A 57,268-nucleotide genomic window follows, 5' to 3' on the forward strand; every position below is an offset into this window, starting at 1 on the left:
CCGGGAACCGATCGCCACACCCTTGAGGCGGTTCGCATCGGCGGGCGCGAAGCCTGCGTTTCGGCGGCCCGGGAGATCGGTTTCTTTGCCTTCGACTCGCAATTCACCCATGTGCATATCCCGCGGGAGGGCTCCCGTCTGCGCAGTCCCCAAAGTCGTCACGTTCCGCTGGCGGCCGCCCCGCGGGACGGCGTCGAGCTGCACTGGTGGCCGCTCATCGACAAAACTGATGGCACCGAGTACTGCGTCGGGCCCCGCGACGCCCTCGCCCAGATTATCCAGTGTCAGGAACCTCGCTTCGCTCTCGCCGCGCTCGACACCGCCCTGCACGAGCATAAGATTCGGGCAGCTGATCTCGATGAGATCTTCGCCCATGTCCCTGATAAGCATGGCGGGCTGCGGTCCCGCATCGATGCGCGAGTGGATGCCGGCCAGGAGTCTGTCGTGCGGGACCTGTTTCGGTCCGCCGGGTACCGCTGTGACATTCAGGTGTACATCGACCGGGTCGGCCGCGTCGATGTCCTGGTCGAGGGCTGTGTAGTCGTTGAGGCGGACAGCCAGAGTCATCACAAAGCCTGGGAGGAGCACATTCGCGACCGCACCCGAGATCGTTTACTGGCAACCCTCGGTTATGTGACGCTCCGCGTGCTGTATCAGGACATCATGTTCGATCCGGAGGGGGTGCTTCGGGCAATTCAGAAGCTCGTAGACATTTGCCGGTATGGAAGCCCCCGAGTCTTCACTGCCGCCCAGACAAGTGGCATCCGCGGCGCATAACTCCTGCAAATTTCGAATGACCCAAAGTAGAAGGCCCGCAATTTGGGGCCTTATCTTGCACAGGCTGCAATTTGCAGGAGTTATGCCCCAGGGAGGGCGGCAAACAGTCCCGGCAGGCTGGCCAGAGTGTCGATGCGGAGAACTCCGAGGCGTGCGGCAGCGTCTGCGTCGCCAACGCCAACGCCAACGCCACCGCCAACGCCAGCGCCAACGCCAACGCCGACGGCGGATGCGCCGGCGCGGTCGAGCCAGACCCCCGTCAGCCCCGCAGCGGCCGCGCCCAGGGCATCCGTGCGCAGCCGATCTCCCACGTAAACCGCCTCCTCGACGGGCACGCCAAACAGCGCGCAGGCGTGCTCGAAGATGCGAATGTCGGGCTTGGCAAAGCCGAGCGCGCCCGAGGCGATGACATGCTCGAAGTGGTCAGCCAGGCCGACGCGACGAATCTTCTCGCCCTGAAAAACCGGGTCACCATTCGTGATGAGGCCAAAGCGTACCGCGGGAATCACCTCGGCCAGCTCATCGAAGCAGGGGAGCGCGTCGTCGTGCAGCCGCCACCGGGACCGGTAGCTGTCGAAATATTCGTCAAACCACGCATCTGCTTCGGCGTCGGACAGCGCTATGTGGAACGACGCCGCGAAATCCTGGGCCCGGGCACGACGCTGACCGGCAAAGTCCAGATCGCCGGCGAGGTAGGAGTGATAGTGCTCCTCTTCGAGCGCGTCCCAGAGCACGGTCGCCGCTTTCCGGTCGGCGGTTGCGAAGGCACCTCCGACCCGGTCGAGGTGCAGCAGAATACCGGCAGCGACCGCGGCCCGGTGAGCGAACAGGGTGTCGTCGAGGTCGAATAAGACGACGCGCGGCACGGTCATCGAGCGAGGGCCGCTGCTGGCCAGCCGGGCTGCTGGCTCCGGTCATCGCCGGCTGTGAGGTGGCCGTGCCAGGAGTCGGGGAAGGCTCCGTCCCGGTAGGCGGTGACGGATGGCCCCGTGCCGGAATATCGAAATCCCGACTTCCATGCCGCGCGGGCCGACGCGACGTTTCCGACCAAGCATTCCCAGTGCAGCACGTCGATGATTCCTGCCGCGAACGCCCAATCGGCGACGAGCCGCTGCGCTTCGAGTATGAGGCCGCGGCCCCGGTACGGGGCGCCCAGCCAGAAGCCGATGGAGCCCACCCGGTGAACGGATGCGTCCGCCGCGACGGATTCGCCCGTCAAGCGCAGACAGATCACGCCCAGCAAGTCCGGCCCGGCAGGGTCCCGCAATGCCCAGGTATATTCCCGATCGGACATCCATCCGGACGGGACATACTCAGCGAGGAATCCTTCGGCGTGCTCCAGGCGGTAAGGCCACGGAACGGTCAGGTAACGCTCAAAAAGCGGGTCCTGGCAGTATTCGAAGACCCTGTCGGTGTCTCCGACGACAGGCGCATCAAGCAGTACCAGCGGTGAGGAGAGCGAGAACGGCTGCATCAGCGAGGGGGCAGAAAGCCGACGCGGTCGTAGACGGTGGCCAGGGTTTCATTTGCGACATCCGAGGCCCGGGCCGCGTTGGATGCGAGAACCCGGTCGAGCTCGGCCGGGTCATCCAGCAGCTCGGCCACGCGCTGGCGGATGGGATCGAACGTGCCTAGAACCACCTCGACCAGACCCTTTTTCAGGTCGCCATACCCGCGGCCAGCGTATTCGTTCTCGAGCGATTCGATCGACTCGTCGGCCAGTACGGAGTAGATCGTGAGCAGGTTGGCCACACCCGGCTTGTTCTCGCGGTCGAAGACCACGCCGCCGTCGGCATCCGTCACGGCCCGCATGATCTTCTTCTTGGTGATGCCGGGCTCATCGAGCAGCCAGATGATGCCGGCATGCGACTCGGCCGACTTGCTCATCTTCGACGTGGGATTCTGCAGGTCGTAGATCTTCGCGGTCTCCTTCACGATCGCCACTTCGGGAATCGTGAAGGTGTCGCCGAAGCGTGAGTTGAAGCGCAGGGCGAGGTCGCGGGTGAGTTCCACGTGCTGGCGCTGGTCTTCCCCGACCGGCACCATCTCGGTTTGGTACAGCAGAATATCCGCCGCCATCAGTGTCGGGTAGGCGAACAGGCCAACGGATGTCGCGTCGGCGCCGTGCCGCACGGACTTGTCCTTGAACTGCGTCATGCGACTCGCCTCACCGAACCCGGTGATGGTGTTGAGCACCCAGGCCAGCTGGGCGTGCGCGGCGACGTGCGACTGCACGTACAGCGTTGACGCCGACGGGTCGATCCCGGCCGCAATATACTGCGCCGCCGTGCCACGCGTGTTCTCGCGGAGCTTGGCGGGCTCCTGGGCGACGGTGATGGCGTGCAGGTCGACGATGGAGAAGAACGCGTCGTGCGTCTGCTGCAGCGACTTCCAGTTCAAAAGCGCGCCGATGTAGTTGCCGATCTGCAGGGACTCGGCGGAGGGCTGCATACCCGAATACAGGCGGGGTTTGGTCATGAGTGTGCTTCTTTCGCGAGGTCATAGTCGACCACGACGGGGGAGTGGTCGCTCCAGCGCTGGTCGTACGCAGCGGCCCGGTCGACCGCATAGTTCAGAACGGATGCCGCCAGCTTGGGGCTGGCCAGATGGTAATCCAGGCGCCACCCAGTATCGGTGTCGAAGGCCTTGCCGCGCTGCGACCACCAGGTGTACGGTCCTTCGACCTCGCCGGCCCACTTACGGCCGACGTCCACCCAGCCGAGTCCCGCCCCCGCGTTGTACTCCGGCTCGCCTTCGCCGCCGAGGATACGGTCGAAGTACTCCCGTTCCTCCGGCAGAAAACCCGCGTGCTTCTTGTTGCCGCGCCAGTTCTTGATGTCGAGCGTGCGATGGCCCACGTTGAGATCGCCGAGCACGAGCGCGAGCGGGCTGTGCTCGGTCAGCTCAGGCAACCGGGCAATCATGGCATCGAGAAATTTGTACTTCTCGATCTGCTTCGGGGTGTCGGTCTCGCCGGAGTGCACGTAGGTGCTCACGACAGTGACGATCTGGCCGTTGACCTCGTAGTCCGCTTCGAGCCAGCGGCCGGCGCTGTCGAATTCTTCAGCGCCGAGGGCAACCCGGTGAATGGATGCCGTGGCCCGGCTCGCCAGGGCAACGCCGGCCCGGCCCTTGGCGGTGGCCGCGTCGTGCAGAATATTCCAGTCCGGCCCCAGCAGACCCTCGAGGTCTTCGGTCGAGGCGCGCACCTCTTGGATGGCCAGAATGTCCACGTCGCGCTGGTTCAGCCAGTCGCCCATTCCCTTGCGGTACGCGGCTCGTACCCCGTTCGTGTTGATGCTGGCGATACGGAGCGGTTTGGCAGAAGACATGAGTCAAGTCTAGTTAGCGCGCGTCTGCCGCATCGGCCAGGGCGTACTCGGCCACCCGTGCTTCCGCCGCCTTCAGCCGGCGGCTGGCGGCCCATCGGGCATACCACGGCGACGCATCGAGGTCGGTCCTGGCCGCCGTGAGCTCGGCCTGCGCGGTCAGCCGAAGGGCGTCGTTCATCCGTTTCTCCTGCCGGTCGGCGGCCTCATCGGCGCTGAGCATGTGCGGCGGAATGCCCGCGTCGGCCATGCCGACTGCGATCCACGAGGCGGCGATGAGTGTCACGGAACTCACGAGGTTGAACCAGACCAGCAGACCGATGATCACGGCGAAGGTCGCCAGCAGCGGGTTGCGGCTGGCGCCACCGAGGAGCACTCCACCGAGAATTTTCAGCACTCCGAGGGCGACACCGCCGAGCAGTGCCCCGGCGAACAGACGGCGCACCGGAATACGCACCCGCGACAGCACCCGGAACAGGCCGGCGAGGGTGAGCGTGTCGATGACGAGCACGACGGCCAGGCCGATGCCGCGAGCAGACGCCTCGTAGAAGAACGAGTCCTGGGCAATCTGAAAGAGGCGAAACAGAGCGCCGAGCAGCGCGGTGCTCGCGAGGGAGACGAGGGCCGACACGACCAGGGCGAGCCCGAAGATTAACCCGAGACCGAGCTCGCGCAGCTTGACCCAGATAAAGAATCTGGTCTGTGGTGGCATGCCGAAGACGGTCCGCACGGCCTGCGCGGTGGTCGACAGCCAGCCCAGAACGGTCAGGAGAAGTCCGGCCAGGGCGATGGCGCCGGTCCAGGTGAGTATGCCGGCGGTGGCAAGTACCTCCGGATCGATGATGGCGTCGGTGCCGATCAGGCCCGGAACCGACTGGTTGATGATGGCGTAGAGGGCGTTGAGCAGCCCCTGGTTCGCGGTCAGAACAAGCCCAGCGATGGAGAAAGCCACCCAGACGGCGGCGAAAATGGCGAAGATGGCTTGAAAGGACATTCCGGCGGCCAGGATGCCACCACCGGCGGTGTTGAAATGGGTCAGCACCCGCACGGGACGCCAGGCCAGAACGCGCTCTACCAGCTCTTTCACGGTGTCAGCTTAACCGCAGTACCGGGTGTACCGGTGAGGCCAACCGCACGCGGCATCCGCTGCCCACGCAATGACAGATACCCCCGTCGAATCGACGGGGGTATCTGTCACAAAATCAATCAGCTACGCCTTGCCGCGCATAATGGCCTGCTTGACCTCGGAGATGGCCTGGGTCACTTGGATGCCGCGGGGGCAGGCTTCCGTGCAGTTGAAGGTCGTGCGGCAACGCCACACGCCCTCCTTGTCGTTGAGAATGTCGAGGCGCACGGCTGCATTCTCATCGCGGGAGTCGAAGATGAACCGGTGCGCGTTGACGATCGCGGCCGGGCCGAAGTACTGGCCGTCGGTCCAAAAGACCGGGCAGCTCGACGTGCACGCTGCGCACAGAATGCACTTCGTGGTGTCGTCGAAGCGAGCGCGCTGGGCGACCGTCTGAATGCGCTCCTTGCCCTTGGCCGGCGTGACGCTGTTCATGAGGAACGGCTGCACCGCCTTGAACGAGTCGAAGAACGGCTCCATGTCAACGATGAGGTCCTTCTCCAACGGCAGGCCTTTGATGGCCTCCACGTAGATGGGCTTCGTGATATCGAGGTCCTTCATGAGCGTCTTGCAGGCCAGACGGTTGCGGCCGTTGATGCGCATGGCATCCGAGCCGCAGACGCCGTGCGCGCACGAGCGGCGGAAGGTCAACGAGCCGTCCTGCTCCCATTTGATCTTATGCAGGGCATCGAGCACGCGGTCGGTCGGGTACATCTGCACGTCGAAGTCCTGCCAGTGCGGCTCGTCGTCGACCTCCGGGTTGAACCGACGAATAATGAGCGTCACCGTGAAGGACTTGATCTCCTCGGGAACGACGGGCTTCTGATCAATCGTGGCGGAACTCACTAGTACTTCCTCTCCATCGGCTGGTAACGGGTGATGACAACCGGTTTCCAGTCGAGTTTGATGTGGTCGGCGGCATCCGCGCTCATGGCGTCACCTTTGAGGTAGGCCATGGTGTGCTTGAGGTAGTTCTCGTCGTCGCGCACGAGGTAATCCTCACGCTGGTGTCCGCCCCGGCTTTCCTTGCGGTTGCGGGCGGAGTAGACGACAACCTCAGCGAGGTCGAGCAAGAAACCCAGTTCGACCGCCTCGAGCAGGTCGGTATTGAACCGACGGCCCTTGTCTTGCACACCGATGTTCTTGTAACGCTGGCGCAGCAGGTGGATGGTCTCGGTGACTTCGGCGAGGGACTCGTCGGTGCGGAACACCTGAGCCTTCTTATCCATTTCTTCCTGCAGAATCTTGCGGAGCACGGCGATGCGTTCGGTTCCCGTCGATGAGCGGATACCTTCCAGCAGTTCGCGCACCTCCTTGGCCGGGTCTTCCGGCAGCGGAACGAACTCGGCCGTCTTGACGTACTCGACCGCGTTGATGCCGGCGCGCTTGCCGAACACGTTGATGTCCAGCAGCGAGTTGGTGCCGAGACGGTTGGAGCCGTGCACCGAGACGCAGGCACATTCACCGGCGGCGTACAGGCCGGGAACGACCTGCTCGTTGTTGCGCCAGACTTCGGCCTTCACGTTGGTGGGGATGCCGCCCATCGCGTAGTGCGCGGTCGGCATGACCGGTACCGGCTCGGTGACCGGGTCGACGCCGAGATAGGTGCGGGCGAACTCGGTGATGTCGGGCAGCTTCGTCTCGAGCAGTTCCTTGCCAAGGTGCGTGCAGTCGAGGTACAGGTAGTCCTTCTCCGGCCCGGCGCCGCGACCCTCCGCGACCTCCTTGAGCATGCAGCGCGAGACGATGTCGCGCGGGGCGAGGTCCTTGATGGTCGGCGCATAGCGTTCCATGAAGCGCTCACCGGAGGCGTTCCGCAAAATGGCGCCCTCACCGCGGGCGCCCTCGGTCAAGAGGATGCCCAGCCCGGCCAGGCCGGTCGGGTGAAACTGGAAGAACTCCATGTCCTCGAGTGGAAGCCCCTTGCGCCAGACGATACCGACACCGTCACCGGTGAGGGTGTGCGCGTTCGACGTGGTCTTGTAGATCTTGCCGAAACCGCCGGTGGCGAAAATGAACGCCTTGCCCTGGAAGACGTGCAACTCGCCGGTCGACAGGTCGAGGGCAACCACGGCCGACGGCTGGTCGACACCATCGACGTTGGTCATGACGAGGTCGAGCACGTAGTACTCGTTGAAGAAGTTGATGCCGCGCTTGACGCAGTTCTGGTAAAGCGTCTGCAAAATCATGTGGCCGGTGCGGTCAGCGGCGTAGCAGGAGCGGCGAACCGGGCTCTTGCCGTGGTCGCGGGTGTGGCCGCCGAAACGACGCTGGTCGATCTTGCCCTCCGGGGTGCGGTTGAACGGCAAGCCCATGTTCTCGAGGTCGATGACGGCGTCGATGGCTTCCTTGGCCAGGATCTCGGCGGCGTCCTGGTCGACCAGGTAGTCGCCGCCCTTGATCGTGTCGAAGGTGTGCCATTCCCAGTTGTCTTCCTCGACGTTGGCCAGGGCCGCAGCCATGCCGCCCTGTGCCGCACCGGTGTGCGAGCGCGTTGGGTAGAGCTTGGAGATGACCGCTGTGCTGGCGTTGGGGCCGGCTTCGATGGCGGCGCGCATGCCAGCTCCCCCCGCTCCCACAATGACGATGTCGTGCTGGTGGTAGTGCACGCCGTCTACGACGGTGGACTCCGGAGCCGGATTGGGAACGGCGGGTGAAGTGGAAGAAGTCATATGTGTGTGTGCAGCTCCTAGAGGGACGTACAGAACGAGGCCACGAGGTCGGCGGGCGCACCGGCGGGGCAGGGATCGAAGGTGAACACCACGAGGGTGCCCAAGACGATCAGCGAGACAACACTGACCAGAATCGCAACCTTGAGGATGCCGCGGCTGGTTCGCGTGGTCGCGTAGTCATTGACGAGGGTGCGCATGCCGTTGCCGCCGTGAATCAGGGCGAGCCAGAGCATGATGACGTCCCAGACCATCCAGAACGGATTGGTCAGCTTGCCGGCGACGAACGCGAAGTTCAGGGCACTGACGCCCTCGCCGATCATGAGGTTGACGAACAGGTGGCCGAAAATGAGTACGACCAGCACGACGCCGGAGACACGCATGTAGATCCAGCCCCACTTTTCCCAGTTGACACCGCTCTTCTTTGTGGAGCGGCTGTATGGGCTGCGGGGAGCTTCGATTGTTGTAGTCATATGATCGCCCCCTAGTGGCTGAACACGTTGATGAGGTGGCGCGGCACGAAGCCCAGCATGGTGACGACCCACAGGCCGATGACGACGTAGAACAGCACCCGCTGGTACTTGGCGTTCCAGAAGTCGATCAGAATGATCCGCAGCCCGTTGAACGCGTGGAACACGATGGCTCCGACGAGTGCGACCTCACCGAGACCCATGATCGGCGTCTGGTACTGCGCGATAACCGCGTTGTACGCCTCGGGACTGACCCGCACGAGCGCCGTGTCGAGAATATGAACAAGCAGAAAGAAGAAAATCGCGACGCCCGTGATGCGGTGCAATACCCACGACCACATCCCCGTGTTACCCCGATACAGGGTGCCGGCGGGGCGACGTGACGTCGTCTTCTGCTGAGAATCTAGGGTTCCTGCCGTCTGTGGCATGAACAACCCTCCCTGGCTGAATAATGGCTCTCAAATGAGACCGAGAATGCGCTATAAGCACATGACATTATTCTACAAGCGCACCGCCCGCTCGTGTCAGTTAGGTTGCCCTAACGTTGCATCGAAGGTGGTATGTGCGTGCCGGCGCGCACGGCCAGACGTTCGTCGACGGCTTGCTCGTAGTACTCGACCAGTTCGGCGCAGACCGTCGGCCAGGAGCGCCCCAGCACTGCGCGACGCCCGGCTTCGCCCATGCGTGCCCGCAACATCGGATCACGTGCGAGCTGGTGCACCCAGTGCCGCAGGTCGTGATCGTCGTCCGGTCGAAACAGATAGCCGTTCACGCCGTGCGTCACGAGGTCGATCGGTCCGCCAGCGTGCGGGGCCACCACGGGCAGGCCGGCGGCGTGCGCCTCCTGCAGCGTCTGTCCAAAGGTTTCCTCGGTGCCCGCGTGCACGAACACGTCAAAGCTCGCGTAGGCAATGGCAAGTTCGCGGCCCGACAGGCGTCCCAGCCAGGTGACGGGCATACCCGAGAGAGCGCGCCGAATGGACGGGACGCTCGGCCCGTCCCCGACGAGTGCTAAACGGATGCCCGGCACCCCGCGCAGAGCACGCAGTCGCTCCACCTGCTTCTCCGGGGCCATGCGGCCGACATACCCGACAATCACGTCAGGCTCAGAGCCGTAGCCCGTGGGTGCGACGTGCTGCGGCGCAATTCGTTCCCGCAGGGCGGCGACCGCTGGGTCATTCTTCAGATTCGGGTGGAACCCGGCGAGATCGACTCCGCGAGTCCACATCGCCAGGCCGGGAACGCCGAGGCGCAGCAGGGCAGCCATCGACGAAGATGACGGAACGAGAGTGCGGGTGGCGCCCTCGTGCACCCACTTCACAAACCGCCAGGCCAGGGCCGTGGCGGGACCGAGGTGGTTTCGGTGCGCGTAGCCGGCGACATCCGTCTGAAAGATCGCGACCGAGGGAATGTCGAGACGGTTGGCGGCGCTGATGCCCTGGGCGCCGAGCAGAAACGGCGAGGCTGCGTGCAGTACATCGGGGCGAAAGTCAGCGAGTAACTTCTGCACCTGCGGGCTCGGCATGCCGACCGGAAACTCACGGTAGTTGACCGCCGAGACGGTATGCACCGGAAAACCGGCGTACTCGACGGGGGCGCCGTGGGGGGCGATGACCATGGCCTCGTGACCGGCGGCGGCCAGGTGCTCGAGTACCCGGCAGACGCTCGTGGTCACACCGCTCACGGTGGGGAGAAAACTTTCGCTGATTACTGCGATCCGCATGGTTTGAGAGTAAACAACAAGCATTGCCGCCGAGTAACGGGCGCATGAACAGCGCTCTCGCGCCGTCGTAGTGCGGGCGCCGGATAGTCTGGGCGCATGATTACGTCCACTGAGCCCATCGACCGCCTGTACAGCGTGATTCCCGCCGGCGGCATCGGTTCCAGGCTGTGGCCGCTATCGCGAGCGGATGCCCCCAAATTTCTGCACGACCTCACCGGGTCTGGACACACCCTGCTGCGCGACACCTGGGATCGCCTCGTTCCGCTTTCGAGCGAGCAGCGCATCATGGTGGTCACCGGTCGGGCGCACCGTGCTGCCGTTGAACAGCAGTTGCCCGAACTGACCGACCCGAACGTCGTTCTCGAGAGCGAACCGCGCGACTCGACCGCCGCGATCGGCCTCGCTGCAGCCATTTTGGAGCTGCGTGAACCCGGCGTGATCATCGGGTCGTTCCCCGCCGACCATGTCATCAAGGGCGACGCGCTGTTTCGTTCGGCGGTGCTGGAGGCGGTTGTCGCAGCGGACGCCGGTTACATCGTCACGATCGGCATTCAGCCGACCGAGCCCGCGATCGGCTTCGGTTACATCAAAAGCGCCGCTTCTCTGGCAATCGATGGGGCACCGAGCGCCCTGGCCGTTGACTCCTTCGTCGAAAAGCCCAGCCCCGATGTTGCGGAGCGCTACCTCGCCGACGGCCATCACTTGTGGAACGCTGGCATTTTCATTGCCCGTGCCGACCGCCTGCTGGCCGAGATTGAGGCGGCCGAGCCCGAGCTGCACGCCGGGCTTCTCGAACTGGCCGCCGCCTGGGATACCCCGGCCCGCGGCGCCGTCGTCGACCAAGTCTGGCCGCGCCTGAAGAAGATCGCCATCGACTACTCGGTCGCTGAACCGGCTGCCGCCGCCGGCAAGCTCGTGGTGATCCCCGGCCAATTCGACTGGGACGACGTGGGCGATTTCGCGTCGATCGCCAAGCTGCACTCGGGCGGACGCAAGGCCAACCTGGCCATCCTCGGCGAGGGAGCACGCGTGCTCGCCGACTCGTCGAGCGGCATCGTGGTCAGCCACACCGGTCGTATGATCGCGCTCATCGGTGTCGAAGATATCGTCGTGATCGACACGCCTGACGCGTTGCTGGTCACGACGAGCGCGAACGCGCAGAAGGTCAAGGCGGTCGTCGACGCGCTGAAGCTCTCGGGTTCGAGCGACGTGCTCTAAACCGGTATCGGTGTTCGGCTCGCACTGACTAGAATTCCAGATCATGCTTAAGGGAGTCTTTATGCGTCACTTGATTGCTGTTTCTGCCCTCGCGGCATCCGCTCTGCTGTTGGCCGGGTGCGCGCAGGCGCCGACACCGACCGCGACAACGGATGCAACAGCGCCCGACTACTGCGCCCGCATGGTCACGAACTCGGGCGGTCTCGACGACCGGTCCTTCAACCAGTCCAGCTGGGAAGGGCTGCAGGAGGCGGCGACGAAGTACAGCATCGACACCGAGGCGATCGTGTCGACGTCGGAGACCGATCTGGCACCCAACGTGAGTCAAGCCGTCGCGACCGGATGCCAGTTCGTCCTCACCGTCGGCTTTGAACTCGCCGATGCCACGCTCGCCGAGGCAACGGCCAACCCCGACGTGCACTTCGCGATCGTCGACGAGGTCGTCGATGCGCCCAACGTGAAACCGATCGTCTTCGACACCGCGCAGGCGTCCTTTCTGGCCGGCTACCTAGCGGCCGGCGTGAGCAAGACCGGGATTGTAGCCACCTTCGGCGGCGGCAACCAGCCGCCCGTCACCCTGTTCATGGACGGTTTCGTCGACGGCGTCGCCATGTACAACGACAAGCACACAGCTGCCGTGCAGGTGCTCGGCTGGAACAAGGACACCCAGGACGGCAGCTTCACCGGCGATTTCGAAGACGTCAACAAGGGCAAGGCATTCGCCCAGGCGTTCATCGACCAGGGTGCTGACGTCATTTTGCCGGTGGCCGGCCAGGTCGGGCAGGGCGCCGCCGCCGCCGCCGTCGAGACACCGGGAATTTCTATTATTTGGGTCGATAACGATGGCTATGTCACCCTGCCTGCACAATTCCAGTCTGTCGTTCTCACGAGTGTGCTGAAGAACACCTCGGCCGCTGTTGTGGAAACCATCGGATCCGACCTGGACGGCACCTTCGACAACACGGCTTTCGTGGGCACGTTGAAGAACGGCGGCGTCGAGATCGCCGACTTCCACGACCTGGCTTCGCTGGTCACGCCTGAACTGAGTGCCGAGCTCGACCAGATCAGAGCCGCGATTGTAGCCGGGATCATCGCCGTAGAGGGCCCCAGTACACCCCAATAGGGAAAGAATCGTCTCGGCAATGTCGCGGCTTGGTAACGACTCGCGCGCGCACCCATAATGCTCATCCGCGCACCAAGACATTGGGTAACGTGGATCGCACCACGCCCGTGCGATCTCGCTGGGCAGCACCCAGGAGGTCCTCTTGACAATTTCGACCCGTAAGACCGCACTTGCCGGTCTTGCAATGTTCGGTACCGTGGCGATGCTGGCCGCCTGTGCTCAGGCGCCCGCTACGACCGACAACAATTCCGCTGCGGCCAGCGACTTTCTGCCCTGCATCGTGTCCGACTTCGGCGGCTTCGACGACAAGTCGTTCAACCAGTCGAGCTTCGAGGGCATAAGCCAGGCCGCCGACGAAATCAGCGGGGAGTTCAAGCAGGCGGAGTCCAAGTCGGCCGACCAGTACGTGAGCAACGTGAGCAGCATGGTCGATCAGGGCTGCAACTTCATTCTTAACGTGGGGTTTGCGCTCGCCAACGCCACCCGCGATGCGGCCAAAGCCAACCCCGACGTGCAGTTTGCCCTGATCGACTCGGCGATCTCCAACGATGACTTCAGTCCGCTCGTGCTCGACAACGTGAAGCCGGTGCTCTATGACACCGCCCAGGCTGCCTACCTCGCGGGCTACCTCGCCGCCGGCACCACCACGACCGGGACCGTCGGTACCTATGGCGGACAGCAGTTCCCCTCCGTCACCATCTTCATGGACGGCTTCGTCGACGGCGTCGCGCACTACAACGAGGTCAAGGGCGCAGACGTCAAGGTTCTCGGCTGGGACAAGGCCGCACAAGCAGGCTTGTTTGCGGGCAGCTTCGACGACATCGCCAAGGGCAAGACCATCAGCCAGGGCCTCATCGACGCGGGCGCCGACATCATCCTGCCCGTCGCCGGACCGCTCTTCCAGGGCACCGCGCAGGCCATCCAAGACTCCGGCAAGGACGTCGCCATCATCGGCGTCGACTCCGACCTCTTCGAGACCTCGCCCGAGTTCGCCTCCATGTATCTCACCTCGGTCATGAAGCAGATGACGGATGCCACCAAGAAGATCACCGTGGACGCCTCCAAGGGTGACTACACCTCGGAGGCCTACGTCGGCACCCTGGAGAACAAGGGAGTGCTCCTCGCGCCCCTTCATGAGTGGGAGTCCAAGGTCGACCCGGCAATCATGACCGAGATCGACGCCATTACCGCCGACATCATCAGCGGCACGATCGTCATCGAGTCACCCGCCACACCGAAGTAAAACACCGACGACGCCGGGGAGGACAGCTCACGCTGGCCTCCCCGGCGTCGTTCCGCGTTCCCGACAGCGGGCGCCGGTGCGACAGAGCCTCCTCGTCACCCGGCCCCCGCTGAACTGAGTCGCCGCGTCGCTGGCGGCGTCCGCTCAATAGAATTGGACTCATGAAGCTCGAACTCCGCGGCATCACCAAGAGGTTCGGCGCCCTGGTTGCCAATGACCGAATCAGCCTTACCGTCGAGGCTGGTGAAATTCACGCGCTGCTCGGCGAGAACGGCGCCGGCAAATCCACCCTGATGAACGTGCTCTACGGCCTGTATCGGGCCGAAGAGGGCGAGATTCTGCTCGACGGCATAGCCCAGCATTTCAGTGGGCCCGGCGACGCCATGAACGCGGGCATCGGGATGGTGCACCAGCATTTCATGCTCATCCCCGTGTTTACCGTCGCCGAGAACGTGATGCTCGGACACGAGGAAACGCGCTCCGGCGGCCGCCTCGATCTTCCCGCCGCCCGAAAGCGCGTGCGTGAGATCTCGGACCGGTTCGGATTCGACGTCGATCCCGACGCGCTCGTGGAAGACCTGCCCGTTGGCGTGCAGCAGCGGGTAGAGATCATCAAGGCGCTCTCCCGGGACGCGAAGGTGCTCGTTTTCGACGAGCCCACTGCCGTGCTCACCCCGCAGGAGACCGACGAGCTCATGGCCATCATGCGCCAGCTGAAGAGCACGGGCACCTCCATCGTCTTTATCACGCACAAACTGCGGGAAGTGCGCGAAGTCGCCGACCGTATCACGGTCATCCGCCTCGGCGCGGTCGTGGGCGAAGCCAGCCCTACCGCGACCAACGAAGAACTGGCCACGCTGATGGTGGGCCGCGCGGTCGATCTCACCGTGGAGAAGACCGAGGCCGCGCCCGGTGAGGCGGCCTTGGTCGTGACCAACCTCACGGTGCACGATGCGTCGGGCCACGTCGTCGTCGACGATGTGAGTTTCACGGTCGCCGTCGGCGAGATCCTCGCCATTGCCGGGGTGCAGGGAAACGGTCAGACTGAACTGACCGAGGCCCTGATGGGGCTCCAGCCGCGGGTCACCGGCGGGGTCACCCTCGACGGCGTGAGCCTGCGCGGCCGCACGGTACGCCAAGTGCTCGATGCCGGCGTCGGCTTCGTGCCGGAGGACCGGACCGAAGATGGCCTGGTCGGCCAGTTCACCATCGCCGAGAACCTCATGCTCGACCGTTCGTACACCGAGCCGTTCGTCAAACGTTTCAACGTGCAGCTCGAGTACCTCTCCCGCTTCGCCACCGAGAAAGTCGCCGAGTTCGACGTGCGGTCGCAGGGAATCGACACCCCCGTCGCTCGACTCTCTGGCGGCAACCAGCAGAAGGTCGTACTCGCCCGCGAGCTCAGCCGCTCCCTGCGCCTGTTCATCGCCGCCCAGCCCACCCGGGGGCTTGACGTGGGTTCCATCGAGTTCGTGCACGATCGCATCGTTGCCACCCGGGATGCGGGCACGCCGGTCATCGTGATCTCTACCGAGCTCGACGAGGTGGCGGCACTCGCCGACCGCATCATGGTCATGTACCGCGGCCGCATCGTCGGTATCGTGCCCGGCCTGACCCCTCGCTCCGTGCTGGGGCTCATGATGGCCGGCGAAGTGCCCGACCCGGCCGGTCCCACGAATACGCCCGACACCGATACGCCACGTACAGAAGGAGCTGCCGCATGAGCGACAGTCAGACTCCCGCCCCGAGCACCCCAGCAGCAGGCACTCCCGACTCCGCGACGCGCGGCTCGGCTCCCCACACGCCGGAACAGTCGCGCTGGCACAGCGTATTCCGGGAAATCACGACGGGGAGCGCTCTCATCTCGGTGCTCGCCGTCCTGCTTGCACTCGTGGTGGGCGCGGTGATGATCGCGTTCACCAATAAAGACGTGCAGGCCGCGTCCGGCTACTTTTTCTCGCGCCCCGCCGATACCGTCTCCGCCATTTGGCAGGCCGTGAGCGGTGCGTACTCTGCCCTGTTCCAAGGGTCGATTTACAACTTCCGCCGCCCCGATTTCGCCGACGGCATCAAGCCCCTCACGGAGACGCTCACCTTCGCCACGCCGCTGATCGCGGCGGGGCTCGGTGTGGCCCTCGGCTTCCGGGTGGGCTTGTTCAACATTGGGGGGCGTGGGCAGATGCTCATCGCTGCGGCCATTGGCGGCTGGGTAGCCTTCGCCGTCGACCTGCCCTATGGCATCCACCTCGTTGCCGCGCTTGTGGCTGGCATCCTCGGCGGCGCGCTCTGGGGCGGTCTGGTGGGCCTCTTGAAGGCCCGTACCGGCGCCCACGAAGTGATCACGACCATCATGCTCAACTACGTTGCTTTCTACCTCGTCAGCTACCTCCTGCGCGACGGGTTTCTCAAGACACCCGGCTCGAACAACCCGCAGAGCCCCGCCACTCAGCCGACCGCTATCTTTCCCGACCTGCTCGGACCAAACTACAATCTGCACTTCGGCTTCGTGCTGGTGATCGGTGCGACGGTGTTCACCTGGTGGCTGCTCAGCCGCTCCAACATTGGCTTCCAGTTTCGCGCCGTGGGTGAGAACCCCAACGCCGCGCGGGTCGCGGGCATCAGCGTGCAGCGCATGTACGTCTACGCCATGTTGTTCTCCGGTGGCCTCGTGGGGCTGGCCGGAATCAACCAGGTGCTCGGTACCACGACGAGCGGTTTCGGCGCCGGAATCGACTCCGGAATCGGCTTCGACGCGATCACGGTCGCCCTGCTTGGTCGTTCCAAACCGTGGGGTGTCTTCGCCGCCGGCATCCTCTTCGGTGCCTTCAAGGCCGGTGGATTCTCGATGCAGGCCGCCGAGGGCGTGCCGATTGACATTGTGCTCGTGGTGCAGTCCCTCATCGTGCTCTTCATCGCCGCGCCGCCGCTCGTGCGCACTATCTTCCGTCTGCCCACACCCGGCGCTCTTCCCCGCCGCCAACGGCCCATCATCACCAAAGAGGCGGCAGCTAAATGAGCGTCATTGCCCCCAGCGTTCCACGCACCCCGTCAGCCCTGAGCGGTAACACGGCGCTGGTGAGCTGGAAAGCACCGATCGCCCTCGCGATCTTCACGGCCCTCGGCATCCTGCTGCTCGTCGTTTTCGCGAGGGACGGGATAAGCACCATGCGTCTGTCGACCTCGACCGACCTCCTCCAGCTGCCCGAGGTCGAGCTGCCGACCCGGGCCACCGGCATCGTCGTCACCCTCATCCTCGCCCTGATCACCGGCTGGAGCTCGTGGCTCGTGCGCTCGTCGAAGAAGACGCCGATCTGGTTGATCAGTGTGTTCGCGTTCCTCTTCCTGGTCGGCTTTTTGGCCTGGGCATCAGCGGGAAACACCATCCCGGTTCCCGGCCTCTTGTTCGGCTCGCTCAGCCTCGCCGTTCCGCTGATCTTCGGCGCCCTCGGTGGAGTTATTTCTGAGCGCGTCGGCGTGGTCAATGTCGCTATCGAGGGCCAGCTGCTCGCCGGTGCTTTCACGTCAGCACTCGTGGCCTCGCTCACCGGTTCGGCCATCGCCGGCCTGTTCGCCGCCATGGCCGCCGGTGTGCTCGTTTCATTCGTGCTCGCTGCGTTCTCCATCAAGTATTTCGTCGATCAGGTTATCGTCGGTGTCGTGCTCAATGTGCTCGTCACGGGCTTCACCGGGTTTCTGTTCTCGCAGCTTCTGGCCCCGAACGCGGACCGGCTCAACCAGCCTCCGCGCTTCGACCGCATCGACATCCCGCTGCTGAGTGAAATCCCTGTTATCGGACCGGTGTTCTTTCGCCAGACGCTCATCGTGTACATCATGTACGTGGCCGTTGCGGCGGTGTATTACGGCATTTTCCACACCAAGTGGGGCCTGCGCCTTCGCGCCGTGGGGGAGCATCCGCAGGCCGCCGATACCGTCGGCATCAACGTGGCGGCCACCCGCTTCTGGAACGTGTCGCTGGCCGGCGCCATCGCGGGTCTCGGTGGCGCCTACTTCACCCTGGGCTCGGTGGGAGCGTTTGGCAAGGAGATGACGGCCGGAGCCGGGTTCATCGCCCTCGCCGCGGTGATCTTCGGCCGCTGGGATCCCATTCGCGCCACCCTCGCCGCTTTGTTGTTCGGCTTCGCGAGCAATCTGCAGAACGTGCTCAGTATTATCGGCTCGCCCGTGCCGAGCGAGTTCATGCTCATGCTGCCCTACCTCGTGACGATATTTGCCGTGGCTGGCCTCGTAGGCAAATCGCGGGGCCCGGCAGCATCCGGCAAACCGTATATAAAATCATGACCCGGGCCGACGTGGTCAACTGGGCCGCCCTGCGTGAGGTCGCCCTCGCCGCCATGAAGACGGCCTACGTGCCGTACTCGAAGTTTCCGGTCGGTGTTGCCGCGCTCGTCACAGACGGGCGAGTCATCAGCGGATGCAACGTGGAGAATGCCTCCTACGGCCTCACCCTCTGCGCCGAGTGCGGTCTGGTGTCGGCGCTGCATCGCAGCGGCGGTGGCCAGCTCGTCGCGTTCACCTGCGTCGACGGCAACGGCAACATTCTCATGCCGTGCGGTCGCTGCCGGCAGCTGCTCTACGAACACTCCGCGCCGGGCATGCTGCTCGAAACGGTGTCGGGGGTCAAAACCATCGACGAGGTGCTCCCCGACGCCTTCGGACCTCGCCAACTCGCCGACTACCGCGCTGCCAAGGATTTTACGCCATGACCACCATCGAAGCGTTTGACGCCGTCGACCTCATTCACACCAAGCGCGATCGCGGCGAGCTCAGTGAGCCGCAGATCAACTGGCTGATCGACGCCTACACGCGTGGTTTTGTCGGTGATGAGCAGATGGCCGCCATGACCATGGCCATCTTTCTGAACGGCATGAGCCGTCACGAGATTCGCGCCCTCACCATGGCCATGCTCGCGAGCGGTGAACGCATGAGCTTCGATGGCCTCGGCAAGCCGACCACCGACAAGCACTCCACCGGCGGTGTCGGCGACAAGATCACCCTGCCACTGATGCCGCTCGTCGCGGTGTTCGGCGCGGCCGTTCCGCAACTCTCCGGCCGTGGCCTCGGCCACACCGGCGGCACCCTCGACAAGCTCGAGTCCATTCCGGGCTGGCGTGCCAACCTCACCAACACCGAGATGCTCACGCAGTTGCAGGAGATCGGCGGTGTGGTGTGCGCGGCCGGCAGCGGATTGGCCCCGGCCGACGGCAAGCTCTACGCCCTGCGCGACATCACCGGCACGGTCGAGTCGATTCCGCTGATCGCATCGTCGATCATGTCGAAGAAGATCGCCGAGGGCACCCGTGCACTCGTGCTCGACGTGAAGTTCGGCTCCGGCGCCTTTCTCAAAGACATCGAGCGGTCGCGGGAACTGGCCCGCACGATGGTCGAGCTCGGCGAAGATGCCGGGGTGGCGACATCCGCTTTGCTGACCAACATGAACGTGCCGCTGGGACGTGCGATCGGTAACGCCAACGAGGTGCGCGAGTCGGTCGAGGTGCTCGCCGGCGGCGGACCTTCCGACGTGGTCGAGCTCACGGTGGCTCTCGCCGAGGAGATGCTGTCCCTGGCCGGAATCACCGACGTCGACGTGGGCGCGGCCCTCACGGATGGCCGGGCCATGGATAAGTGGCGCGCGGTGATTCGGGCGCAGGGCGGCGACCCGGATGCCGCGTTGCCGGTCGCCCGCGAAACCCACGTCGTGCTCGCCGAGAGGAGCGGCGTGCTGGTCGAACAGCAGGCACTGCCCTTCGGCATCGGCGCCTGGCGGCTCGGGGCTGGCCGGGCCCGCAAGCAGGATCCCGTGCAGCATGCCGCCGGAATCGACCTGCACGCCAAGCCCGGTGATACCGTCGTCGAAGGCCAGCCGCTCTTCACGCTCAGTGCCGACGAGCCGGCGCGGTTCGCCCGGGCGCTCGAGGCCGTTGCTGGTGCCTGGCGCATCGATGATCCGGGGGAGCCCGTGCACACCGGCGGTCCGCTGATCGCGGAGCGCATCGGGAGTCGCTAGCGACGTCACCCGCGTGCCCAGCGCCCTGTCGTGCACCAGTGGTAGCGCAAGGTGCCATCTCTGGCCCCTTGATCTTGGTGAGGTGCCACTTTCGACCCCTTGGTGAGCTTTCATGGGGCTAAAGGTGGTATCTCGGTCGGGTCGGGCAGAGCTCTTCGGGCTAAAGGTGGCATCTCGCTCGGGTCGGGCAGTGCTCTTCGGGATAAAGGTGGCATCTCGCCTGGGTCACGCGAGGTTGCTGGGCGAGATCGCATACGACTGCCTGCAACCCTGTGGATAACTGCCGGGCCGATCGCCGACCGTGGCACTCTCAGGCCATGCATATCCAAACTTCCCTCCCTCCCGGCTTCGAGTCGGGAGCGTTCACCTGTGCCGAGGCGCTGGCAGCGGGTATCTCGGCCAAGCGCCTGCGCTCGCGCGATGTTGATCATCCGTTCTGGGGGATCTGCGTTGCGGCTGGCAGCGTTCAGAACCTGCAAGACCGTTGCCGGGCATTTCAACAACGGATGCCTGCAGGCGCCTTTTCAGCCATGCCACTGCTGCCCGCCTGTACGGGGTACCTCTGCCAGCAGGACTCGAAGCTGACCTGCGTATCCACGTGACAGTGGTGGACCCGGATCGGGCTCCGCGAGCAGCGGGGGTCATCGGACATCATGTGGCGAATCTTCCTGGAGTGGGCACCGTCGCCGGGATTCCGGTGCTCGCGCCGATTTCGGCGTGGTGCCAGTTGGCATCCGTTCTGGAATTGAACGATCTGGTGGCCGCTGGAGATCATCTACTGCGCGCCGAGCTTGGACTTGCGACGGCCGTGGAGATTGCCGCGCGGGTTGTCCAGTACGCAGGGCATCGGGGCGCCCTGCGATTGTGCGCGGCTGAGGCACTGATTCGGCCTCGCGTTGAATCCAGGCGGGAAACTTTCCTGCGCCTGTTTCTTCTGATGTGTGAGTTTCCTGAACCGGAAACAAACATGGATGTTCCATTGCCGCTCGGTAAGCGACGCGTGCGTGGCGATCTCGTCTACTTTCGCTATAAGGTCTTGGTGGAATACGACGGGGAGCAGCACCGCACCGACGACGTGCAGTACAACCGCGATGCCGAACGCCTGCACGATCTGCGTGTGGCGGGCTGGCTGGTGATCACGGTGCGGAAGGGGTCGTCGAAGGAATGGGTGCGTGATGCCGTTGATGCGGCGCTGCGGTCGCGAGGGTGGCGCCCGTAGCTTCGCCGCCATCACAAAACGGGGCGCCTGTGCCTAAGCTCGGGGTATGCAAAAACGAATCCTCGGAAGAACCGGCCGCACTGTTTCCGTGATCGGTCTCGGAACCTGGCAGCTCGGGGGCGATTGGGGCGCCGTGACTGATGCCGATGGAGCTGCTGTGCTGGCGGCATCCGCTGATGCCGGCGTCACGTTCTTCGACACAGCGGACGTCTATGGTGACGGCCGCAGCGAGCGTTTGATCGGGCAGTTTCTTGCGAACGACGCTTCAGGTGCTGAAATCACCGTCGCCACCAAAATGGGCCGCCGGGCCGAACAGCTGCCGGAGAATTTCGTGCTGGCCAATTTTCGCGAGTGGACCGACCGGTCGCGGACCAACCTCGGCATGGACACCCTCGACCTCGTGCAACTGCACTGCCCGCCAGGCGCGGTCTTTGAATCCGGCGAGGTGTACGACGCGCTCGACACCCTCGTCAGCGAGGGCGTCATCAAAAATTATGGTGTGAGCGTGGAGACCTGCGACCAGGCGCTCGCCGCGATCAGCCGCCCGGGCGTCGCCACGGTGCAGATCATCCTGAACGCTTTTCGGCTCAAGCCGCTCGACGAGGTGCTGCCGACTGCGCGCGCCGCCGGAGTTGGTATCATCGCCCGGGTTCCGCTGGCCAGCGGGCTGCTGACCGGCAAATATTCCCACGAGACCGTATTCGCCGAAAGTGACCACCGCAACTTCAACCGCGACGGCAGCCACTTCGACGTCGGTGAGACCTTCTCCGGCGTCGACTTCGAGGTCGGCCTGCAGGCCGCCACCGAATTCGCTGCCCTGGCTCCGGCCGGCCTCACCCCGACCCAGGCCGCACTGGCCTGGGTCGCCCAGATCGATGGTGTGAGCGCCGTCATTCCGGGAGCCCGCTCGGTCGCGCAAGCGCAGGCCAATGCCGCGGCCGGCCTGGCCGAGCCGCTCGGCGTCGCCTTCAACGAGGGCGTTCAGGACATCTACGACCGGCTCCTGCGGGAGCAGATCCACCCGCGCTGGTGAATGCGACCGGCCCCGGTTGAGCCCGGGATCAGCCGGTCACTCCAATGCGTCAGAGTCGCGGCGGCTGTCAACAGACCGGCTTCGGATCGATCGCGCCTGCAGGCACGCAGCTCGCAGCTCGCAGTCCGCGGAGTCAGCTGGTGGGCCACCGGCAGGATCATGGCTGCAGTCGCCGCGCATGACGTGATTCGGCAGAGCGGCGGGAGAACCACTGGCCGTGATGACCAAACCTTGCAATTCACTATGAACGGAGTACGGTTCGTCTACGGGTTTTGGTCCATTGAGTATCTCGTGTGGCTGGGGTCCGTTGTGCAGACTGGGAACCCTGTCACTGGTTCGATGCCGGTTGCAACATGGATTGATGAGCGTTCGGGCCTGCGACCAGCTTCCGCGGTTCCGGGCTCGGCCCGCGGCCGCTCAGTCGAGGTCGTCGGGGTCCTTTCCGGTGCGCTCGCCGCTGTCGAGTGCCGCAATCGCCGCAAGATCCTGCGGGTCGAGCACAATGTCGAACACGTCGATGTTGGCGCGAATGCGCGCCGGTGTGACCGACTTGGGAATGACAATGTTGCCGAGCGACAGGTGCCAGGCGATCACGATCTGCGCCGCCGACTTGCCGTGCCTGGCGCCGATCGCGTCGAGGATCGGGTTGCCGATCGCGCGCCCTCGGGCCAGGGGTGACCACGCTTCGGTACGGATGCCGTGGGCCGCGTCATACACGCGCACCTTGGTTTGCGGCAACCACGGGTGCAACTCCACTTGGTTGAGCACGGGCACGACCTCGGTCTCGGCCAGGAGCCGGTCGAGGTGGTGCGGGTGAAAATTGGAAACGCCGATCGAGCGGGCCCGGCCCGTGGCGCGGATCGCTTCGAGGGCGCGATAGGTGTCGACATAGCGGTTCTGCTTCGGGGCCGGCCAGTGGATCAGGTACAGGTCGACGTAGTCCAGGCCCAGCTTGGCGAGGCTCTCGTCGAAGGCTTTTACAGTTTCGGCGTAGCCGTGGCGGTCATTCCAGACCTTGGTCGTCACGAACACGTCTTCCCGAGGCACGCCGGAACGCGTGAGTCCCTGCCCGACGCCGACCTCGTTCTCGTAGAGCGCGGCGGTGTCGACGTGACGGTACCCGGCGTCGAGCGCGACCTGCACGGTCTCGGCGGCGAGGTCATCCGCTACCTTGTACACCCCGAGACCGAGCTGGGGAATCAGGTGGCCGTCGTTGAGGGTGAGTGAGTTCATCCCCTCATGCTAGGAGAACTGAGCTAGGAAACCTGCACCTGAATGGGCTCGGTATCGGGGATGGGGCTGATGTCCCGGCCACGCAGGTCGGGGTGCCAGCGACGACCGAGTGCGGGAATGATGCAGCCGAGGGCGGCAAAGGCCGCCGCGACATAGATCGCGGAGACCGGCCCGGAGTGGTCGATGGAAAAGCCCGCGATGGCGGATCCCATGGCGGCGCCGATCAACTGGCCGGTACCGACCCAGCCGTAGGCCTCGGCGGTGTCGCTGAACTTCACGCTCGCCGAGACGATGCCGAACAAGACGGCGAAGGCGGGAGCGATGCCGACCCCGGCCACGAGCAAGGCCAGGGACAGCCACCAGAAGGTGAGCCAGAGGCTCGCCAGGGCAAGTCCGATCGTGACGATCAGCATGCGGGCGGCTAGTGCCCACGGTCCGATCGGGGCGTGGCCGAGCGCGAGGCCACCGATGAGGGAGCCGATCGCGAAGATGCCCAGCACCCAGCCAGCGTCGGCGCTGCCGTGCCCGAACACCGCGACCACTCCGGCTTCGACGGCGGCGCAGGCGGCTACGAGGGTGAACCCGACGATGGTGCTGAGCAGCACTGCGGGTTTTTTCAGCACCACACCGAGCTTGCGGCGGCTGCGCGGAATGCGCACCCGTCCCACCTCCGGCAGGGAGACGAACCAGATTCCGCCGGCGACCAGAAAGAATGCGGCGAGCAGGATGCCCGCGGTCGTCGAAACCTGCAGCGCCACGAAGGTCGCGATGACGGGGCCGAGTACCCAGATGATCTCCTGCGCCGAGGCGTCGAGTGAGAACAGCGGGGTGAGCTGGCGAGAGTTGACGATTTTGGGATAAATGGTGCGCACGGCCGGCTGAATCGGCGGCGTTGACAGGCCGGCCACGAATCCGATGAGCATGAGGCTCAGCACCGACAGCGGAACCAGCGCCATAACGACGATCGACACCGCGCAGATGAACATGGTCGCGATGATTACCGGGCGCATGCCGAGCTGTCCCATCAGACGGCTGGTGAGGGGCCCCGCGATGGCCTGGCCGATGCTCATTGCGCCGAGAACCAGCCCGGCAGCGCCATAGGAATCAAAGATCTGCTCAATGTGAATGAGAAAGGCGAGTGAGAGCATGCCGAACGGAAAACGGGCCGTCAGCTGCGCGCCAATCAGGCGGGACACGCCGGGTGTGCGCAGGAGCGTCCAGTAACTTTTCACAATGATTTCAGTCTACGGTCGTGCGCTTCGAAAACCGGGGCGTCGCAACTGGGACGCTAAGACTGGAGCAAACCGGGGGAGACGGGTGGCCATGCTGGGGTCCTATGCGAGAGAGCCGCCCACTGTGAGGCAAGGCATGCCATACTTAGGTAATGCTTACCTTACCGATTCGGACCGGCTTGGGGGCAGCGGCGGTCACTGACCGCCCGGCTTACCGGCCCTACCGGGTCACCGTGGCCGGCATCCGCTCGCTGAGTGAGCATTTCACCCGGGTGACGTTTTTCGGTGCGCAGTTCGATACCTTCGGCACTGCGGGGCTCGATCAGCGCGTCAAAATAGTGTTGCCGCTGCCCGGCCGCGGCCTCTGTGATTTCGGCGAAGATGATGATCGCGCCGGCGCCGACGGCACCTGGTACGACCGCTGGCGTGCGTTGCCCGACGCCGACCGTAACCCCCTTCGCACCTACACGATTCGAGCAGTGCGCCCCGAACAGCGCGAGATCGATGTGGATTTCGTGACCCACTCCGGCCACGGCGCCCTCGGGCCGGCCGCGCGCTGGCTGCAGGCTGCGTCCATCGGGAGTGACGTTGTCATCGTCGGCCCCGACGAACGCAGCCCGGATCGTGCGATCGGCCTCGACTGGCACCCGGCCCACGCGACCGACCTGCTGCTGGCCGGTGATGAAACCGCAGCCCCCGCTATCTGTAGCATCCTCGAGAGCCTGCCCGCTGGCCGCCGTGCCCGCGCCTTCATCGAAGTGCCTGTCGAAGCGGATGCTCTGCCCCTCGTGTTACCGACCGGTTGCGAGATCACGTGGCTGGGTCGCAACACAGCGCCGCACGGAGAACGCCTGGATGAAGCCGTGCGCGACTGGGTCGCCGACAACGGCGCGCTCATCAATCTGGCGGTCGCCGCACACGCGCAGCCGCTCGTCGAGGTCGACGTGGACTGCGACCGGCTCTGGGAATCACCGGACGACGAAAGCGGCACCGGTTTCTACGCCTGGCTTGCAGGCGAATCCGGCATGATCAAACTGCTGCGACGTTTTCTGGTGAGCGAGACCGGCATCGACCGTTCACGGGTGGCTTTCATGGGCTACTGGCGGCGGGGCCGGTCCGAAGCTCAATGACCCGGGCTCTCGAACGACCTGCACCCGCTGCGCCGGCGCCGGCCAGCGTTCACCCGCGCCGCGTCGTCATCGGCTTCATCATGGCCCTCGTGCTGCTGGGGCTCAGCATCGCCGCGTCGCTCCTTGTCGGCACCCGCGAGATCTCCCCGGTCACCCTGTGGAGCGCGCTGGTCAACCCGCACCGCGCCCTGACCGACCACACCGTCATTCTCGACCTGCGCGTGCCGCGCACGGTCGTGGGTCTACTGGCCGGCCTCGCCCTCGGCCTGGCCGGCGCCCTCATGCAGGGCGTCACCCGCAACCCGCTCGCCGACCCCGGCCTACTCGGCGTCAATGCCGGAGCCTCCCTGTTCGTCGTTGCCGGCATCGCCTGGTTCGGCGTGACTTCCTCGCTCGGCTACGTCTGGTTCGCCTTCGCCGGCGCCGCCGTTGCGGCAACGATCGTCTACCTGATCGGATCGCTCGGCCATGAAGGCGCAACGCCGGTGAAGCTCGCCCTCGCCGGAACCGCGCTGACGGCAGCGTTCACCTCGCTCATCACGATCGTGCTGCTGGCCGACTCCGAAGCTTTCGACCGCTACCGATTCTGGGCGGCCGGCTCTCTCGTCGCCCGCGGCCTCGACGCCGCACTGCCGCTGGCCCCGTTCATCCTGGTCGGGACGGTTCTCGCCATCGTGGCGGCCCGCATGCTCAATGCCCTCGCCCTCGGCGACGATCTCGCCCGTGGTCTCGGCCAGAATCTGGTCACCGCTCGCATCGTCTGCGCCGTCGCGATCGTGCTGCTGTGTGGCTCGGCGACCGCGATGGCCGGTCCGATCGTGTTCGTCGGCCTCGCCGTGCCGCACGTGGCCCGCTGGATCACCGGCCCCGACTACCGGCTCATCATCGTGTTCTCCGCTTTCTTCGGGCCCACCCTGCTCGTCACGGCGGACGTACTCGGCCGCATCGTCGCCCAGCCGGGGGAGATCGAGGCCGGCCTCGTCGTCGCGTTCCTCGGGGCACCGGTACTCATTGCCCTTGTGCGCCGTGTGAAGCTGGCCGGTCTGTGATGACCACCCGCAGCGAGATGAAAACGGATGTCGCGTCCCTCAGCCACGCGCGCGCCCGGCAGAGCAGGCGCGAGGGGCGGCTCGTGCTCGCGCTGCTCGGTGCCCTCGTTCTCGTGGCCGCCCTCAGCCTGGCGGTCGGCGCGTACTCGCTGAGCGTGCCCGACCTGCTGCGCACCCTCACCGGTCAGGGCACCCAGAGCGAGAACTTCATCGTGCTCTCGCTGCGCCTACCCCGGCTGACCCTCGCCGTGCTGGTCGGGGTAGCGTTCGCGATCTCCGGCGCGCTGTTCCAGACCGTACTGCGCAATCCGCTCGCGAGCCCCGACATCATCGGGGTCACCGGGGGAGCGAGCGCCGCCGCGGTGTTCGGCATGCTCATCCTCGGTTTCGGAAGCGTCGCCACCTCCCTCGCTGCGTGTGCCGGCGCCAGCATCGTTGCCTGCGCCATCTACCTGCTGGCTTGGCGCGGCGGCGTGGTCGGCTACCGCTTCGTGCTCATCGGCGTTGGCGTCGCGTTCATGGTTCAAGGACTGCTCGGCTATTTATTGTCCCGCGCCGATCTCAACGACGCCCAGGGCGCCCTGCTCTGGCTGGTCGGCAGCGTCAGCGGCGCCGGATGGCGAGACATCGCCCTCGTGGCCGTCGTGCTGCTCGCGCTGCTGCCCGTCATTCGTGTGCTGAGCGGGCGCCTACGCGTACTGCAACTCGGCGATGACCTCGCCACGAGCCTCGGCGTCGGTGCCGAACGCACCAGGCTCGCGCTGCTCGTGGTCGCTGTCGCGCTCGCCGCGTCGGCGACCGCCGCCGTCGGCCCGCTTGCCTTCGTGGCGTTCGTGGCGGCACCGATCGCCCGGCGCCTGCTCGGCACCGGCGGTCTGGCCCTGATTCCCGCGGCGCTTATCGGAGCGCTTATCACGACCGTCGCCGACTTCACCGCCCAGCACCTGCTGCCCGGGCAGCTCGAGCTGCCCGCCGGAATCATCACGGGAGCCATCGGCGCCCCCTACCTGCTCTGGCTGCTCGCCACCAGCAACACAACCGGAAAGGGCGCCTGATGACTCACCTACTGCGTGCCGAGAATGTCAGTCTCGGCTATGACCACACTCCCATCATTGAAAACCTCGACCTTGAGATCGTTCCCGGTAAAGTCACGGTCATCGTCGGAGCCAACGCCTCGGGCAAGTCCACCCTGCTCAAAGGCCTCGCGCGCCTGCTGAAACCGGATACCGGCCAGGTCACCCTGGACGGGCGCAACATCGCCGCGCTCCCCGCAAAAAAGGTCGCGACCATCGTGGGCCTGCTGCCGCAACAGCCCATCGCACCCGACGGCATCACCGTGGCAGACCTCATCAGCCGCGGTCGCTACCCGCACCACGGGTGGTTTCGGCAGTGGTCGAGCACCGACGACGCGATCGTCGCCGCAGCAATGGCCGCCACCAACACCCACGAACTCGCCGCGCGCCGCCTCGAAGACCTCTCCGGCGGACAGCGCCAGCGCGTCTGGATCGCCATGGCGCTCGCGCAGGACCCCGAGATTCTGCTGCTCGACGAACCGACCACGTTTCTCGACGTGACCCACCAGATCGAGGTGCTCGACCTTCTGCTCGAGCGCAATCGCGAGCGCGGCACGACCGTCGTGATGGTGCTGCACGACCTCAACCTGGCCGCCCGCTACGCCGACCACCTCGTCGTCATGTGCGCCGGACGGATCGTGGCCAACGGAACGCCCGCCGAGACGCTCAACGCTGACACCGTGCGCACCGCCTTCGACCTCGACGCCACGATTGTGTCCGACCCGGTCTGCGGCGCGCCCATGGTCGTGCCGATCGGCCGGTTCCACGGACGTGTTCCGCCGGTGCTCACCGAGGCTGAACCGCCGCTGCTCTTCAGCGTCAGCACGTCATAAATTAGGGTAGGCTAACCTTATATTTGCGGGCTGCCTCGTCGCCCGCGCCCGACGACTGGAGAAATTCGTGTCCCGACGCCTGATCCTCACGCGTGTTGCCGCAGCGAGCATCCTCGCCCTGGGCCTGAGTGGTTGCACGGCCGCCAACGATGCGGCTGACCCTGCCGCCGACGCCGCGGCATCCGGCAGCTTTCCCGTCACCATCGAGCATGCCTTCGGTGAAACCACGATCGACTCGCAGCCCGCCCGCGTGGTGGCCTGGGGGTGGGGCAGCGCCGACGACGCGATCGCGCTCGGCGTGATCCCGGTGGCTATCCCGTTCCAGAGCTACGGTGGCGACGAGAACGGCGTGCTGCCGTGGATCGCCGAGGCCCTCACGGGTGAAAAGATGCCCGTCGTGCTGCCCGATACCCAGGAGCCGCCCTACGAAGACATCGCAGCAGCAGCCCCCGACGTGATTCTCGCCGCCTACTCCGGCATCACCGAGCAGGAATACGACCTGCTCAGCAAGATCGCCCCCGTTGTCGCCTACCCGGGCGAAGCCTGGGCCACTCCGTGGCGCGATCTGATCGAGATCACCGGAACTGCGCTCGGCAAGACCGACGAAGCGAGTGCCCTGCTCACGTCGATCGACACCGAAATCGCTGACCAGGCCGCCGCGCATCCCGAATTCGCCGGCAAGACCATCGCCCTCACGAGTGATAGCGCCGGCAGCTTCTACGTCTACAAGAAGCACGACCCGCGCGTCGATTTCACCCTCGACCTCGGCTTCGTCAGCGCGCCCGCCGTCGATGAGCTCGCAACCGACGAGGCGAGCTTCTACTACACGCTCAGCTACGAACAGCTCGACCAGCTCGGCAGCGACCTGCTGGTGAACTTCGGTTCCACCCAGGAGGAGTCTGACGCGTTCCTTGCCGCGAGCTACGCGCAGGCCATGCCGCAGGTGCAGGCCGGAACGGTCGCATCCCCGGTCGGCGCGGCCTTCATCACCTCGGTCTCCCCGCCCACGGGACTGTCGTTGTCCTGGGGCCTGGAAGACTACGTCGCCCTGCTCGCTGCCGCGGTCAAGTAAGGCTGTTTGTGAAACGGATGCCGCAGCGCCGGCTCGCTGCGGCATCCGTTGGCGTCTGCACCGAACGGCGACTCGGCGGCGTGTACAAAATGTTCGGTCTGAGGTCGGGGCCGTTTCGACGATAGATCCGGCGCAATCCGCTCGTCAAAATTTACGCCCTGGGGTAAACGCTCGAATTTGCCGCGCCGCGCTTGCACTAGGCTCGATAGGTCTTACCCGCGTGTAGGTTCATCGGCGAACCTGCGCATTTTCGACCATCCAGAGAAGGAAGTGCCATGCGCGCACGTTACATTGTTCCAGCATTCGCTGCCGTCGGCGTATTGCTGCTGACCGGCTGTGTCGACAACTCCACTCCGACCGCAACGACGCCGGCCGATGCTGCGAGCACCATCGAAGCGGATGCCGCCGCGGTCGCACTGCTGCCCGAGGACATCAAAAGCGCAGGGGTGCTCATCGTTGGAACGGACGCGGCCTACCCGCCGAACGAGTTCAAGGACCAGTCCGGTGCACCGATCGGCTGGGGCATCGAACTCGCTGACGGCATCGCCGCCAAGCTCGGCCTCACCACCGAGTACCAAATCGCGTCCTTCGACAACATCATTCCGAGCATCACCGGCGGCACCGTCGACATCGGTGAGTCCTCATTCACCGACAATCTGGAGCGCGAGAAGCAGGTTGACTTCGTCAACTACTACAACGCAGGAATTCTCTGGGCCGCGCCGACCGGATCAACCGTTGACCCCGACAATGCCTGCGGCATGACCGTAGCCGTGCAGGACAACACTGTGCAAGACACCGACGAGCTTCCCGCCAAGAGCGCGGCCTGCGTCGCGGCCGGTTTGGAGAAGATCGAGGTTCTGCCCTACGGTTCACAGGACGAGGCGACCAACGCGGTCATTCTCGGCAAGGCCGACGCGCTCAGTGCCGACTCCCCGGTCACCCTGTACGCCATCTCCAAGACTGACGGCAAGCTAGCGCCCGCCGGCGAAAGCTTCGACACGGCGCCATACGGCATCACGGTCGACAAGGGTTCCGAACTAACCAAGGCCGTGCAGGCTGCCCTTCAGTCGATGGTTGACGACGGCTCCTACGGCAAGATCCTCGATGCCTGGGGCGTCACCGACGGTGGCATCGACACCATCACCATCAACGCCGCGTCCAACGGCTAGAGCGTAAGCGACTCAGATTATGACTGACACGACCGCGACGGGCGTCAAGACGGAGCCCGGAATCAAGGCGATTCGCCTGCGCCACCCGTGGCGCAACACCTTCGCGGTCGTGTTGTTGCTTATCGTTGCGCTGTTCGTCGCGGATGCGGCGATGCGCCCGGCCTACGACTGGCCGGCGGTCGGAAAATACCTGTTCGATCAGCGCATCTCTCAGGCGGCGTTCGTCACCCTGCAACTCACGGTGTACTCGATGGTCATCGCGATCATTCTCGGGGTGACCCTGGCGATTATGCGGCTCTCGCCGAATCCGGTGGTCAACAGCATCGCCTGGGTCTACCTGTGGGTGTTCCGTGGCACGCCGGTCTACGTTCAGCTGGTGTTCTGGGGCCTGATCGGCACGATCTACCAGTCCGTCGACATTGGGCTGCCGTTCACCGAGCCCTGGGTGTCCTTCCCCACCCGGGTGGCGCTGAGCGCGTTCGTTCTGGCGATCGTCGGGCTGGCACTCAACGAGGCCGCCTACATGGCCGAAATCGTGCGTGCCGGGCTGCTCTCGGTGGACAGCGGGCAGGAAGAGGCAGCGACCGCGCTCGGCATGAGCTGGTTCCAGACGATGGTGCGCGTCGTCGTTCCCCAGTCGATGCGAGTGATCATTCCGCCGGCCGGCAACGAGGTCATCTCGATGCTCAAGACCACCTCGCTGGTGACGGCCATTCCGTTTACCCTCGAGCTGTACACGCGCTCCCGCGACATCGCTGCCGTGACCTTTGACACGGTGCCGATGCTCATCGTCGCGTCGATCTGGTACCTGTTCTTCACCTCCATTCTGATGGTCGGCCAGTACTTTCTCGAGAAACGGTTTGCCCGCGGCATCGGTGACCGTCGCCCGGACAAGAAAGCGGATGACGCGAGCGCGTCGCTCACGGGGGTCACCCCGGTCGTCAGCAGCGGCCAACCCACCGTTGTCTCGCCCGCCACCGACCCGCCGAAGGATGGCCGCTGATGGTTGCTGTAATCGACACCCCCATGGTGGTCGCCGACCGCGTCTCCAAGAGTTTCGGCTCCAACGAGGTGCTCAAGAGCATCTCGCTCGAGGTCAAGCGGGGCGAGGTCATGTGCCTCGTCGGGCCCAGCGGATCCGGTAAGTCCACATTTCTGCGCTGCATAAACCACCTTGAGGTCGTCTCGGCGGGCCGCCTCAGCGTTGACGGTGAGCTCATCGGCTACCGCGAAGTCAACGACAAGCTCTACGAGATGCGCCCGAAGGAAGCCGCCCGGCAACGCCGGGACATCGGCATGGTGTTCCAGCGGTTCAACCTGTTTCCACACATGACCGCGATGCAGAATGTGATGGAAGCGCCCATCCGGGTCAAGGGCTTGTCTAAGGCGGGCGTCGAGGCCAATGCTCGCGCCCTGCTGGCCCGGGTCGGTCTGGCCGAACGCGCCGATTACTACCCGGCGCACCTCTCCGGCGGCCAGCAGCAGCGGGTCGCGATTGCGCGCGCCCTGGCGATGGAGCCCAAGCTCATGCTGTTCGACGAGCCCACCAGCGCGCTCGACCCCGAGCTCGTCGGCGAGGTGCTCGACGTCATGCAGGGCCTGGCCCGCGACGGCATGACCATGATCGTGGTCACCCACGAGATGGGTTTCGCGCGCGAGGTCGCCGATTCCCTGGTCTTCATGGACGGCGGAGTGGTCGTCGAGAGCGGCGTGCCCACCGAGGTGCTCGCCAACCCGCAGCACCACCGCACCCAGGCCTTCCTCTCCAAGGTGCTCTAGCCTCGCACCCGCACCCGCACCAACGGACGGGGCCCGGGCCCCGTCCCCGGGCCCAGTTTATAGACTGGGCCCGGGGTCATAAGGTGGGCCTGGAGCGCGCACTATCCGGCGAGCGCCTTCTGAATGCGTTGCAGCGAGACGGGCTCCGCCGCCCTGAGCTCCTGCGCGAACAGGCTGATGCGCAGCTCTTCGATCATCCAGCGGGCGCGCAGAACGGATGCCGCGGCATCCGCTTGGAGCGGCATGGTACCGCCAGCGTTCTCGAACCGGGCGGTGGCCGCCTGGGTTTCGTTCATCCAGACCCGGTCGCGGCTCGGATTGTCGACGAGTTTGGGTACCCGGGCGCTGATGCCACCGAGGTAGCGCGGCAGGTGGCGCAGCTGGGCGAGACCGGTTGCGCTGACGAAGCCGGGGTAGACCAGGGCGGTGAGCTGCTGGCGGGCATCGCTGATTCCCGGCAGCAGCGCCATGCTGGTTGCGGCCTTGAGCGCCTTATCAGCCAGGCGCTGAGCGGTGAGGATGCGGGCGACCAATCCGACCGTTTCGAACATGGAATCCATCACCACCCCGGACACCCGATCACGGATGGTGTCGAACTCCGCCTTCATGAACACCTGGCCGCCCGGGCGCACCCGAAACAATACGTCGTCGACCGCGGCGGCAAGGCAATCCGCAAACAGGGCCTGCGTGGTTGTGTATGGGCTGGTCGCGAGGCTGAGCTTTTCGGCGGCGGTGAGGTGCTGCTGTACGTACGCGGCGGGTGACGGCGTCGCGAGCAGCAGCAGCCGGCGCACGCCACGGGGCAGAGCGCGGGCCTGCTCCAGCTCGGTGCTCATCATGCGAATAGAAACGGATGCCCCATCATCGACGAGGGTCGGATACCCGCGAATCGTGTTGTCACCCTGCTTGGTGTCCAGGAAGCGGGGGAGTTCACCGAGGTCCCAGGTCGTGAGGCCGCCGCGCTCGATCGCGTTGATCGGTGCAGCGGCGCTCGTCGCCTTCGCGACACTGTCGCGCACCCGGGTGCCGAGCCGGCGTTGCAGGTCGGCGAGGTCCTTGTCGGCGGCGACCGTGCGACCGCGCTCGTCGGTGACGACGAAGGTCATGCGCAGGTGCGCGGGAATTCGGTCGAGCTCGAAATCGCGCATGCTGACCGGCACGTAGGTGAGCTTCTGAATCAGTGCCGCGAGCGTCTCGGCGAACGATGCTTCGGGCACCGCTGTCGGCAAGGCCTCGACGATGCCGGGCTCGCCGGGCAGTTCGCCCAGCAAGCGAGCGGCCCAGTCGGCAGCGGGGACGACATTACGCCGGATACTTTTCGGCAGCGACTTGATCATGGCAGTGACGAGTTCGGCGCGAAGGCCGGGCACCTGCCAGTCGAAACCGTTCGGTGACAGGCGGGCCAGTAACGCGAGCGGAATACGCACGGTCACTCCGTCATCCTCTTCGCCGGGCTCGAAGCGGTAACCCAGGTTCAGGCGCTGGTCACCCTGCTGCCAGCTCGGCGGAAAGAGTCCCTCGTCGATCTCGGGGGAGTCCTCGGCCACGAGGGCCTCGGCGGTCATCGTGAGCAGGTCGGGGGTGTCGAACCTGGCCGTACGCCACCAGCCCTCGAAGCTCTTGGTCGACGACACCTCGGCTGGAATACGACGCTGGTAGAAGTCGAAGACGGCTTCGTCATCAAAGAGGATGTCCCGGCGCCGGGTGCGTTCCTCCAGCTCGGCCAGTTCCTCCCGCAGCCGTGCATTGGCGCGTTCAAACGCCCACATGCCGGGGTCTCCCGTTTGGCCGGGCCGTCCGCCACGGCTCGCGCTCGAGCCGATGGCGGGCGCGCCATCGGATCGGCCGGAACCGCGCCCACTCGACGCTGTGCCGCCATCGACCGCGATGCCGACGCGTTCGTTGCGCGACGGCCCGCGACCGCCGCGATCCGCTTCCTTCTCCGCCGCAGGCGATTGCGGCCCCGAGGCCCGGTCCCACTCCCCGGCGACCAGCGCGTGCCGAATGAACAGCTCGCGGGCGTAGGCCGCGTCGATCCGCGAGAACTGCACCCGACGGCGCGCCACGATCGGCACGCCGTACAGCGTCACTCGTTCGTAGACCACGGCGGCGCCCTGCTTCATCTCCCAGTGCGGTTCGGAGTAGCTGCGCTTGCACAGGTTGCCGGCAAGCGGTTCCGCCCAGGCTGGATCGACGACCGCGTTCATGCGGGCGAACAGCCGGCTGGTCTCGACCAGTTCGGCGCTCATGACCGCGTTCGGCTGTTTCTTGGCCAGGGTCGATCCGGGAAAGAGCACAAAGCGCTGCGCTCGAGCGCCGACGTAGTCCTTCTTCGCGACGTCTTTCAGGCCGATGTGCGAGAGCAGCCCAGCGAGCAGCGAACGGTGGACGCCGTCGGGGTTCGCGCTCGGCTCACCGAGGTGCAGGCCGAGCGGCTTGGCCAGCTGGCGCAACTGCCGCAGCACGTCCTGCCACTCGCGCACCCGCAGGTAGTTGAGGTATTCGTTCTTGCACAGGCGTCGAAAGGCACTCGAACCGAGTTCGGACTGCTGCTTCTCGAGGTAGTTCCAGAGGTTGAGCAGGCTGAGAAAGTCGCTCGTGGGGTCGGCGAACCGGGCATGGAACTGGTCGGCCTGGGCGCGACGCTCGAGCGGGCGCTCCCGCGGGTCCTGGATGGTGAGTCCGGCCACGATCGCCATGACCTCCCGGCTGGTGCCCTGCGTCTTCGATTCGATCACCATGCGGCCAAAGCGCGGGTCGATCGGCAGTTGCGCGAGTTGCTGGCCGATACGGGTGAGGCGCGGGGTGGCCGGGCCGGTGGTGACGGCCGGCGCCGCGGCATCCGTTTCACCGCGGGCAGCGCCGCGACCGCTCTTGGTACGCCCGGCGCCCCCGGCCTCGATGGCGCCGAGTTCAGCGAGCAGGTCAAGGCCGTCCTTGATGTTGCGGCTGTCCGGCGGGGTCAGAAAGGGGAACGAGGCGATGTCGCCGAGGCCGAGCGAGATCATCTGCAAAATGACGGCGGCGAGGTTCGTGCGCAAAATCTCGGGCTCGGTATATTCCGGGCGGCGCATATAGTCTTCTTCGGAGTACAGCCGAATCGCGATACCGTCGCTGGTGCGCCCGCTACGGCCGCTGCGTTGGTTGCCGGAGGCTTGTGAGATCGCCTCGATCGGCAGTCGTTGCACCTTGGAGCGCACGCTGTAGCGGCTGATGCGCGCGGTTCCCGCGTCGATGACATAGCGGATGCCCGGCACGGTCAGGCTGGTTTCGGCCACGTTGGTCGCGAGCACGATGCGTCGTTTCACCCCCGCCACGGTCGACGGCTGGAACACCCGGTGCTGGTCGGCCGACGACAGTCGGCCGTAGAGCGGCAACACCTCGGTCGGGTTACGGCTGGCTGAGGAGGCGTACTTGCCCTGCAGCGCGTCGGCGGCGTCGCGAATCTCGGTCTCGCCGGAGAGAAAGACGAGTACGTCGCCGTTGGACTCCCGTTCGAGCTCGTCAAGAGCCGCGGTGATGCCCTCGATGTAGTCACGGTCAACCGGGGGAGCGGAGTCGGTCGTGTCGTCATCGTCGTCGAGTCCCGGCTCGGCGACGAGTGGTCGGTAACGAATCTCGACCGGAAAGGTGCGGCCAGACACTTCAACGACCGGCGCCGGGGTGCCGTCGGCGGCGGCGAAGTGTTTCGCGAAACTGGCCGGGTCGATGGTGGCCGAGGTGATGATGAGCTTGAGATCGGGGCGTTTGGGCAGCAGCTGCCGCAGGTAGCCGAGTAGAAAGTCGATGTTGAGGCTGCGTTCGTGCGCCTCGTCAATGATGATCGTGTCGTACTTGCGTAACATGCGGTCGCGGTGAATCTCATTCAAGAGGATGCCGTCGGTCATCAACTTGATGCGGGTGTCGGCGCCGACCTTGTCGGTGAACCGCACCTGGTAGCCGACCAGTTGCCCGACTTCCTGCCCGAGCTCCTCGGCGATCCGTTCGGCGATGGTGCGCGCGGCGAGCCGGCGCGGCTGGGTGTGGCCGATGTTCTTGCGGCCGAGCTCCAGACAGATCTTGGGCAACTGGGTGGTCTTGCCCGACCCGGTCGACCCGGCGACGATCACGACCTGGTTATCGCGAATCGCGCGGGCGATGTCGTCCCGACGCTGGCTGACCGGCAGTTCGGGTGGGAAGGTGATATTCAGCGTTTCCATGAAGACTTAATATTACGTCGACTGCATCGCTGCTTTCGCGGCGAGTGAACATTAGGTGTTCACGGGGGTTGATGCAGAACACAAGCCAATAGGCTGACGGGATGACGAAATCTGTTCCCACCATCACCCTCAACGACGGCCACACGATTCCGCAGCTCGGTTTCGGCGTGTTCAAGGTCGAACCCGACGAAACCACCCGCATTGTGGCCGACGCGCTCTCGGTCGGCTACCGCCACATCGACACCGCCGCCATCTACGGCAACGAAGAGGGCGTGGGCAAGGCCCTTGCTTCCTCCGGCATCGACCGCTCCGAACTGTTCATCACCACCAAACTCTGGAACGACCGGCAGGGCACCCAGTCGGCCTTCGATGCGTTCGAGGAGAGTCTCGAGAAGCTTGGCCTCGATTACGTCGACCTCTACCTGATCCACTGGCCGGCCCCGGCCAACGACAAATTCGTCGAGAGCTGGAGAGCTCTCGAGAAGATTCAGGAGTCCGGCCGGGCCCGCTCCATCGGCGTCTCGAACTTTCTGGTGCCCCACCTTGACCGCCTGCTGCATGAGACGAGCATCGTGCCGGCCATCAACCAGATCGAGCTGCACCCGGCGCACCAGCAGCCAGAAGTCACTGCTTTCGCCCGCGAGAATGGCATCAAAATCGAAGCCTGGGGCCCGCTCGGCCAGGGCAAGTACCCTCTGTTCGAGGAGCAAGTGATAGCGGATGCTGCCGATGCGCACGGCAAGTCGCCCGCACAGGTCGTCATTCGTTGGCACCTGCAGGTCGGCAACATCCTGTTCCCCAAGTCGAACCGGGTGGAGCGCATGACCGAGAACTTCAACGTCTTCGACTTCGAACTCACCCACACCGAGGTCGCCATGATCTCCGCCCTGGAGCGCGCCGGCCGCGTCTCGGCGCACCCCAACGAGGTGAACTAGCCCGCAGCATGCATGTGAGGCCGTGGCCCCGCCGACTCATGGTCGGTGGGGCCACGGGCGTGTGCCCGGCCGGATTCGACCCGCCAGCGGCGTACATTGGGATGCGTTGCGTTTTTTGAGGCGCGGGCGCGCTCGTCTGCGCCGATAGGCAGAAAGATCCCATGAATCCGATTGAATGGCTGTTCGACGCCCAGTTGCAGATCGGTACCCAGACCATTCTCTGGCGCGAGGTCGTCGGCAATGCGTTCGGAATCGCGAGCGCGGTCGGCGGCATGCGTCGCAAGATCTGGGCCTGGCCGGTGGGCATTATCGGCAATGCGCTGCTGTTCACCGTGTTCCTCGGCGCCGTTTTCGGTACACCCAACCCGGTGAACCTGCTCGGGCAGGCTGGCCGCCAGATCATGTTCATCGTTGTGTCGATCTTTGGTTGGGTGCAGTGGCGCCGCAGCCGCGACTCCGCGGTTCAAGTGGCCGTCGTGCCGCACTGGGCCAGCAATCGCACGCGTGTTCTGCTGGGTCTCGGCCTCGTCGCTGGCACGCTGGTGCTCACCCCGATCTTTCGCGCGCTCGGCTCCTTCGAGCCGGTCTGGGCGGATGCCTGGATCTTCACCGGCTCCCTGCTTGCGACCTACGGCATGGCCAAGGGCTGGACCGAATTCTGGCTCATCTGGGTGGCCGTCGACATCGTCGGGGTGCCGCTATTGATCAGCGCCGGCTACTACGCCTCCGCCGTGCTGTACCTGTTCTACGGGGCCTTCACCGTCATCGGGTTCATCGTCTGGGTGCGGGTGCATCGCCGCGCCCAAGCGCTTACGCTACGTCGTTGAGCGTCTTCTCCATCGCCGTGAGCCGGCTCTCAATCAGTCGCAACTGTTCTGTAACGTCGCGTTGGGCGGTAATACCCTCCCGCATCAATTGCAGGGTCTCCTGGGTCCTTGCCACGCTCGCGCCATTTCGTCCCTCTGTCTCCAATCCACACGAGAACCACGAAGCATCCGGGGATAGCCCGCCCGAACAAAGTTTTGATTGTCAAACAAACATTTGATGTCGACTTTTTCTAGATGAAATCGTCCGACGGTTTATTTTGCGAGCACATGAGTGGATTTCTGATTCATCACCAGAACATTTTTCGCTACAGTGTGCCAATTTATTATCACGTTTGCTGAGGTAGCGACCGAGCGCGGGTACCCTAATGTGCGCGGTCGGAGCACAATGGAAGAATGCCCAACCATCTCGTTGATGCCATCAGTCCGTACCTGCGTTCCCACGCAGAAAACCCGGTGCACTGGCACAGCTGGGGCATCGAAGCCTTTGTCGAGGCAAAAAAACGTGATCTGCCCGTTCTCGTATCGATTGGATACTCGACCTGCCACTGGTGCCACGTGATGGCCAGGGAAAGCTTCAGCGATCCAGACATCGCCGACTATCTCAACGAGCACTTCGTGAGCATCAAGGTGGACCGCGAGGAACACCCCGATGTCGACGCGAGCTACCTCGCGGCCGCGAGCGCCTTCGTGCAGGGCCTCGGCTGGCCACTCAACGTGTTCGTCACGCCCGACGGGCAGGCCTTCCATGCCGGAACGTATTTTCCCCCGGTCGGTCAGCCGGGACATCCATCATTTCGCGACGTACTGTCCGCGGTGACGGATGCCTGGCTCACCCGCCGTGAGGAGGTGACGGCGGGCGCAGCTCGCGTAGCGGAAGTGCTCGCCGAGTCTGCTCGGCAGCTTGCCGCGGGGTCGGAGTCGGTTGGAGGGGACGGTTCCGCGGATGACGCCCGGCCCAGCGCGGAAGAACTCGACCACGCCGTTGCGGAGCTCGTCGGCTTCGAAGACACCCTTTTCGGCGGCTTCGGCGGCGCGCCGAAGTTTCCGGCGTCGCCGACGCTCTCCTTTCTGCTCGGACACGGCAGGGTGTCGAGGCGCGATACCGAGGACGCCCCCGAGCCCGACACCGCGCCGAGTAGTGCGGCCCCAAGCGACGGCACCGACCTTGCGCTGCGCACGCTCAAGATCATGGGTGCATCCCCGCTGCGGGACCCGATCGAGGGTGGCTTCTTTCGCTACGCGGTCAACCGGGATTGGAGCGATCCGCACTACGAACGTATGCTCTACGACAACGCTCAACTGCTTGGCCTCTATACGCGCGCCTGGATGCTCACCGGCGGGACGTGGGCGCGCCACGTAGCCGAGGGCGTCGCGGGTTTTCTCACTGATGTGATGCAGCTCCCGAGCGGCGGGTTCGCCAGCGCGCAAGACTCTGAAAGTACGGTTGATGGCGTGCGGGTCGAGGGTGGCTACTACGCGCTCGAGGCGAGTGAGCGCCAGAAGCAAATTCCTCCCGCACTAGACGAAAAGGTGCTGACCGGCTGGAACGGCCTCGCCATCCAGGCCCTGGCCCGGGCCGGTTTCGTCTTCGACCGCCCCGACCTCATCAGCGCCGCCCGTCGTGCCGCTGAGTACCTGCACGAGCAACACGAGCGCGCCGACGGTACCCTCGTGCGCGCCTCTGTTGCCGGTGTAGACGCAGCCCGGGTCCAAGCGCACCGCACCGCCCGCGACGGTGCTGCTGCCGATGATATCGCTGCCGACGCCACTGCTGCCGGTCGGGCCACCTTCGGCCGCACGTCAGCGGCCAAAGCCACGCTGGAGGACTACGGCATGTACTCACGGGGGCTCCTCGAACTCGCACTCGTCACCGGTGACGTGACCTACGCCAGCCGGGCTCGCCGCCTGCTCGACAGCACGATATCAAACGCCCCTTCCGCCGCCGAGTCGTCGCAATCAGCGACTCGGGCCGGAGCCAGTGGCACACACCAATCTGTCATTTTCCGCCCGCCGCACGGCGCGGATCCGGTGCTCAGGGCGCAAGGGCTGGTCAGCGCCGTCGATCCCTCCGAAGGCGCCTACCCGTCGGGACTGTCCTCGAGCGCCGACGCCGCCGTGTTGCTGTACCGCCTCACCGGCGACGATCGCTATCGCCGGGCCGCGCAGGCTGGCCTCAGTCTGGTGGCCTCACTCGCACCAAAGCAACCGCTCGCCTTCGGCGCCGCACTGCACCTGTTCGACGAACTGAGCACCGCGATCGAGCAACTCGTTATCGTCTCGCCCGACCGAAGTGACGAAAACCAGCAGACCGTCACATTGCAGACCGTCACACCGCACCCCGTCACACTCTCCGATCTTGCGCGGCGGCATCCCGCGCATGTCGTCGCATCCGTTTCAGAGACCCAGGCCCGGGCCTTCGCCGCCGCCGGCTTCGCCCTGTTCGACCACCGCGCCGCGCCGAGCGGCCTGCCCACCGCGTATCTCTGCCGCGATTTCGTCTGCCAGCTGCCGGTGACCGGCCCGGGCGAGCTGCCGTTGCCGGCTGCGATGACCGACCTGATCGCTCGCATTGTGGCCGAACGGCAACACCCCGATTCGGCGCCCACGCACTGACGGCGGGCAACCCGTCCCATATCCGGAAAGCCCGCCGAAAGAACCGTCATGGTTTTTGAAATCAACATCTGGGCCGGATTCACCGCAGCCCGCGCGGTCACGCACGACGCGTTCGACCGCCGCCCGGCCGGCCTCACCGGCTCCCCCTCGCCCCAGAACGGGTGGCGAGTTTGTTGATGGCACTGATCATGGGCCTCGTCGGTATCGCCGCGCGCTGACCCCGCTCAACCGGCTGAACGGGTGCCACAGCATCCGTCCATGCGCGGTCGGTCGCGGCAACGAATTGCCGACGTCAAGACGTACACTAAGTACACAAACCACCGCGTTTCACAAAACGCCAGTCGCTCATCGAGAACCTCGTCGCTTCTCGAGAAGATCGTCGCTGCGAAACACCCTGATTCATTCACGCCGGCAATTTCGATGCATTCTTCGGTGTTAGCCCTGGCTGGCCCACGATCGAGTGCACCACTTTCTCAAGGAGGACCATGGCGACACGCGATATCCCCGAGGCACAACCCGAGACTTCCAACCAGGGCTATGCCGATACTTTCGACGGTGACATTTTTGACACCGACGCCTTTCGCCCCGACTCCGTCGGATTCGACTCGAGCGACCCTGAACCCCCCACCAATACCGGGCTGATTCCGACCCTGTCCCTCAGCAGTGAACCCGAGTTGGTGTTGATAACACCGGATGCCCGCACCCGTCGCTTCGACCGTGACGATCTCGTCGTGCGCAAGGGCGAGATAGCCCTCATCAACGGCCACTACACGCCGCACGAGTCCATGGTGAAGGACCTCGTGGCCGTGTACGACGCCCTCACCGCTGCTGGCATCGACTTTCTGCTCGTGCGCGGCGACCACAACCGGCCGGTCATCGCCGTCGACCGCAAACGACGCAAGGAAATCACCAAGGTATTGAGCCGGGCGTTCGCCAACGAGCCCTTTTATGCCAAGCCGCTCGACGGCAACGTCAGCCAGCAATTTCTGCTCGCCGACGGCGCTCTCATTACGCTGCGCAAATCCTCCGTGTTTCGCGTCTACCGGCCGCGCATCGAACCGATCGGCCGCCTGCGCTACGGCGCCCAGACCGCGTTCCAGCTGGAACTGTGGCGCTTCGGCGAAGACGAAATAATCGCCCCCGTGGAAAACGCCCTCATGCGCACCCGGTTGCCGCGCTCTGAAGCCCGTGAAACGACGATCGACCTGTACGGGCGCTCCTGGCTGACCCTGCAGAACATGTTCGACGACCTGGCAAGCGACGTTTCTTTCGACATCGACCTTGTGTTCAGCTGGGTCGACGGGTCGAGCGACGAATTTCAGCGGGAACGTGCCAAGCGTATGAAGGCCTACGTCATCGGCGAGGGTGACGATTCCGACGCCCGTTTTCGCCAGATCGACGAGCTCAAGTACGCGCTGCGAAGCGTGTATATGTTCGCCCCGTGGATTCGACGTATCTTCATCGCGACCGATTCGCCCGCGCCGGAGTGGCTAGCCGAGCATCCGCGGGTCACGATCATGCGCAGTGAAGACTTCTTCGTTGACACGAGCGTGCTGCCCATTCATAATTCGCACGCCGTGGAAAGCCAACTGCACCACATTCCGGGCCTGGCCGAGCACTTTCTATACTCGAACGACGACATGTTCTTCGGTCGCCCGGTCGGTCCAGAGCTGTTCTTCTCGCCGGGCGGGGTAACCAAGTTCGTCGAGGCAGCCACTCGTATCGGTCTGGGCGAGAACGACCCGACCCGCAGTGGATTCGAGAACGCCGCTCGGGTGAATCGGGCGCTGTTGCACGGGCGCTTTGGCAAGGTCACCACTCGGCACCTCGAACACACGCCGGCGCCCATGCGCAAGAGCGTGCTGCTTGAGCTGGAACAGGAGTTTCCCGAGGACTTCAGCCGCACTGCCGCCAGCCGGTTCCGCTCGGCGACCGACATCTCGGTGACTAACTCGCTCTATCACTACTACGCCTTGATGACTGGTCGCGCGGTCGCCCAGACGCAGGTGCGCTCGCTGTATATCGAGACCACGCTGCGCATCGCCCTGCGACAGATGAATCATTTGCGCAAGCATCGCGATCAGGACATGTTCTGCCTGAACGACGGCAGTCGCCCGGAAATCTCCACCGAGGTGCGCCGCGCCGCGGTGACGGAATTTCTGGAACTGTACTTTCCGATCGTGGCACCGTGGGAACGGGCCAGCCCGGCGACTAGCGCAGAACCGGGATCGGCCTGGTCATCGGGGGCTCGCGCAGTGCGGGCAGAGTTGCCGACGGCGTAGTCTCGACGCCGGAAGCGTGCAGGCGACGCGCGCTTTCGGCGGCATCGACGTATTCCAGCGTTGGATGCTGGCCGAGTGGCACCACGGAGTGCAGCACGGTGCTAGGGAAGACGTGCACCAGGTTGAATGCGCGAGCGCCGTCTCGACCGAGGGTGCCGCCGACGGGAACGTTGAGGTCCTGGGTGTAGCAGGTCGCTGACGAAACCGACACGGGGATGCCCGCGAACATCGCCATCGACGAGTAATGCAGGTGACCGGCGATGATACTGCGCACGTCGGAACCGCGCAGCACCTCGGCCAGACGCTCCTGATCGCGCAACTCAACGGCGGTGGCCAGGTCGAGCACGCTCGGAATCGGCGGGTGGTGCATGGCCAGAATGGTGCCGTCGGGCGCGGGCACGCGCAGTTCTTCGGCGAGCCAGAGCAGCTGCTGGTCGGTCACTGCGCCGTGGTGATGGCCCGGAACGGACGTATCGAGGGTGATAATTCGCAAACCATTGAGGTCATAGGACCGGTCGATGGGCGATTCACTGGGCAGTTGGTCGAGCAGTTCAGCGCGAAACGCCGAGCGATTGTCGTGGTTGCCCATCACCCAGATAACGCGGGCGCCGAGACGTTCAGCGGCTGGCTCGACGATTGCCCGCAGCAGTTCGTAGGCACCCGGTTCGCCCTTGTCGGCTAGATCGCCGGTGAAGACGATGGCCTCGGGGCGGGCGCCAGAGGCCTCGACCTCGGCGAAAAGGTCGGCCAGATGGATTTCAGCGTTGACGCTGCCATAAAGCTTCGAGCCTCCCGCCAGCAGGTGGGTGTCGCTCAGGTGTAACAGAAAGTGGTCCGGCCGGGGGAATTCAGCCGTTCGAATGCTCACAGAGCGTCCATTCGTTTGTCGCGGGCGTGCTCAAGCTGGCGCGTCGTCACGATTATTCTCACTATTCGATCAGAAGTTCTTGAACAACGGGTGTACGCCACACATCAATCGGACATTGCAGGGGTAAATGGGCAAAAAGTTTGTTCGATCAGTGATGGCGCTGCACTGGCGGCCCGGCTACACCGCGCTACGAGGCGGTTTCGCCCGGCGGCAACGGCGACGGTAACGTTTTCTCCGGTGTCATCAACGGTTCAGTGAGGGTGTCCCGGGTTTTGTGATCAGTGACGTCGTGTTCGACGGCAAGCGGATGCATGCTCAGACAGACGTCGTCGTCGACGACGCGACGCGCATCCTCACGAAGTCGGCTGCGATCACCGTCGAGCAGGCAGGGGGCTCGACATTGCGGGACGTATAGCCGGGGCTGGTGTTGCGGCCCCGGCCCGATCACAGGCGACACTGTGCCTTCCCGAAACACGTGGCATGCTTGACCGTGCGCAATTGGTTACCTCGAAGCTCCCTCCGGCAGGGACCGCTGATGTACCTCGTCGGGGCATCGTTGACCGCGTTCGCCTTCTTTAGCCTCTATCTTTTCTTCGTGCGCAGCCACGCCGGCCAGGAGGCCGACCAGCTCGCGTATGACGGCGCCGAATTCGGTCGCCTCAGCATCACGCCGTTCACCGGCCGGGTGCTCGACTCTGTGCCGGATATCGCCGTGGTATTCGGGGTGGTCCTGACCGCGATCATCGCGCGGGTGCGCCGCAACTGGCGCACCCTGATCGTTGCGCTGGTCGCGGCCGCGGCGGCCACGGCGTCGGCCCAACTGCTGAAATACGGGATCCTGGCCCGGCCCGACCTTGCGGTCGAGGGGTATGCCGGAAATTCATTCCCGTCGGGGCATACGACGGTGGCGGCGGCATCCGCTCTCGTGGTGTTTCTGGTCGCGAGCCCGCGCCTACGCCCGATGGTCGCCGGCTGGGGCACAGCCTTCGCCGTGCTGGCCGGTGTGGCAACGCTCGCCAACCAATGGCATCGACCGAGTGACGTCATCGCAGCCCTGCTCTGGGTCGCCCTGTGGGGGTGCCTCGCCGGGGCGGTTCTGGCCTGGCCGCGCCCGGGCATCGTGACGCGAGCCGGTACTGCGACCCCGGCCCCGACAACCCGGCGCCGGGAATTCACCGGGCTGCGCCACTCGACGGTTCGCATTGTTCGGTGGGTATCGATTGGCTGTGGGGCGTTCTCTGCCGTGGCGTTCATCGCGACTCTCGTGTTGGACAGCAGCCTGTTCGAGCGCGTCGGCACGCTGGGAACCGTCGTCGCCTACCTGGGTGGAGTGGCGGCCATCGTGACGGCCGGTCTGCTGCTCGCGCTCAGCGGAACCCGGCTGTTTGCCCGCCTGCACTAGATTCATCGCCGAGGGGTGTACTCAATCAGAGCCACGTGCGAGACTGACTCATGGCCGTCACGCTAAGAGCGATCCAGACTGTAGTTCCCCCGACGATTCTGATTCAAGAGCAGGTGCGCGATATCTTCGCTGCCCAGCCGGGGCTGAGCCGACTAGCTCAACGGCTGGTCAGCACGAGTTTCAACGTGTCGGGCATCGAGACCCGACACACCGTCATCGACGAACTCACCATCGACAACGATGCGGCCGAACCACGTTTCTTCGATGCGCGCCAGCAGCTTCTGCTGGTGCCGAGCACCAAAGTGCGCAACGAGCTCTACATCACCGAGGCCACCAAACTCTTCGTCGAGGCTGGCCGCCGGGCGCTCGCCGCCTGCCCCGACATCCGGCCCGACGAGGTGACCCACGTCGTCACCGTCTCCTGTACCGGGTTTTACGCGCCCGGCCCCGACTACATGCTGGTGCGGGAGCTCGGGCTGAAGGCCAGTACCCAGCGTTACCACCTGGGATTCATGGGCTGCTACGCAGCAATGCCGGCCCTTCGCACCGCAAAGCAGTTCGTCGAGGCTGACCCGAACGCGGTCGTGCTCGTGGTGAGCGCGGAACTCTGCTCGCTGCACCTGCGCACCTCGAACGACCCGGACACCATCGTTGCCTCCTCGCTATTTTCTGACGGTGCCGCCGCCGGCATCGTTAGCGCCAGAGCCCCGCTGCCCGGCGAGAAGGCCCTCGGCCTCGACCTGTTCGAGACGGTGATCACCCCGGTCGGCGAAGGCGACATGGCGTGGAAGATCGGCGATGAGGGCTTCGAGATGATTTTGAGCACGTATGTGCCGCACATCATCGACGAGCACATCGAGGGAGCCCTCGCCCCACTGTTCGCCCGCGATGCGTCAATTACCGAGCAGCTCGCCGCTGGGCTCCACGAGGAAACGAGCGAATCAGCTGCGGGAGGTAGTGAGGCCGCCCATGTTCTCACCCTCGCGCCCCCGGCCTCGCTCAGCTCGGTGATCGAGCACTGGGCCATCCACCCGGGCGGCCGAAGCATTCTCGACAAGACCGAAGCAAAGCTCGAACTGCGCGCCGACCAGCTGAATCCATCGCGAGAGACTCTGCGCACCAACGGCAATATGAGCAGCGCGACCATTCTGTTCGTGATGAAATCCATTCTCGACGGCGCGGCCACCGCCGATGGCGAACGGGTCTGCGCCATGGCGTTCGGGCCCGGCCTCACCGTGGAGTCCGGCCTGATGACTGTGATCGAGGGCTGAATGGCCCTTCCCTCGCTCCGCGTGCGAGCGCACAGGGCCGTGGAACTCATGGATTCTCCGCTGTGCGACCCGGCCATGCTCACCCGCACCTATCAGGATTTTCGCGTGGTCAACGCAGTCGTGTCTGGCTGGTGGAAGATCTATCGCCGCAGTATCCGCCCCGCTCTGTCAACGACGACCGAGATGACGCTGCTCGACGTTGGCTCCGGCGGCGGCGATGTGTCGCGGGCGCTGGCTCGCTGGGCCGTGCGCGACGGCCTGCGGCTCAAGGTGACCGGCATCGATCCGGATGCCCGCGCGCACGTGTTCGCGACCAGTCAGCCGAAAATCGTCGGGTTGTCATTTCAGCGGGCGCTGAGTTCTGACCTCGTAGCGGACGGCGAGCGCTTCGACTTCGTGGTCTCGAATCACGTGCTGCACCATTTGAGCGTCGACGAGCTGAAAGGGTTGCTCTTGGATTCGGAGGCGCTCGCCCGTCGCCGGGTGCTGCACGCCGACCTCGAGCGGTCGAATTTCGCCTACCTCGGGTTCGCGGCAGCGACGTCGCCGTTCTTTCGGCACTCCTACATACGCCCCGACGGGCTCACCTCGATTCAACGCAGCTATACCGCCGAAGAATTGCGGGCGGTTGTGCCCGCCGAGTGGACCGTGTCGCGCGGCCTCCCCTCGCGGTTGGAGCTGCGCTGGGAAGCTCCGACGCGGCCGGCAACGACCGCGGCTGAGTCCGCGCTGCATGTCGCGCCAGATGCTCCAGAGGCGCCAGAGGCGACAGAGGCGACAGAGGCGACAGAGGCGCCAGGGCCTGTGGGCAAACGATCAGGGTCTGATTCGGTGTCAGAGGCAGAAAGAACATCGGATGCGTGACGTGGTTATCGTCGGTGGGGGACCGGTGGGCACGATGCTCGCCTGCGTCCTCGCCGTCGGCGGGCTCGACGTCGAGGTGCTCGAGCAGCGTGCGCAGCCGTCGCTGCGCTCGCGGGCAATCGGCATCCACCCGCCGTCGCTGCGGGCACTCGCCGCAATCGGTGTTGCTGACGCCCTCCTGGAGCGAGCCGTGCGCATTCGCGCGGGGGAGGTGCGCTCCGACGGCCGTAAGCTCGGGCAGCTGTCGTTTGAACGGGCAGCGCCGGGATATCCGTTCGTGGTCGCCCTGCCGCAGTACGAGACGGAGGCCCTGCTGCGCGCGCGGTTCGACGAACTCCGGCCCGGACGATATCGCAGCGGCGTGACGATGACCGGGGTGCGCGACCGCGGTGACGCCGTCGCGGTGTCCACCGATTCCGGCCCGATCGAGGCTCGCTATGTGATCGGGGCCGACGGAGGGCGCAGCCGAGTACGCGAGGCGGCGGGCATCGCGTGGCGGCAGCTCGGGCGCAGCGAAACCTATCTCATGGGCGACTTCGTCGACACTGCCCCGACGAGCACCCATCCCGGCGCGGTGCTCTATTTCGAGCGCGGTGGCGTGGTCGAGTCGTTTCCGCTGCCCGATGGTCGTCGCCGCTGGGTGGCCATGACCGATTTTCTCGCAACGGATGCCGACAGCGCCGACCTGGCCGCGCTTATTCGTCATCGAACGGGGGTGCGTGTGGTCGAACCCCTCGGGGCCGCCAGCGCGTTTGCCGTACAGCAGAGGCTGGCCCGGCGCATGCATTCGAAATCGCTGCGCGTTCCGGGCAGGCCGATGTCCGGTCCCCGGGATGCGGGCCGCATCGTGCTGGTTGGCGACGCGGCGCACGAGATCAGTCCGATCGGCGGGCAGGGCATGAATCTCGGCTGGCTCGATGCCGTTGCACTCGCGCCGGCGCTGCAGCGGGCGTTGCTCGATCCGGCGGCGGCGGCATCCGTTTTGGCAACGTACGACCGCACCCGTCGCAGTGCAGGGCGTCGCGCTGCCCTGCAGGCCGGATTCAACATGAATATGGGCCGCCCCGCCCACGGTGCGCGGCTCCGCGCCCGCAATGCGGTCGTGCGCTCACTCACGTTGCCGCCGGCCAACGAGGTCGTTGCCCGCGCGTTCACCATGCGCTGGCTGTGACTGGTGCGGGCACCGGCCGCGCATCGAGTTGAATAGATGGGTGACTTCTGCAACTCTGATACCTCGCCTGCGCACCGACCTCGCTGCCGCCCACTTCTCGGTTCCCGGCCTGACCGGCCTGTGGGGGATCGAAGCGGATGCCGCGCTGCACCGCAACCAGAGGGTTCCGGCCCGGCGGGCGCTCGCCGCCCTCGCTGTCAAACTCGGCCGGAACGAGCCCGCCGCGACCCTGGCCCGGCTGTTCCTGCTCGGTGACCCGGTTTCAAGCGCGGACCTCGACGCCGCGCTGCCGTCGCTCGGGGCTGCCGGAGCCCTGGAGCTGAGTCTTGTGGCCGCCGACGATGACTCGCGCGTGCGCCCGCTCGTCGACTTGCGCCCGTATACCTTCATCGACGCCCACGGCGCCGACAGCTGGTGGATCGTGAGCGATCTCGGGGAGCTGGCGCTGGGGCATGCGCTCGGTGAAACCCATGTTCTCGGCATCGGCGGGGCGTCCCGCACCCTGAGCGGACTCATGATGCCAAACCCGGTGGAGCGCGCGCTCGACATCGGCACCGGCTGCGGAATCCAGGCCATGCACGCCTCCCGGAACGCCGAGCATGTCGTTGCGACTGATATCTCGGTGCGGGCGCTCGAGCTCGCGGCGCTGAACGCGACGCTCAACGAGATCGACAATATCGAGTTTCGGTTCGGCAGCTTGTTCGAGCCGGTGGTGGGGGAGAAGTTCGATCACATCATCTCGAATCCGCCGTTCGTGATCACACCGCGGGCTGAGGGTGTGCCGAGCTACGAGTATCGTGACGGCGGAATGGTCGGCGACGCGCTGGTCGAGGCCGTCGTGCGCGGGGCCGCCGACCATCTCACGCCCGGCGGCGTCGTGCAGCTGCTCGGTAATTGGGAATACCACGGCGAAATGGATGCCTTCGAGCGGCTCGAGCGCTGGCTCACGCCCGCGAGGCTCCCGGGGGCCGGCACGCCCGCGACATTCCCGGCGGCCGCACCGGCCGCATCCTCGCCGGCACTCGACGCGTGGATCATCGAACGTGAAGTGCAATCGCCGGGCCAATACGCCGAAACCTGGATTCGCGACGGCGGCACCCAGCCCGGCCCCGACTTCGACCGGCTGTACGACGCCTGGTTACAGGACTTCGACGCGCGCGGCGTGCGCCGGGTCGGGTTCGGCTACCTACTGCTGCGGCTGCCTCACGCGGGGCTTGCCGCCCCCACCCTGCGTCGCCTCGAACGGATGCCCGACGCCCTCGGCCACAACCCGGCCGGCCTCGGCGCGCACCTCGCCGAGTGCCTCGCCGCCCACGACTGGCAGGCTCAAACGGAGGACGCACGCCTGTTGCGCACGCAGCTCACCGTGGCTACTGACGTCACCGAGGAACGCCACTACTGGCCCGGTCAGCAGGATCCGACGCTCATGACCCTGCATCAGGGCAGTGGATTCGGCCGTTCGGTTCCCCTCGACACGGCACTGGCCGGGCTGGTCGGCGCCTGCGACGGCGAGCTCGCCGTCGGCGCCATCATCGGCGCTCTCGCCCAGCTGCTCGCGGCAGACGAGGCAGCGCTGACCGCCGAACTCCTGCCGAAGGTGCGTGGGCTGCTCGTCGACGGCTTCCTGTTGTTGCCCCAGCCCGCCTAGCACCGCGGCCCCGCCCCGCGCATAACTCCTGCAAAGTGCCCACGCCCCAGAAAATTCGGCCGGAATTCCGGGCATCCGCTTGGCACCGGTCACAAATTGCAGGAGTTATGCGCCGACACCGGGCGCCGACACCGGGCGCGGGCACAGGAAACGGGAACGGGGGCGCCGACACCGGGGCGCGGGAACGGGGCGCGGGCGCCGGGGGCGCAGGCGCTAACCTGACGCCATGACTTCTGCACACCCGCTTCCGGTTGCCTTCGACCTCGGCGGGCGCACCGCGCTTGTCACCGGGGCGGGGAGTGCCACCGGCATCGGCTTCGCTGCAGCACGGATGCTCGGTGAACTCGGCGCCCGGGTGATTCTCACCGGAACGACGGCGCGGGTATTCGACCGCGCGGAAGAACTCACCGCCGACGGCCTCGATGCCGTCGGAATCGTCTGCACCCTCGACTCGGCCGCCGACGCTGCGGGGCTGGAGGCGGCCCTCAGCGCGGGCGGGCACAAGCCGACGATTCTCGTGAACAACGCTGGCATGGTCGCCGTCGGCGACGCTGAGATGGGCCACGGCGACATTCTGACCAGCCCTGCCGAGTGGGATCGGGGCCTTGCCATCAACCTGTCCACGGCCTTTCACGCCACGCGCGCCGTGATCAGTTTCATGCGCGCGGCCGGCTGGGGCCGCATTGTGACGGTGTCGAGCGTGAGCGGATCGATCATGGCGAGTCGCGGCGATGTCGCCTACGCCGCGGCGAAGGCCGGCTTGGTGGGGCTGACCCGAGCCCTCGCCGTCGACGAAGCCGGTGCCGGCATCACCTCCAACGCCGTCGCTCCTGGCTGGATCGCGACCGGCTCCCAACTCACGAGCGAGGCCCTGGAAGGTGCGCTCGTACCGGCTGGTCGCAGCGGTACACCGGGAGAGGTCGCATCCGTCATTGCATTTCTCGCCTCGCCCGGAGCCGCCTACGTCACCGGGCAGGTGATCGTCGTCGACGGCGGAAACTCCGTGGCTGAGCAACGTCGCCCGGCCTGACCTCCAGGTCTTCGGGGTGGCCCGGCGCTGGGCCAGGAAACCGCCAAAGCCCGCGTCGTTCTCGATCTGCACCAAGATCGGCTTGCCCGCTTCGACCAAGCACTGCCGTTATTGAGTGGATGCTGCCCCGTGACCCCAGCCGGTTCACCGGTTAGTTGGTCAGATAACTAACTAACGACCTTCAGGATAAAGTGCCAGCCCGCACGGTCTGCGGTAGTTTGGACTCATGACTGGCGCCGTACTGAACAACCACGGGCGCGCGCCCGAGATCAGCCGTTCTGAAACAGACCGATCGTGAATCGACGCACTTTTCTGCTCGGCACGGCGTCGGGATTTTCGGTCTTGGCGCTCGCCGCGTGCGTGACGCCGCAGCCGGTGCCGTCACCGTCCGTTGTGCCATCCACGCTGACACCGTCGATCGTGCCCCAGCCGCTCACGGTCTCCCGGACCAACTGGTCGAGCGACCCCTTCTCCCGCGGATCCTTCAGCTACGCCGCCGTCGGAGCTACCCCTGAGCACCGAATGGACCTCGGTCAGTCCGTCGACGCCCGCGTGTTCTTCGCCGGTGAAGCTACCGCGGCTGAGGAGCCCGGAACCGTGCAGGGCGCGCGTGCCTCTGGCCTGCTGGCGGCCAGCGAGGTGCGTGACGTCGCGGCCCCGGGGGAACGCATCACCATTATTGGTGCCGGAATTGCCGGCATCACGGCGGCTCGCCAACTCGTCGACGACGGCTTCAACGTGGTCGTCATCGAGGCGCGGGATCGCATCGGCGGGCGTATCGACACCGTCAGTGGCGACTGGCCGTTTCCGATCGAACGGGGCCCCTCGTTCGTGCATCGAACGTCGGTGGATTTTCTGGACGACGAACTGACCGCCCTCGGGGTGAAGCTCTTACCGTTCGCGCACACGCCAGAGGTGCGCACCCGGGCCGGGGCTGTCGTGGACGTGTCGCCGCTGGGTACTCAAGCCGTAGCCGGCGCGCTCAGCTGGGCGGCCAGTCAGCAGCAGGATGTCTCGGTCGAACGCGCCCTGATTGATTCGGGCGAGGCAAGCCTGTCGAAGACCCCGAACGCCGAAGGCCTCTCGGATGCCGACTGGCTCGAGTACGAAATCGCTACGAAACTCAAGGTCGAATCCGGGGCCACCCCGAGCCAGCAATCGGCCTGGTACACAACCGACATCGCGAGTAGCGACGACGATCAAATCGTGATCGGTGGATACTCGACCCTGCTCACCAGCGATGCGGAAGGCCTCGAACTGTTGCTCTCCCAGGTGGTCAACCGTGTGGCCCACGACAACAACGGCGTGAGCCTGCGCCTCGGCACCGGAGAGTCGTTGTCCGCCGATCGAGTCATCGTGACCGTGCCGCTTGGTGTGCTGAAGGATGCGGCGATCGAATTCTCGCCGGCGCTGCCGTTTTCTCACCGAGGTGCGATCGCCGCCCTCGGCATGGGCGTGGTCGATAAGATCTGGCTGCGCTTCGACGTGCCGTTCTGGGACACGTCGGCCAGGCTCTGGACCATCGTCGGCGAAGACGCCGACTTTCCGGTTTGGATCAACATGATGCCGCTCACCGGCGAACCCGTTCTGATGGGCCTGGTCGCCGCCGAAAACGCGACCAGGCTATCCGAGCTCGATGATGACGCCTTTCTCGCAGCAGCGCTCACCGGCCTCGAGCCGTTCCTCGCGGTGCCTGACGCGAAGTAGCCCAACGTCAAGTAGCCGAAGCGGAAGGCTCAGGCGGAGTTGCGCCACGGCGGAAGGAGGTGCCGCGGCATCCGCTTCAGCCGGGTGATCCCGGTGAGCAGCGCCGCAATTCCGGTGATGATCATCACGATGATCAGGCAGTACAACACGGTCTCGCCGGGGCCGCTCACCTGCCGGGCATCGAGAAAAAAGTAGGGGTACCAGCCCACGACTGGCCCACGAATGAGCGTGAAGACCAGCCAGAACACAGGAAAAACGATGGCCCAGCCAAGATATTTCCACGACAGGCAGGCCTTATACGGGTCGACGATCCAGTCGATGAGGGCGAATGCCGGAATCACGAAGTGCAGAAACTGGCTCGACCACGGCACCTCGATGGAGTAGTTCGCGCTGGAGGACTGCCAGACGATGATGCCGTAGACCACGCCCGAAACCAGAATATAGGTCGTGACCATGGCCCGAAGCATGTCGAGCCAGGCCGGATCGGTAGGCCGTCGCAGCGCGACAACGGCGGCCGACATAAAGACGAGAATCGACACGATGGCGCTCTGCACCGTGAAATAGCTGAAGAAATTCGCGATCGCGAACGTGGACACGCCGAGTGTGTACTGAAAATATCCGACGAGGGCAACGAGTCCCGTCGCGGTCAATCCCAGGCGCGCCACACCGAACGCGGTCCGCGCTCTCATTCCCGTACCCCGGACGGGCTCGTGCGCGCGGTCATAGACTAACGCTACGCCAGCGCCGGGGAGCCCCCATCCGCAGGAGATGATCTCAAACCCGCCCTCGACGGTGGCATCGGCATCACTCACCTCGACGGCGGTCACGACGGCGCAGCACGGTGCGGTTTTCAGCCAGAGCAGCAGGCTCGTAACGGATGCTTCCCACCCCTCGATCTCGACACTGCCTGCGGGCTGGTTACGAGCGCAGGGTTACGGCAGACACGAGGCCGGGCCCTACTCTGGAAGCACCGAAACCCTGGAGGAACAATGACCGTGTTGACCGCCGATTTGTATGATGAGCGTGGCGACGAGCTGCAATCAGTACCCCTGCAGTTTCAGACGATCGGCGGACGGGCCCGGTTCAACGGCCCGATCCGCACTGTCACCTGTTTTGAAGACAACGCGCTGCTCAAATCGATCCTGTCCACTCCTGGTAATGGGGCGGTGCTCGTCATCGATGGCGGCGGCTCACTCAACACGGCGCTCATGGGCGATATGATCGCCGACCTCGCCGTGGCGAACGGCTGGTCCGGCGCGATCATCAATGGTGCCGTGCGTGACCGCATCGCTATTGGAGCCCTCGACCTCGGGGTGAAAGCCCTCGGTAGCAACCCGCGTAAGAGTTCCAAGACCGGGGCCGGTATAGCGGATGCCATCGTCGAGATCGCTGGAGTCGTCTTCACGCCCGGACGCACCGTCTACTGCGACGAAGACGGCATCCTGGTCGAGCGCTAACGACGTTGAACCGTGTGGCGCTGAGCGAATTCGCTCAGCGCCACACGCGAAAACGGGTCTTACTGCTGCACGTCGTCGATGCTGACGACGACGAAGTTGGCGTCGAGGTCGACAACGCGGTCGCTGCCGTCATCGACCCCGGAAGCTCGCTCGGGGTCGGAAAATTCATGTAGGCGTCGCGCATGAATCGGTCGAGGCGCTCACCCACCTTGGGATCCTGGGTCCACGTCCGCGGAAGTCGGGCCGGCTGGCTGAGCGGATCGAACCCGAGCAGGGCTACCCGCGCAACGGATAACGCAGTTGTGTCTGAGTCGTCCAGGGGCAGGGGGCGAGCCACGCGCACACCGGCGAAGACCACTCCGGTGCCGAGCAGCAGCCACGCGATGGGAAGGATCGCCTGCATGCTGACTTCACCGCCGGTGACCAGTACAAAAAAGTAGGCGAAGACCCAGACCGCCGGGGACAGCAACATGAGAGCGATACCGCCTCGACGAATGGATCGCGAGCGCTGTGATCGAGACGCGGTCGTGCCCAGCTGGCTAGCGGTGAAGGATTCGCGACGTGCCGCCGAGATGACCTGGCTGGCATCGACCGCTTGGCGGTGACGATGGCCCGGGCGTTCGTCGTGAACGAGGTTTGCTGGCCCTCCGGTAGCTCCGGTGACGTGCTCGCGTTGAACGCGACCACGGCGGCCACGGCGGCCGTCGCTGCGGCCTGCGTGTTTGTGACAGCGCGCGACAGATCACTGTCGATCATGGACTTCCCCTGGACATTTTTACGACTGGCGGCAACATGACGTGCTGGTCGTGCCGTGGGGTTGCGGTCGAACAACCGGGCTTTGTCATCGTGGCACAATGCGTGGGCTGGCACGCTTTCCGGGCGATGCCTCCCCCCGTACTGGGATGTACGAAGTTCTCTGACCGCGGTAGTTCAGGCACCTGATGCGCGCACCGCCCGATCGGGGGCTGCTCCAACTGGCTGCCGGGCGGATATATTCAAGCACCGAACAGGAGAACCGTGACAATCGATGCGCCCATAATGCGACTGCGGTGCCCCGCGCAGTCGATCATAGAAGTGCTCCTGCTGGAGCAACGGCTGGTTGCCCCCCGCCGGAAGCTGGAGCGCCTGGTCGGTCGGTCGCCACTCGGCGCCGACAGCGTACGCTGCCTCGATGCCGCCCGAGCGGAAATCTCCGTGGGGCTCGCGTTGGCCGAGCTGCCTCGGGAATGGATCGTCTTCCATTCCCTGCCGGTAGGCGACAGCGGCGCCGACGTCGACCACCTCGTGATCGGACCTGGCGGCGTATTCGCCCTCCATTCTGACCGTCAAGCGCGCAAATCTGTATTGGTCGCCGGTCGCAGTGTGCTCGTCGGCGCCCGAAAGATTCCGTATATAAGGGAGGCCGAATTCGAGGCGGTCAGCCTCACCACCCTGCTTTCCAAGCGGATGCCGAGCGCAGTGTCGGTACGGGGTGTCGTCGTACTCGTCGATACCAAACGTGTGACCGTGCAGACGCAGCCGTCACGGGTGAAAATCATCGAGGCCACCGACCTGTGTACCTGGTTGCAGGGACTCCCTTCCGTGCTGGCTCCCCTCGACCGGTTGGAAATTACCCGATTCGTCGAGAACCCCGCGCTCTGGCAGGCGCTCACAGCACTGACGCCGGCTGAGATTCTGCAGCGCTTTAGCGTGCTCGAGGCAGAAGTGGCGCGCGCGAGATACACCCGCCTGCGATGGATGACGCTCGGAATAGTTCTCGCCACACTCGGTGCCCTGCACGTGGTGCTGCTGCTTCCGCAGATTGCCAGCGCGCGGTAGCCGCACCGGAACCGCGCCGGAACCGCGCCGGAACCGCGCCGGAACCGCAGTGTCGAGCCCTGCAGAAGTGGCGCGACACTATGCGGGTGCACGGCGCAAAGCGGCTTCTGCGCGGGACTATTCGCAGCCGGTGCCGTCGCCGTCGCGATCGAGATGGCCGCCGTAGCCGGGGTCACCGACGTGAACCGGGGCCGCACCAGACTCACGGGCCGCGGTGCAGTTGTGAAAATAGACGTCGTTCGGCGTCTCGGCGATCGGCGCCGCCCCGGGCGCGACGACGGCGTCCGTGGTCGTGGTCGTGGTCGTGGCGAGTTCGTTGGGGCAGTTGGACAGGATGCGCGTCATCGCATCGTGTTCGGCCGCGGTCACCCACAGCGCATAGGTCGCCTTCACCGAAACCTGCCGCGCTACGTAGGCGCAACGGAATGTTTTCAGCGGCGGCAACCAGGTGGCCGTGTCGCCGTCACCCTTGCGTGAATTGGTCACGCCGTCAACGGCGAGCAGATTGAGTGGATCATTGGCGAGCGCCACCCGCTGTTCCTGCGACAGCTGCTGCGCTCCGGTCTGCCAGGCATTGGACAGTGCCACGAGGTGGTCGATCTGCACGAGCGATGAGGTCGCCTGCCCGCGCACGAAGGTGATGGTCTGGCC

The 57,268-nt window shown here is 65.3% G+C and carries 54 protein-coding genes (2 of these 54 cut by a window edge); 37 read left to right on the top strand and 17 right to left on the bottom strand.

All coding sequences use genetic code 11. The features are described 5' to 3' along the window. A protein-coding gene (locus CXY74_RS06220) for an endonuclease domain-containing protein (protein WP_158252307.1) crosses the window boundary here: on the top strand, positions 1-777 show its 3' portion. The gene continues 147 nt to the left of window position 1, outside the view; the window shows 777 of its 924 coding nt (coding positions 148-924); the start codon falls outside the window, past its left edge; its stop codon occupies positions 775-777. 80 nt (positions 778-857) lie between these two features. Here CXY74_RS06220 and CXY74_RS06225 read toward each other — a convergent pair whose 3' ends face one another. The 10 genes from CXY74_RS06225 to CXY74_RS06270 form a co-directional block, all read right to left on the bottom strand. Continuing rightward, positions 858-1,649, bottom strand: coding sequence for an HAD family hydrolase (locus CXY74_RS06225; protein ID WP_104199631.1), 792 nt, complete (start codon positions 1,647-1,649; stop codon positions 858-860). Next, positions 1,646-2,251 carry a GNAT family N-acetyltransferase gene (locus tag CXY74_RS06230; RefSeq protein ID WP_104199632.1) on the bottom strand — a complete coding sequence of 202 codons (606 nt, stop codon included), beginning with the start codon at positions 2,249-2,251 and terminating at the stop codon, positions 1,646-1,648. The genes CXY74_RS06225 and CXY74_RS06230 overlap by 4 nt, the downstream gene beginning before the upstream one ends. Next, positions 2,251-3,255 (bottom strand): tryptophan--tRNA ligase, encoded by a 1,005-nt coding sequence (gene trpS / locus CXY74_RS06235; RefSeq protein WP_104199633.1) that lies wholly within the window; start codon positions 3,253-3,255, stop codon positions 2,251-2,253. Before trpS ends, CXY74_RS06230 begins: the two co-directional genes overlap by 1 nt. Then, the gene (locus tag CXY74_RS06240; RefSeq protein WP_104199634.1) at positions 3,252-4,109 is read right to left on the bottom strand and encodes an exodeoxyribonuclease III; all 858 of its coding nucleotides are present in this window, start codon (positions 4,107-4,109) and stop codon (positions 3,252-3,254) included. Before CXY74_RS06240 ends, trpS begins: the two co-directional genes overlap by 4 nt. A gap of 13 nt (positions 4,110-4,122) precedes the next feature. Next, positions 4,123-5,193: a YihY/virulence factor BrkB family protein gene (locus CXY74_RS06245; protein ID WP_104199635.1), complete on the bottom strand. Its 1,071-nt coding sequence runs from the start codon at positions 5,191-5,193 to the stop codon at positions 4,123-4,125. Positions 5,194-5,316: 123 nt separating this feature from the next. Next, complete coding sequence (locus CXY74_RS06250; RefSeq protein ID WP_104199636.1) at positions 5,317-6,078, bottom strand: succinate dehydrogenase iron-sulfur subunit; 762 nt, start codon at positions 6,076-6,078, stop codon at positions 5,317-5,319. Next, complete coding sequence (sdhA, locus tag CXY74_RS06255) at positions 6,078-7,904, bottom strand: succinate dehydrogenase flavoprotein subunit (protein WP_104199637.1); 1,827 nt, start codon at positions 7,902-7,904, stop codon at positions 6,078-6,080. The genes CXY74_RS06250 and sdhA overlap by 1 nt, the downstream gene beginning before the upstream one ends. A gap of 17 nt (positions 7,905-7,921) precedes the next feature. Beyond that, positions 7,922-8,374 (bottom strand): succinate dehydrogenase hydrophobic membrane anchor subunit, encoded by a 453-nt coding sequence (locus CXY74_RS06260; protein ID WP_104199638.1) that lies wholly within the window; start codon positions 8,372-8,374, stop codon positions 7,922-7,924. 11 nt (positions 8,375-8,385) lie between these two features. Then, positions 8,386-8,799, bottom strand: a complete 414-nt coding sequence (sdhC, locus tag CXY74_RS06265; protein ID WP_104127400.1) for a succinate dehydrogenase, cytochrome b556 subunit — start codon at positions 8,797-8,799, stop codon at positions 8,386-8,388. A 110-nt stretch (positions 8,800-8,909) separates the two neighbouring features. Beyond that, positions 8,910-10,094 carry a glycosyltransferase family 1 protein gene (locus CXY74_RS06270; RefSeq protein ID WP_104199639.1) on the bottom strand — a complete coding sequence of 395 codons (1,185 nt, stop codon included), beginning with the start codon at positions 10,092-10,094 and terminating at the stop codon, positions 8,910-8,912. A 96-nt stretch (positions 10,095-10,190) separates the two neighbouring features. Here CXY74_RS06270 and CXY74_RS06275 point away from each other — a divergent pair, with 96 nt between their 5' ends. The 11 genes from CXY74_RS06275 (at position 10,191) to CXY74_RS06320 (ending at position 21,955) form a co-directional block, all read left to right on the top strand. Further along, a complete protein-coding gene (locus CXY74_RS06275; RefSeq protein ID WP_104199640.1) occupies positions 10,191-11,312 on the top strand; it encodes a mannose-1-phosphate guanylyltransferase in 1,122 nt (373 codons plus the stop codon). Positions 11,313-11,373: 61 nt separating this feature from the next. Beyond that, positions 11,374-12,435: a BMP family protein gene (locus CXY74_RS06280; protein WP_104199641.1), complete on the top strand. Its 1,062-nt coding sequence runs from the start codon at positions 11,374-11,376 to the stop codon at positions 12,433-12,435. Between the two features lie 142 nt (positions 12,436-12,577). Then, positions 12,578-13,678 (top strand): BMP family protein, encoded by a 1,101-nt coding sequence (locus CXY74_RS06285; RefSeq protein ID WP_104199642.1) that lies wholly within the window; start codon positions 12,578-12,580, stop codon positions 13,676-13,678. A gap of 161 nt (positions 13,679-13,839) precedes the next feature. After that, entirely contained in the window at positions 13,840-15,402 is a 1,563-nt protein-coding gene (locus CXY74_RS06290) for an ABC transporter ATP-binding protein (RefSeq protein ID WP_104199643.1), read from the top strand. Further along, positions 15,399-16,694, top strand: a complete 1,296-nt coding sequence (locus CXY74_RS06295) for an ABC transporter permease (protein ID WP_104199644.1) — start codon at positions 15,399-15,401, stop codon at positions 16,692-16,694. The genes CXY74_RS06290 and CXY74_RS06295 overlap by 4 nt, the downstream gene beginning before the upstream one ends. After that, entirely contained in the window at positions 16,691-17,977 is a 1,287-nt protein-coding gene (locus tag CXY74_RS06300; RefSeq protein WP_104199645.1) for an ABC transporter permease, read from the top strand. Before CXY74_RS06295 ends, CXY74_RS06300 begins: the two co-directional genes overlap by 4 nt. Further along, the gene (locus CXY74_RS06305; protein WP_104199646.1) at positions 17,974-18,402 is read left to right on the top strand and encodes a cytidine deaminase; all 429 of its coding nucleotides are present in this window, start codon (positions 17,974-17,976) and stop codon (positions 18,400-18,402) included. The genes CXY74_RS06300 and CXY74_RS06305 overlap by 4 nt, the downstream gene beginning before the upstream one ends. After that, positions 18,399-19,703 (top strand): thymidine phosphorylase, encoded by a 1,305-nt coding sequence (locus CXY74_RS06310; RefSeq protein WP_104199647.1) that lies wholly within the window; start codon positions 18,399-18,401, stop codon positions 19,701-19,703. The genes CXY74_RS06305 and CXY74_RS06310 overlap by 4 nt, the downstream gene beginning before the upstream one ends. 317 nt (positions 19,704-20,020) lie before the next feature. Continuing rightward, a complete protein-coding gene (locus tag CXY74_RS17275) occupies positions 20,021-20,305 on the top strand; it encodes a hypothetical protein (RefSeq protein ID WP_146070067.1) in 285 nt (94 codons plus the stop codon). 53 nt (positions 20,306-20,358) lie between these two features. After that, on the top strand, positions 20,359-20,922 hold the full coding sequence (locus CXY74_RS06315; RefSeq protein WP_146070068.1) for a DUF559 domain-containing protein: 564 nt from the start codon (positions 20,359-20,361) through the stop codon (positions 20,920-20,922). Between the two features lie 46 nt (positions 20,923-20,968). After that, on the top strand, positions 20,969-21,955 hold the full coding sequence (locus CXY74_RS06320; RefSeq protein WP_104199649.1) for an aldo/keto reductase: 987 nt from the start codon (positions 20,969-20,971) through the stop codon (positions 21,953-21,955). A 417-nt stretch (positions 21,956-22,372) separates the two neighbouring features. Here the strand turns inward: CXY74_RS06320 and CXY74_RS06325 are convergent, their stop codons facing one another. Beyond that, positions 22,373-23,188: an aldo/keto reductase gene (locus CXY74_RS06325; RefSeq protein ID WP_104199650.1), complete on the bottom strand. Its 816-nt coding sequence runs from the start codon at positions 23,186-23,188 to the stop codon at positions 22,373-22,375. A gap of 23 nt (positions 23,189-23,211) precedes the next feature. Next, on the bottom strand, positions 23,212-24,420 hold the full coding sequence (locus tag CXY74_RS06330; protein ID WP_104199651.1) for an MFS transporter: 1,209 nt from the start codon (positions 24,418-24,420) through the stop codon (positions 23,212-23,214). Positions 24,421-24,572: 152 nt separating this feature from the next. On the opposite strand from CXY74_RS06330, the gene CXY74_RS06335 reads away from it, so the two are divergent. The 8 genes from CXY74_RS06335 to CXY74_RS06370 all read left to right on the top strand — a co-directional run bounded on the left by CXY74_RS06335 (position 24,573) and on the right by CXY74_RS06370 (position 32,525). After that, positions 24,573-25,550 carry a siderophore-interacting protein gene (locus CXY74_RS06335; protein ID WP_104199652.1) on the top strand — a complete coding sequence of 326 codons (978 nt, stop codon included), beginning with the start codon at positions 24,573-24,575 and terminating at the stop codon, positions 25,548-25,550. Beyond that, entirely contained in the window at positions 25,547-26,599 is a 1,053-nt protein-coding gene (locus CXY74_RS06340; protein ID WP_104199653.1) for an iron ABC transporter permease, read from the top strand. Before CXY74_RS06335 ends, CXY74_RS06340 begins: the two co-directional genes overlap by 4 nt. Then, positions 26,599-27,654 (top strand): iron chelate uptake ABC transporter family permease subunit, encoded by a 1,056-nt coding sequence (locus CXY74_RS06345; protein ID WP_233193254.1) that lies wholly within the window; start codon positions 26,599-26,601, stop codon positions 27,652-27,654. Before CXY74_RS06340 ends, CXY74_RS06345 begins: the two co-directional genes overlap by 1 nt. Next, positions 27,654-28,505: an ABC transporter ATP-binding protein gene (locus CXY74_RS06350; RefSeq protein WP_104199654.1), complete on the top strand. Its 852-nt coding sequence runs from the start codon at positions 27,654-27,656 to the stop codon at positions 28,503-28,505. Before CXY74_RS06345 ends, CXY74_RS06350 begins: the two co-directional genes overlap by 1 nt. A gap of 67 nt (positions 28,506-28,572) precedes the next feature. Next, positions 28,573-29,577, top strand: a complete 1,005-nt coding sequence (locus CXY74_RS06355; RefSeq protein ID WP_104199655.1) for an iron-siderophore ABC transporter substrate-binding protein — start codon at positions 28,573-28,575, stop codon at positions 29,575-29,577. A gap of 275 nt (positions 29,578-29,852) precedes the next feature. Next, a complete protein-coding gene (locus tag CXY74_RS06360) occupies positions 29,853-30,746 on the top strand; it encodes an ABC transporter substrate-binding protein (RefSeq protein WP_104199656.1) in 894 nt (297 codons plus the stop codon). A 19-nt stretch (positions 30,747-30,765) separates the two neighbouring features. Beyond that, positions 30,766-31,749 carry an amino acid ABC transporter permease gene (locus CXY74_RS06365; RefSeq protein ID WP_104199657.1) on the top strand — a complete coding sequence of 328 codons (984 nt, stop codon included), beginning with the start codon at positions 30,766-30,768 and terminating at the stop codon, positions 31,747-31,749. A 23-nt stretch (positions 31,750-31,772) separates the two neighbouring features. Further along, positions 31,773-32,525, top strand: coding sequence for an amino acid ABC transporter ATP-binding protein (locus CXY74_RS06370; protein WP_146070083.1), 753 nt, complete (start codon positions 31,773-31,775; stop codon positions 32,523-32,525). Between the two features lie 101 nt (positions 32,526-32,626). Here CXY74_RS06370 and hrpA read toward each other — a convergent pair whose 3' ends face one another. Next, positions 32,627-36,724 carry an ATP-dependent RNA helicase HrpA gene (gene hrpA / locus CXY74_RS17910; RefSeq protein ID WP_233193243.1) on the bottom strand — a complete coding sequence of 1,366 codons (4,098 nt, stop codon included), beginning with the start codon at positions 36,722-36,724 and terminating at the stop codon, positions 32,627-32,629. A 101-nt stretch (positions 36,725-36,825) separates the two neighbouring features. Between hrpA and CXY74_RS06385 the strand changes: the two genes are divergently transcribed. The 5 genes from CXY74_RS06385 (at position 36,826) to CXY74_RS06400 (ending at position 43,381) form a co-directional block, all read left to right on the top strand. After that, entirely contained in the window at positions 36,826-37,659 is an 834-nt protein-coding gene (locus tag CXY74_RS06385) for an aldo/keto reductase (RefSeq protein WP_104199659.1), read from the top strand. 161 nt (positions 37,660-37,820) lie between these two features. Further along, entirely contained in the window at positions 37,821-38,486 is a 666-nt protein-coding gene (gene pnuC / locus CXY74_RS06390) for a nicotinamide riboside transporter PnuC (RefSeq protein ID WP_104198247.1), read from the top strand. A gap of 393 nt (positions 38,487-38,879) precedes the next feature. Further along, positions 38,880-41,099, top strand: coding sequence for a thioredoxin domain-containing protein (locus CXY74_RS06395; protein ID WP_104199660.1), 2,220 nt, complete (start codon positions 38,880-38,882; stop codon positions 41,097-41,099). A gap of 48 nt (positions 41,100-41,147) precedes the next feature. After that, positions 41,148-41,276, top strand: a complete 129-nt coding sequence (locus tag CXY74_RS18190; RefSeq protein ID WP_255409521.1) for a hypothetical protein — start codon at positions 41,148-41,150, stop codon at positions 41,274-41,276. Positions 41,277-41,584: 308 nt separating this feature from the next. Continuing rightward, the gene (locus tag CXY74_RS06400; protein WP_104199661.1) at positions 41,585-43,381 is read left to right on the top strand and encodes a stealth family protein; all 1,797 of its coding nucleotides are present in this window, start codon (positions 41,585-41,587) and stop codon (positions 43,379-43,381) included. Here CXY74_RS06400 and CXY74_RS06405 read toward each other — a convergent pair. After that, a complete protein-coding gene (locus CXY74_RS06405) occupies positions 43,311-44,249 on the bottom strand; it encodes a phosphodiesterase (RefSeq protein ID WP_104199662.1) in 939 nt (312 codons plus the stop codon). The two genes, CXY74_RS06400 and CXY74_RS06405, sit on opposite strands and share 71 nt — an antisense overlap. Positions 44,250-44,523: 274 nt before the next feature. Between CXY74_RS06405 and CXY74_RS17525 the strand changes: the two genes are divergently transcribed. From CXY74_RS17525 to CXY74_RS06440, 8 genes are all read left to right on the top strand, one after another. After that, complete coding sequence (locus tag CXY74_RS17525; RefSeq protein WP_158252308.1) at positions 44,524-44,664, top strand: hypothetical protein; 141 nt, start codon at positions 44,524-44,526, stop codon at positions 44,662-44,664. A 120-nt stretch (positions 44,665-44,784) separates the two neighbouring features. After that, positions 44,785-45,651, top strand: coding sequence for a phosphatase PAP2 family protein (locus CXY74_RS06410; protein WP_104199663.1), 867 nt, complete (start codon positions 44,785-44,787; stop codon positions 45,649-45,651). Positions 45,652-45,701: 50 nt separating this feature from the next. After that, positions 45,702-46,922 (top strand): type III polyketide synthase, encoded by a 1,221-nt coding sequence (locus CXY74_RS06415; protein WP_104199664.1) that lies wholly within the window; start codon positions 45,702-45,704, stop codon positions 46,920-46,922. Further along, entirely contained in the window at positions 46,923-47,786 is an 864-nt protein-coding gene (locus CXY74_RS06420) for a class I SAM-dependent methyltransferase (protein ID WP_104199665.1), read from the top strand. Further along, complete coding sequence (locus CXY74_RS06425) at positions 47,779-48,957, top strand: NAD(P)/FAD-dependent oxidoreductase (protein ID WP_104199666.1); 1,179 nt, start codon at positions 47,779-47,781, stop codon at positions 48,955-48,957. The genes CXY74_RS06420 and CXY74_RS06425 overlap by 8 nt, the downstream gene beginning before the upstream one ends. A 40-nt stretch (positions 48,958-48,997) precedes the next feature. Then, the gene (locus tag CXY74_RS06430) at positions 48,998-50,605 is read left to right on the top strand and encodes a methyltransferase (protein ID WP_233193245.1); all 1,608 of its coding nucleotides are present in this window, start codon (positions 48,998-49,000) and stop codon (positions 50,603-50,605) included. A gap of 226 nt (positions 50,606-50,831) precedes the next feature. Continuing rightward, on the top strand, positions 50,832-51,635 hold the full coding sequence (locus tag CXY74_RS06435) for an SDR family NAD(P)-dependent oxidoreductase (protein WP_104199667.1): 804 nt from the start codon (positions 50,832-50,834) through the stop codon (positions 51,633-51,635). A 294-nt stretch (positions 51,636-51,929) separates the two neighbouring features. After that, a complete protein-coding gene (locus tag CXY74_RS06440) occupies positions 51,930-53,342 on the top strand; it encodes an NAD(P)/FAD-dependent oxidoreductase (RefSeq protein ID WP_104199668.1) in 1,413 nt (470 codons plus the stop codon). 29 nt (positions 53,343-53,371) lie between these two features. On the opposite strand, the gene CXY74_RS06445 is transcribed toward CXY74_RS06440, so the two are convergent. Continuing rightward, positions 53,372-54,031, bottom strand: coding sequence for a Pr6Pr family membrane protein (locus CXY74_RS06445; protein ID WP_146070069.1), 660 nt, complete (start codon positions 54,029-54,031; stop codon positions 53,372-53,374). Between the two features lie 79 nt (positions 54,032-54,110). Between CXY74_RS06445 and CXY74_RS17915 the strand changes: the two genes are divergently transcribed. Then, positions 54,111-54,335: a hypothetical protein gene (locus CXY74_RS17915; RefSeq protein ID WP_233193246.1), complete on the top strand. Its 225-nt coding sequence runs from the start codon at positions 54,111-54,113 to the stop codon at positions 54,333-54,335. Then, positions 54,332-54,799: a ribonuclease E activity regulator RraA gene (gene rraA / locus CXY74_RS06450; protein ID WP_104199670.1), complete on the top strand. Its 468-nt coding sequence runs from the start codon at positions 54,332-54,334 to the stop codon at positions 54,797-54,799. The genes CXY74_RS17915 and rraA overlap by 4 nt, the downstream gene beginning before the upstream one ends. A 34-nt stretch (positions 54,800-54,833) precedes the next feature. Here rraA and CXY74_RS06455 read toward each other — a convergent pair whose 3' ends face one another. Then, entirely contained in the window at positions 54,834-55,271 is a 438-nt protein-coding gene (locus CXY74_RS06455) for a hypothetical protein (RefSeq protein ID WP_104199671.1), read from the bottom strand. 135 nt (positions 55,272-55,406) lie between these two features. Here CXY74_RS06455 and CXY74_RS06460 point away from each other — a divergent pair, with 135 nt between their 5' ends. After that, positions 55,407-55,595 carry a hypothetical protein gene (locus CXY74_RS06460; protein ID WP_146070070.1) on the top strand — a complete coding sequence of 63 codons (189 nt, stop codon included), beginning with the start codon at positions 55,407-55,409 and terminating at the stop codon, positions 55,593-55,595. A gap of 221 nt (positions 55,596-55,816) precedes the next feature. After that, entirely contained in the window at positions 55,817-56,617 is an 801-nt protein-coding gene (locus CXY74_RS06465; protein WP_146070071.1) for a nuclease-related domain-containing protein, read from the top strand. 117 nt (positions 56,618-56,734) lie between these two features. On the opposite strand, the gene CXY74_RS06470 is transcribed toward CXY74_RS06465, so the two are convergent. Next, a protein-coding gene (locus tag CXY74_RS06470; protein ID WP_104199674.1) for a DUF1524 domain-containing protein crosses the window boundary here: on the bottom strand, positions 56,735-57,268 show its 3' portion. The gene runs 429 nt beyond the window's last position; 534 of the gene's 963 nt are visible here — the last part of the coding sequence; the start codon falls outside the window, past its right edge — the gene reads right to left on this strand; the stop codon is at positions 56,735-56,737.

This window comes from Cryobacterium sp. Y29, from assembly GCF_002929825.1.
In the GTDB taxonomy this organism is placed as follows: Bacteria; Actinomycetota; Actinomycetes; order Actinomycetales; family Microbacteriaceae; genus Cryobacterium.

Excerpts from the sequence above, each read along its gene's own strand:
- CXY74_RS06310 (WP_104199647.1), top strand. The coding sequence starts at position 18,399 with ATGACCACCATCGAAGCGTTTGACGCCGTCGACCTCATTCACACCAAG.
- sdhA (WP_104199637.1), bottom strand. The coding sequence starts at position 7,904 with ATGACTTCTTCCACTTCACCCGCCGTTCCCAATCCGGCTCCGGAGTCC.
- CXY74_RS06275 (WP_104199640.1), top strand. The coding sequence starts at position 10,191 with ATGATTACGTCCACTGAGCCCATCGACCGCCTGTACAGCGTGATTCCC.
- CXY74_RS06360 (WP_104199656.1), top strand. The coding sequence starts at position 29,853 with ATGCGCGCACGTTACATTGTTCCAGCATTCGCTGCCGTCGGCGTATTG.
- CXY74_RS06410 (WP_104199663.1), top strand. The coding sequence starts at position 44,785 with ATGTACCTCGTCGGGGCATCGTTGACCGCGTTCGCCTTCTTTAGCCTC.
- CXY74_RS06270 (WP_104199639.1), bottom strand. The coding sequence starts at position 10,094 with ATGCGGATCGCAGTAATCAGCGAAAGTTTTCTCCCCACCGTGAGCGGT.
- CXY74_RS06350 (WP_104199654.1), top strand. The coding sequence starts at position 27,654 with ATGACTCACCTACTGCGTGCCGAGAATGTCAGTCTCGGCTATGACCAC.
- sdhC (WP_104127400.1), bottom strand. The coding sequence starts at position 8,799 with ATGCCACAGACGGCAGGAACCCTAGATTCTCAGCAGAAGACGACGTCA.
- hrpA (WP_233193243.1), bottom strand. The coding sequence starts at position 36,724 with ATGGAAACGCTGAATATCACCTTCCCACCCGAACTGCCGGTCAGCCAG.
- trpS (WP_104199633.1), bottom strand. The coding sequence starts at position 3,255 with ATGACCAAACCCCGCCTGTATTCGGGTATGCAGCCCTCCGCCGAGTCC.
- CXY74_RS06345 (WP_233193254.1), top strand. The coding sequence starts at position 26,599 with ATGACCACCCGCAGCGAGATGAAAACGGATGTCGCGTCCCTCAGCCAC.
- CXY74_RS06240 (WP_104199634.1), bottom strand. The coding sequence starts at position 4,109 with ATGTCTTCTGCCAAACCGCTCCGTATCGCCAGCATCAACACGAACGGG.
- CXY74_RS06230 (WP_104199632.1), bottom strand. The coding sequence starts at position 2,251 with ATGCAGCCGTTCTCGCTCTCCTCACCGCTGGTACTGCTTGATGCGCCT.
- CXY74_RS06290 (WP_104199643.1), top strand. The coding sequence starts at position 13,840 with ATGAAGCTCGAACTCCGCGGCATCACCAAGAGGTTCGGCGCCCTGGTT.
- CXY74_RS06325 (WP_104199650.1), bottom strand. The coding sequence starts at position 23,188 with ATGAACTCACTCACCCTCAACGACGGCCACCTGATTCCCCAGCTCGGT.
- CXY74_RS06305 (WP_104199646.1), top strand. The coding sequence starts at position 17,974 with ATGACCCGGGCCGACGTGGTCAACTGGGCCGCCCTGCGTGAGGTCGCC.
- CXY74_RS06385 (WP_104199659.1), top strand. The coding sequence starts at position 36,826 with ATGACGAAATCTGTTCCCACCATCACCCTCAACGACGGCCACACGATT.
- CXY74_RS06455 (WP_104199671.1), bottom strand. The coding sequence starts at position 55,271 with ATGTTGCTGTCCCCGGCGGTCTGGGTCTTCGCCTACTTTTTTGTACTG.
- CXY74_RS06395 (WP_104199660.1), top strand. The coding sequence starts at position 38,880 with ATGCCCAACCATCTCGTTGATGCCATCAGTCCGTACCTGCGTTCCCAC.
- CXY74_RS06420 (WP_104199665.1), top strand. The coding sequence starts at position 46,923 with ATGGCCCTTCCCTCGCTCCGCGTGCGAGCGCACAGGGCCGTGGAACTC.
- rraA (WP_104199670.1), top strand. The coding sequence starts at position 54,332 with ATGACCGTGTTGACCGCCGATTTGTATGATGAGCGTGGCGACGAGCTG.
- CXY74_RS17915 (WP_233193246.1), top strand. The coding sequence starts at position 54,111 with ATGATCTCAAACCCGCCCTCGACGGTGGCATCGGCATCACTCACCTCG.
- CXY74_RS06280 (WP_104199641.1), top strand. The coding sequence starts at position 11,374 with ATGCGTCACTTGATTGCTGTTTCTGCCCTCGCGGCATCCGCTCTGCTG.
- CXY74_RS06425 (WP_104199666.1), top strand. The coding sequence starts at position 47,779 with ATGCGTGACGTGGTTATCGTCGGTGGGGGACCGGTGGGCACGATGCTC.
- CXY74_RS06400 (WP_104199661.1), top strand. The coding sequence starts at position 41,585 with ATGGCGACACGCGATATCCCCGAGGCACAACCCGAGACTTCCAACCAG.
- CXY74_RS06415 (WP_104199664.1), top strand. The coding sequence starts at position 45,702 with ATGGCCGTCACGCTAAGAGCGATCCAGACTGTAGTTCCCCCGACGATT.
- CXY74_RS06335 (WP_104199652.1), top strand. The coding sequence starts at position 24,573 with ATGCTTACCTTACCGATTCGGACCGGCTTGGGGGCAGCGGCGGTCACT.
- CXY74_RS06460 (WP_146070070.1), top strand. The coding sequence starts at position 55,407 with ATGGCCCGGGCGTTCGTCGTGAACGAGGTTTGCTGGCCCTCCGGTAGC.
- CXY74_RS06340 (WP_104199653.1), top strand. The coding sequence starts at position 25,547 with ATGACCCGGGCTCTCGAACGACCTGCACCCGCTGCGCCGGCGCCGGCC.
- CXY74_RS06260 (WP_104199638.1), bottom strand. The coding sequence starts at position 8,374 with ATGACTACAACAATCGAAGCTCCCCGCAGCCCATACAGCCGCTCCACA.
- CXY74_RS06435 (WP_104199667.1), top strand. The coding sequence starts at position 50,832 with ATGACTTCTGCACACCCGCTTCCGGTTGCCTTCGACCTCGGCGGGCGC.
- CXY74_RS18190 (WP_255409521.1), top strand. The coding sequence starts at position 41,148 with ATGGTTTTTGAAATCAACATCTGGGCCGGATTCACCGCAGCCCGCGCG.
- CXY74_RS06320 (WP_104199649.1), top strand. The coding sequence starts at position 20,969 with ATGCAAAAACGAATCCTCGGAAGAACCGGCCGCACTGTTTCCGTGATC.
- pnuC (WP_104198247.1), top strand. The coding sequence starts at position 37,821 with ATGAATCCGATTGAATGGCTGTTCGACGCCCAGTTGCAGATCGGTACC.
- CXY74_RS06365 (WP_104199657.1), top strand. The coding sequence starts at position 30,766 with ATGACTGACACGACCGCGACGGGCGTCAAGACGGAGCCCGGAATCAAG.
- CXY74_RS06300 (WP_104199645.1), top strand. The coding sequence starts at position 16,691 with ATGAGCGTCATTGCCCCCAGCGTTCCACGCACCCCGTCAGCCCTGAGC.
- CXY74_RS06225 (WP_104199631.1), bottom strand. The coding sequence starts at position 1,649 with ATGACCGTGCCGCGCGTCGTCTTATTCGACCTCGACGACACCCTGTTC.
- CXY74_RS06370 (WP_146070083.1), top strand. The coding sequence starts at position 31,773 with ATGGTGGTCGCCGACCGCGTCTCCAAGAGTTTCGGCTCCAACGAGGTG.
- CXY74_RS06295 (WP_104199644.1), top strand. The coding sequence starts at position 15,399 with ATGAGCGACAGTCAGACTCCCGCCCCGAGCACCCCAGCAGCAGGCACT.
- CXY74_RS06445 (WP_146070069.1), bottom strand. The coding sequence starts at position 54,031 with ATGAGAGCGCGGACCGCGTTCGGTGTGGCGCGCCTGGGATTGACCGCG.
- CXY74_RS17275 (WP_146070067.1), top strand. The coding sequence starts at position 20,021 with ATGCATATCCAAACTTCCCTCCCTCCCGGCTTCGAGTCGGGAGCGTTC.